55 protein-coding genes, 8 tRNA genes, 1 pseudogene and 1 riboswitch (1 of these 65 only partly in view) are annotated in these 54,056 nt (G+C 67.6%); of the genes and pseudogenes, 17 read left to right on the top strand and 47 right to left on the bottom strand.

The genetic code is table 11. The features are described from left to right. Positions 1–998: the 3' portion of a 4Fe-4S dicluster domain-containing protein gene (locus tag C1930_RS07630; RefSeq protein WP_108771427.1), read on the top strand. It extends 46 nt beyond the left edge of the window; only the last 998 of its 1,044 coding nucleotides appear in the window; its start codon lies off the left edge, out of view; its stop codon occupies positions 996–998. A 1-nt stretch (position 999) separates the two neighbouring features. Here the strand turns inward: C1930_RS07630 and C1930_RS07625 are convergent, their stop codons facing one another. Both C1930_RS07625 and C1930_RS07620 read right to left on the bottom strand, forming a co-directional pair. Beyond that, on the bottom strand, positions 1,000–1,236 hold the full coding sequence (locus tag C1930_RS07625) for a hypothetical protein (protein ID WP_108749200.1): 237 nt from the start codon (positions 1,234–1,236) through the stop codon (positions 1,000–1,002). A gap of 326 nt (positions 1,237–1,562) precedes the next feature. Further along, positions 1,563–1,772, bottom strand: a complete 210-nt coding sequence (locus C1930_RS07620; RefSeq protein ID WP_108757688.1) for a hypothetical protein — start codon at positions 1,770–1,772, stop codon at positions 1,563–1,565. A gap of 78 nt (positions 1,773–1,850) precedes the next feature. Between C1930_RS07620 and C1930_RS07615 the strand changes: the two genes are divergently transcribed. Together C1930_RS07615 and crcB are read left to right on the top strand one after the other, a co-directional pair. Next, complete coding sequence (locus tag C1930_RS07615; protein ID WP_233614986.1) at positions 1,851–2,291, top strand: helix-turn-helix domain-containing protein; 441 nt, start codon at positions 1,851–1,853, stop codon at positions 2,289–2,291. A 22-nt stretch (positions 2,292–2,313) separates the two neighbouring features. Further along, positions 2,314–2,374, top strand: a riboswitch (Fluoride riboswitch). Between the two features lie 82 nt (positions 2,375–2,456). After that, a complete protein-coding gene (crcB, locus tag C1930_RS07610; RefSeq protein ID WP_108752712.1) occupies positions 2,457–2,849 on the top strand; it encodes a fluoride efflux transporter CrcB in 393 nt (130 codons plus the stop codon). A 3-nt stretch (positions 2,850–2,852) separates the two neighbouring features. Here the strand turns inward: crcB and C1930_RS07605 are convergent, their stop codons facing one another. After that, entirely contained in the window at positions 2,853–3,680 is an 828-nt protein-coding gene (locus C1930_RS07605; RefSeq protein WP_108771426.1) for an AraC family transcriptional regulator, read from the bottom strand. On the opposite strand from C1930_RS07605, the pseudogene C1930_RS20635 reads away from it, so the two are divergent. From C1930_RS20635 to C1930_RS07590, 3 genes and pseudogenes are all read left to right on the top strand, one after another. Then, positions 3,561–4,217: pseudogene (locus C1930_RS20635) on the top strand (DUF6265 family protein); the annotation flags it as partial. The gene C1930_RS07605 and the pseudogene C1930_RS20635 overlap by 120 nt on opposite strands. A gap of 51 nt (positions 4,218–4,268) precedes the next feature. After that, on the top strand, positions 4,269–5,351 hold the full coding sequence (locus C1930_RS07595) for an alpha/beta hydrolase (protein ID WP_234412774.1): 1,083 nt from the start codon (positions 4,269–4,271) through the stop codon (positions 5,349–5,351). A 25-nt stretch (positions 5,352–5,376) separates the two neighbouring features. Next, complete coding sequence (locus C1930_RS07590; protein ID WP_108771425.1) at positions 5,377–6,141, top strand: thioesterase family protein; 765 nt, start codon at positions 5,377–5,379, stop codon at positions 6,139–6,141. A gap of 12 nt (positions 6,142–6,153) precedes the next feature. On the opposite strand, the gene C1930_RS07585 is transcribed toward C1930_RS07590, so the two are convergent. The 6 genes from C1930_RS07585 to C1930_RS07560 form a co-directional block, all read right to left on the bottom strand. Further along, on the bottom strand, positions 6,154–6,423 hold the full coding sequence (locus tag C1930_RS07585) for a hypothetical protein (protein WP_108749195.1): 270 nt from the start codon (positions 6,421–6,423) through the stop codon (positions 6,154–6,156). A gap of 131 nt (positions 6,424–6,554) precedes the next feature. Further along, the gene (locus C1930_RS07580) at positions 6,555–7,106 is read right to left on the bottom strand and encodes a DUF4124 domain-containing protein (protein WP_234412746.1); all 552 of its coding nucleotides are present in this window, start codon (positions 7,104–7,106) and stop codon (positions 6,555–6,557) included. A 90-nt stretch (positions 7,107–7,196) separates the two neighbouring features. Further along, complete coding sequence (locus C1930_RS07575) at positions 7,197–8,114, bottom strand: ADP-ribosylglycohydrolase family protein (protein WP_108755871.1); 918 nt, start codon at positions 8,112–8,114, stop codon at positions 7,197–7,199. A 116-nt stretch (positions 8,115–8,230) separates the two neighbouring features. Continuing rightward, positions 8,231–8,304 (bottom strand) — tRNA-Cys (locus C1930_RS07570). Positions 8,305–8,369: 65 nt separating this feature from the next. Next, positions 8,370–8,445: transfer RNA gene (locus C1930_RS07565), tRNA-Gly, on the bottom strand. A 155-nt stretch (positions 8,446–8,600) separates the two neighbouring features. Further along, a tRNA-Gly gene (locus C1930_RS07560) sits at positions 8,601–8,676 on the bottom strand. Between the two features lie 35 nt (positions 8,677–8,711). Here C1930_RS07560 and C1930_RS07555 point away from each other — a divergent pair. After that, positions 8,712–9,218 carry a hypothetical protein gene (locus tag C1930_RS07555; RefSeq protein ID WP_159093570.1) on the top strand — a complete coding sequence of 169 codons (507 nt, stop codon included), beginning with the start codon at positions 8,712–8,714 and terminating at the stop codon, positions 9,216–9,218. Positions 9,219–9,221: 3 nt separating this feature from the next. Here the strand turns inward: C1930_RS07555 and C1930_RS07550 are convergent. The 14 genes from C1930_RS07550 to C1930_RS07485 all read right to left on the bottom strand — a co-directional run bounded on the left by C1930_RS07550 (position 9,222) and on the right by C1930_RS07485 (position 23,406). Then, a tRNA-Gly gene (locus tag C1930_RS07550) sits at positions 9,222–9,297 on the bottom strand. A 125-nt stretch (positions 9,298–9,422) separates the two neighbouring features. Next, positions 9,423–9,498 (bottom strand) — tRNA-Gly (locus C1930_RS07545). A 333-nt stretch (positions 9,499–9,831) separates the two neighbouring features. Further along, the gene (pgsA, locus tag C1930_RS07540; protein WP_108755869.1) at positions 9,832–10,458 is read right to left on the bottom strand and encodes a CDP-diacylglycerol--glycerol-3-phosphate 3-phosphatidyltransferase; all 627 of its coding nucleotides are present in this window, start codon (positions 10,456–10,458) and stop codon (positions 9,832–9,834) included. A 17-nt stretch (positions 10,459–10,475) separates the two neighbouring features. Then, positions 10,476–12,320 carry an excinuclease ABC subunit UvrC gene (gene uvrC, locus C1930_RS07535; protein ID WP_108752706.1) on the bottom strand — a complete coding sequence of 615 codons (1,845 nt, stop codon included), beginning with the start codon at positions 12,318–12,320 and terminating at the stop codon, positions 10,476–10,478. Further along, complete coding sequence (locus C1930_RS07530) at positions 12,317–13,729, bottom strand: hypothetical protein (protein ID WP_108755868.1); 1,413 nt, start codon at positions 13,727–13,729, stop codon at positions 12,317–12,319. Before C1930_RS07530 ends, uvrC begins: the two co-directional genes overlap by 4 nt. Beyond that, complete coding sequence (locus tag C1930_RS07525) at positions 13,726–14,211, bottom strand: low molecular weight protein-tyrosine-phosphatase (RefSeq protein ID WP_108755867.1); 486 nt, start codon at positions 14,209–14,211, stop codon at positions 13,726–13,728. The genes C1930_RS07530 and C1930_RS07525 overlap by 4 nt, the downstream gene beginning before the upstream one ends. After that, on the bottom strand, positions 14,208–14,981 hold the full coding sequence (kdsB, locus tag C1930_RS07520) for a 3-deoxy-manno-octulosonate cytidylyltransferase (RefSeq protein WP_108755866.1): 774 nt from the start codon (positions 14,979–14,981) through the stop codon (positions 14,208–14,210). Before kdsB ends, C1930_RS07525 begins: the two co-directional genes overlap by 4 nt. A 75-nt stretch (positions 14,982–15,056) precedes the next feature. Beyond that, the gene (gene lpxK, locus C1930_RS07515; RefSeq protein WP_108771424.1) at positions 15,057–16,076 is read right to left on the bottom strand and encodes a tetraacyldisaccharide 4'-kinase; all 1,020 of its coding nucleotides are present in this window, start codon (positions 16,074–16,076) and stop codon (positions 15,057–15,059) included. Next, positions 16,076–17,824, bottom strand: a complete 1,749-nt coding sequence (msbA, locus tag C1930_RS07510) for a lipid A export permease/ATP-binding protein MsbA (RefSeq protein WP_108752701.1) — start codon at positions 17,822–17,824, stop codon at positions 16,076–16,078. Before msbA ends, lpxK begins: the two co-directional genes overlap by 1 nt. After that, positions 17,821–18,243, bottom strand: a complete 423-nt coding sequence (locus C1930_RS07505; RefSeq protein ID WP_108749183.1) for a biopolymer transporter ExbD — start codon at positions 18,241–18,243, stop codon at positions 17,821–17,823. Before C1930_RS07505 ends, msbA begins: the two co-directional genes overlap by 4 nt. 3 nt (positions 18,244–18,246) lie before the next feature. Further along, positions 18,247–18,909 (bottom strand): MotA/TolQ/ExbB proton channel family protein, encoded by a 663-nt coding sequence (locus C1930_RS07500; RefSeq protein ID WP_108749182.1) that lies wholly within the window; start codon positions 18,907–18,909, stop codon positions 18,247–18,249. 3 nt (positions 18,910–18,912) lie between these two features. After that, entirely contained in the window at positions 18,913–21,321 is a 2,409-nt protein-coding gene (locus C1930_RS07495) for a DNA internalization-related competence protein ComEC/Rec2 (protein ID WP_108771423.1), read from the bottom strand. A 59-nt stretch (positions 21,322–21,380) separates the two neighbouring features. After that, positions 21,381–22,733, bottom strand: coding sequence for a HAMP domain-containing sensor histidine kinase (locus C1930_RS07490; protein ID WP_108752699.1), 1,353 nt, complete (start codon positions 22,731–22,733; stop codon positions 21,381–21,383). A gap of 1 nt (position 22,734) precedes the next feature. Continuing rightward, positions 22,735–23,406 carry a response regulator transcription factor gene (locus tag C1930_RS07485; RefSeq protein WP_108752698.1) on the bottom strand — a complete coding sequence of 224 codons (672 nt, stop codon included), beginning with the start codon at positions 23,404–23,406 and terminating at the stop codon, positions 22,735–22,737. A gap of 144 nt (positions 23,407–23,550) precedes the next feature. On the opposite strand from C1930_RS07485, the gene C1930_RS07480 reads away from it, so the two are divergent. The 4 genes from C1930_RS07480 (at position 23,551) to C1930_RS07465 (ending at position 25,573) form a co-directional block, all read left to right on the top strand. Beyond that, positions 23,551–24,324, top strand: coding sequence for a MipA/OmpV family protein (locus C1930_RS07480; RefSeq protein ID WP_108771422.1), 774 nt, complete (start codon positions 23,551–23,553; stop codon positions 24,322–24,324). 32 nt (positions 24,325–24,356) lie between these two features. After that, positions 24,357–24,647 carry a hypothetical protein gene (locus C1930_RS07475; protein WP_108755860.1) on the top strand — a complete coding sequence of 97 codons (291 nt, stop codon included), beginning with the start codon at positions 24,357–24,359 and terminating at the stop codon, positions 24,645–24,647. A 150-nt stretch (positions 24,648–24,797) separates the two neighbouring features. After that, positions 24,798–25,028 (top strand): hypothetical protein, encoded by a 231-nt coding sequence (locus tag C1930_RS07470; protein WP_108771421.1) that lies wholly within the window; start codon positions 24,798–24,800, stop codon positions 25,026–25,028. 65 nt (positions 25,029–25,093) lie between these two features. Beyond that, positions 25,094–25,573: a hypothetical protein gene (locus C1930_RS07465; protein ID WP_108771420.1), complete on the top strand. Its 480-nt coding sequence runs from the start codon at positions 25,094–25,096 to the stop codon at positions 25,571–25,573. Positions 25,574–25,654: 81 nt separating this feature from the next. Here the strand turns inward: C1930_RS07465 and C1930_RS07460 are convergent. The 3 genes from C1930_RS07460 to uvrB all read right to left on the bottom strand — a co-directional run bounded on the left by C1930_RS07460 (position 25,655) and on the right by uvrB (position 28,016). Beyond that, positions 25,655–25,729, bottom strand: a tRNA-Val gene (locus C1930_RS07460). Positions 25,730–25,813: 84 nt separating this feature from the next. Further along, a tRNA-Val gene (locus tag C1930_RS07455) sits at positions 25,814–25,888 on the bottom strand. Positions 25,889–25,991: 103 nt separating this feature from the next. Beyond that, positions 25,992–28,016: an excinuclease ABC subunit UvrB gene (uvrB, locus tag C1930_RS07450; protein WP_108771419.1), complete on the bottom strand. Its 2,025-nt coding sequence runs from the start codon at positions 28,014–28,016 to the stop codon at positions 25,992–25,994. Between the two features lie 152 nt (positions 28,017–28,168). On the opposite strand from uvrB, the gene C1930_RS07445 reads away from it, so the two are divergent. Further along, on the top strand, positions 28,169–28,681 hold the full coding sequence (locus C1930_RS07445; protein ID WP_159093568.1) for a GspH/FimT family pseudopilin: 513 nt from the start codon (positions 28,169–28,171) through the stop codon (positions 28,679–28,681). A 62-nt stretch (positions 28,682–28,743) separates the two neighbouring features. Here C1930_RS07445 and C1930_RS07440 read toward each other — a convergent pair. The 11 genes from C1930_RS07440 to grxD all read right to left on the bottom strand — a co-directional run bounded on the left by C1930_RS07440 (position 28,744) and on the right by grxD (position 42,270). Next, positions 28,744–28,820 (bottom strand) — tRNA-Asn (locus tag C1930_RS07440). 54 nt (positions 28,821–28,874) lie between these two features. Further along, entirely contained in the window at positions 28,875–29,303 is a 429-nt protein-coding gene (locus C1930_RS07435) for a type IV pilin protein (RefSeq protein ID WP_108752691.1), read from the bottom strand. Positions 29,304–29,317: 14 nt separating this feature from the next. Next, positions 29,318–33,187: a PilC/PilY family type IV pilus protein gene (locus tag C1930_RS07430; protein WP_108771417.1), complete on the bottom strand. Its 3,870-nt coding sequence runs from the start codon at positions 33,185–33,187 to the stop codon at positions 29,318–29,320. A gap of 10 nt (positions 33,188–33,197) precedes the next feature. Continuing rightward, on the bottom strand, positions 33,198–33,707 hold the full coding sequence (locus C1930_RS07425) for a PilX N-terminal domain-containing pilus assembly protein (RefSeq protein WP_108771416.1): 510 nt from the start codon (positions 33,705–33,707) through the stop codon (positions 33,198–33,200). A gap of 4 nt (positions 33,708–33,711) precedes the next feature. Next, a complete protein-coding gene (locus tag C1930_RS07420) occupies positions 33,712–34,878 on the bottom strand; it encodes a PilW family protein (protein ID WP_199912414.1) in 1,167 nt (388 codons plus the stop codon). Continuing rightward, positions 34,875–35,351 (bottom strand): type IV pilus modification protein PilV, encoded by a 477-nt coding sequence (gene pilV, locus C1930_RS07415; RefSeq protein WP_108752687.1) that lies wholly within the window; start codon positions 35,349–35,351, stop codon positions 34,875–34,877. Before pilV ends, C1930_RS07420 begins: the two co-directional genes overlap by 4 nt. After that, a complete protein-coding gene (locus tag C1930_RS07410) occupies positions 35,348–35,863 on the bottom strand; it encodes a GspH/FimT family pseudopilin (protein ID WP_108771415.1) in 516 nt (171 codons plus the stop codon). Before C1930_RS07410 ends, pilV begins: the two co-directional genes overlap by 4 nt. Positions 35,864–36,096: 233 nt before the next feature. Then, positions 36,097–37,485, bottom strand: a complete 1,389-nt coding sequence (gene ppnN, locus C1930_RS07405; protein WP_108749166.1) for a nucleotide 5'-monophosphate nucleosidase PpnN — start codon at positions 37,483–37,485, stop codon at positions 36,097–36,099. Positions 37,486–37,737: 252 nt separating this feature from the next. Then, complete coding sequence (locus C1930_RS07400) at positions 37,738–40,932, bottom strand: carboxypeptidase regulatory-like domain-containing protein (RefSeq protein WP_108755850.1); 3,195 nt, start codon at positions 40,930–40,932, stop codon at positions 37,738–37,740. A 247-nt stretch (positions 40,933–41,179) separates the two neighbouring features. After that, positions 41,180–41,953, bottom strand: coding sequence for an SDR family NAD(P)-dependent oxidoreductase (locus C1930_RS07395; RefSeq protein ID WP_108755849.1), 774 nt, complete (start codon positions 41,951–41,953; stop codon positions 41,180–41,182). Then, the gene (grxD, locus tag C1930_RS07390; RefSeq protein WP_108749163.1) at positions 41,950–42,270 is read right to left on the bottom strand and encodes a Grx4 family monothiol glutaredoxin; all 321 of its coding nucleotides are present in this window, start codon (positions 42,268–42,270) and stop codon (positions 41,950–41,952) included. The genes C1930_RS07395 and grxD overlap by 4 nt, the downstream gene beginning before the upstream one ends. 119 nt (positions 42,271–42,389) lie before the next feature. Here grxD and C1930_RS07385 point away from each other — a divergent pair, with 119 nt between their 5' ends. Continuing rightward, entirely contained in the window at positions 42,390–42,968 is a 579-nt protein-coding gene (locus C1930_RS07385; RefSeq protein ID WP_108757686.1) for a superoxide dismutase, read from the top strand. A 52-nt stretch (positions 42,969–43,020) separates the two neighbouring features. Here the strand turns inward: C1930_RS07385 and C1930_RS07380 are convergent, their stop codons facing one another. The 3 genes from C1930_RS07380 to purE all read right to left on the bottom strand — a co-directional run bounded on the left by C1930_RS07380 (position 43,021) and on the right by purE (position 45,108). After that, complete coding sequence (locus C1930_RS07380) at positions 43,021–43,362, bottom strand: carboxymuconolactone decarboxylase family protein (RefSeq protein ID WP_108752682.1); 342 nt, start codon at positions 43,360–43,362, stop codon at positions 43,021–43,023. A gap of 97 nt (positions 43,363–43,459) precedes the next feature. Then, positions 43,460–44,608, bottom strand: coding sequence for a 5-(carboxyamino)imidazole ribonucleotide synthase (locus C1930_RS07375; protein WP_108755848.1), 1,149 nt, complete (start codon positions 44,606–44,608; stop codon positions 43,460–43,462). Continuing rightward, the gene (gene purE / locus C1930_RS07370) at positions 44,605–45,108 is read right to left on the bottom strand and encodes a 5-(carboxyamino)imidazole ribonucleotide mutase (RefSeq protein ID WP_079221357.1); all 504 of its coding nucleotides are present in this window, start codon (positions 45,106–45,108) and stop codon (positions 44,605–44,607) included. Before purE ends, C1930_RS07375 begins: the two co-directional genes overlap by 4 nt. A gap of 58 nt (positions 45,109–45,166) precedes the next feature. Here purE and C1930_RS07365 point away from each other — a divergent pair, with 58 nt between their 5' ends. The 3 genes from C1930_RS07365 (at position 45,167) to C1930_RS07355 (ending at position 47,349) form a co-directional block, all read left to right on the top strand. After that, positions 45,167–45,436: a Trm112 family protein gene (locus C1930_RS07365; protein WP_005408847.1), complete on the top strand. Its 270-nt coding sequence runs from the start codon at positions 45,167–45,169 to the stop codon at positions 45,434–45,436. Then, a complete protein-coding gene (gene nadC / locus C1930_RS07360) occupies positions 45,433–46,284 on the top strand; it encodes a carboxylating nicotinate-nucleotide diphosphorylase (RefSeq protein ID WP_108755847.1) in 852 nt (283 codons plus the stop codon). Before C1930_RS07365 ends, nadC begins: the two co-directional genes overlap by 4 nt. 114 nt (positions 46,285–46,398) lie before the next feature. Next, complete coding sequence (locus C1930_RS07355) at positions 46,399–47,349, top strand: DUF2272 domain-containing protein (RefSeq protein WP_108755846.1); 951 nt, start codon at positions 46,399–46,401, stop codon at positions 47,347–47,349. Here C1930_RS07355 and C1930_RS07350 read toward each other — a convergent pair. Then, positions 47,243–48,709, bottom strand: coding sequence for a PhoPQ-activated protein PqaA family protein (locus tag C1930_RS07350; RefSeq protein WP_159093567.1), 1,467 nt, complete (start codon positions 48,707–48,709; stop codon positions 47,243–47,245). The genes C1930_RS07355 and C1930_RS07350 overlap by 107 nt on opposite strands. A gap of 261 nt (positions 48,710–48,970) precedes the next feature. Here C1930_RS07350 and C1930_RS07345 point away from each other — a divergent pair, with 261 nt between their 5' ends. After that, a complete protein-coding gene (locus C1930_RS07345) occupies positions 48,971–49,321 on the top strand; it encodes a DUF3301 domain-containing protein (protein WP_108755844.1) in 351 nt (116 codons plus the stop codon). Positions 49,322–49,391: 70 nt separating this feature from the next. Here C1930_RS07345 and C1930_RS07340 read toward each other — a convergent pair whose 3' ends face one another. From C1930_RS07340 to C1930_RS07315, 6 genes are all read right to left on the bottom strand, one after another. Continuing rightward, positions 49,392–49,844, bottom strand: a complete 453-nt coding sequence (locus tag C1930_RS07340; protein ID WP_108755843.1) for a ClpXP protease specificity-enhancing factor — start codon at positions 49,842–49,844, stop codon at positions 49,392–49,394. 84 nt (positions 49,845–49,928) lie between these two features. Next, complete coding sequence (locus C1930_RS07335) at positions 49,929–50,564, bottom strand: glutathione S-transferase N-terminal domain-containing protein (protein WP_075674863.1); 636 nt, start codon at positions 50,562–50,564, stop codon at positions 49,929–49,931. 133 nt (positions 50,565–50,697) lie between these two features. Further along, on the bottom strand, positions 50,698–51,447 hold the full coding sequence (locus tag C1930_RS07330; RefSeq protein WP_108771413.1) for a cytochrome c1: 750 nt from the start codon (positions 51,445–51,447) through the stop codon (positions 50,698–50,700). Then, a complete protein-coding gene (locus tag C1930_RS07325) occupies positions 51,440–52,699 on the bottom strand; it encodes a cytochrome bc complex cytochrome b subunit (protein ID WP_108752673.1) in 1,260 nt (419 codons plus the stop codon). Before C1930_RS07325 ends, C1930_RS07330 begins: the two co-directional genes overlap by 8 nt. After that, positions 52,699–53,319 (bottom strand): ubiquinol-cytochrome c reductase iron-sulfur subunit, encoded by a 621-nt coding sequence (gene petA, locus C1930_RS07320; protein ID WP_108749154.1) that lies wholly within the window; start codon positions 53,317–53,319, stop codon positions 52,699–52,701. Before petA ends, C1930_RS07325 begins: the two co-directional genes overlap by 1 nt. 143 nt (positions 53,320–53,462) lie before the next feature. Then, the coding region (locus C1930_RS07315) for an IS481 family transposase (protein ID WP_234412745.1) at positions 53,463–54,056 on the bottom strand (594 nt) is incomplete at its 5' end.

Raw genomic sequence — 54,056 nt, 5'->3', positions numbered from 1 at the left:
TGCGGGTGGGCCTGCTGGCGCTGTTCTACGCCCTGCCGTGGCTGCAGTGGAATGGACGCCAGGCGCTGCTGCTGGATCTGGCCGCGCGCCGCTTCGACCTGTTCGGCTGGACCCTGTGGCCCGATGACGTGGGGGTGCTGCTGGGCCTGCTGGCGGTGGCCGCCGTCGCGTTGGCCCTGTTGACCCATCTGGCCGGGCGGGTCTGGTGCGGCCATGCCTGCCCGCAGACGCTGTGGTCGGCGGCCTTCGACGGGCTGGCACGGGCGGCGAGGCGCGCCCTGCCGGCGTCGCTTGCGGCCCCCGCCACACAGACGGCCTGGCTGCTGTTGTCACTGTGGACCGGGTTGACCTTCGTTGGCCTGTTCAGCCCGATCCGCGCGCTGCTGGCGGCCGCCCCACACGCCGGCTGGAGCGACTGGGAGACCTTCTGGGTGCTGTTCTACGCGGCCGCCACCTGGGGCAACGCAGGTTTCCTGCGCGAACAGGTGTGTCGTTCGCTGTGCCCGTTCGCGCGGATGCAGCCGCTGCTGACCGATCCGCATACCCCGCGCATGCTGTACGACGCGCCGCGCGGCGAACCCCGCGGCCGGCGCCCGGCCGGGCTGGGCGGCGTGCTGGAGCGGGGGCGCGGCATGTTGGATCCGACCACCGCACAGGACTACGTATTCCGCGCCGCGCATCCGTTGTTGGCCGGGCCGCTGCCGTCCTTCCCGGATGATCGCCTGGGCGACTGCCTGGATTGCGCGGCCTGCGTGGCCGCCTGCCCGATGCAGCTGGACATCCGCCACGGCCCCCAGGCCGACTGCCTGGCCTGTGGCGCCTGCCTGGATGCCTGTGCCGAGCAGCAGCAGGACGCGGGTTTCGGTGCCGCGCTGATCCGCTACTGCAGCCCGCAGACCATGGCAGGCCAGCCACGACGGTGGTGGCGACCACGCACGCTGGGGCTGCTGGCCATGCTGCTGGCGCTGCTGGGATGTGGTGCCTGGCGGCTGTTGTGAATCAGCGCGTACGATCGGCGTCCGGCGGCACCAGCTGGGCGCGGCGCACGATGCCGAGCTGCTCGATGATCAGCGCCATTTCGTTGGTCACTTCGGTGCGCGCAGTGCCCTGCGGTACCAGCCGGTTGAGCACCTGCTGGTAGGTATCCCAGAACGCGGGGCCGCATCCGTGTCTGTGGTAGCTGGCTTCCAGTTCGCGGCGTACCCGTTCAGCCAAGCCATGCATGCCGTATTCCATACGACCTCCGTTGGACTTGTTCTGCATCAGTGACGGACGACCACTTGTGATCCTGCTGCTGCCACTCCCGGCCTTCACAACCGGTTGATGCCAATTAGTCACAATTTTCACGACAGGTCAATTACAGCCTGCACGTTTTTCGATTGAAATTATTAATGGTTCATGCTGCAAGGCGCCGACACCAATCGGTCCATAGGCGACAGATCGCCCGCGCGACGGGTCGGGCGGCCAATCAGAAGCCAAGGTTCGATTGAATTTCCCTATTTTGTTAAGCGTACTTAGCGTTTTCTACAAACCGAGTTGAACGCGTCACACCCTGTCGCGATTCACAGCGTTTCGCCCTCAGGGTTCCGATTGGCCGGGAAAAGATGCGGGTAGCGCTGCTGCAGGATGTAGCGCCGCAGCGGCGGTATGGGGAAGTCCCGCGGCCATTGGGACACCGCAGAACGGCTGACACCGAAGAATCGGGCCAGCTCGGCGTCGGTGCGGAACCCCAGCCGGTGGCGGACCTGTCGCTTGTTCCAGAAGTCGGGCATGCGCTGCTCCATTCATCAATCGACCCGATGGTGCGCCAAGGATTCTTCGGCATCCACGCGTTAAGCTGGCTTGCATAGATGAATACTCTTGGACAACGACTCGCCGCCGCCATGAAGGACGCCGGGCACCCCCGCCCGGCCGACCTGGCCCGCGCCGCCGATACCACCACGGCCACGATCAGCAACTGGCTCAACGACCACGTCAAACCCGGACACGTGAAGGCCGAGCAGCTGTTCCGCATCGCCGATGCGGTGAAGCTCGACCCGCGCGAACTGCTGCTGGGCCCGGAGGGCCGCGGCGTGGGCGAGCACGGCACGGCGTACATGTACATGCCCAGCGAGGCCTATCTGGATGTCTGGCAGACGGCCTGCGAAATCGTCGCGCGCCTGCTGGAGCAGCGCGGGCTGACCGTTGATTACCGCCGTCGCGCCGCGCTGGAGCTGATGGCACACGATCTGCTGATGGAAGGCCTGCACCGCACGAAGGTGGCGCGGGTGGTGATGACCTCGCTGCCCTGACGCCATCGGCACTGGTAGCATGCGGGTTGATGGGGATGGGGCTCCCCGACAACCGCCAGATGGCTGATGGCTCCTGCCGTACAACGAACCGGCGTTCGTTGATGGCAGGCCTGTGCCCGCCATCGCCCACGCCTCCGCACCGGTGCAGCACAGACGAGGCCTGCAATGCAGACGATGAACAATTATTTCCTGGTTTTCCTGGGCGGCGGCGCCGGCGCCTGCCTGCGCCATGCGTGCAACCTGCTGGGCGCGCGGGTGGCGGCCAGCAGCGGCTGGCCCTGGTCCACGTTCCTGGTGAACCTGAGCGGCGCCGTGCTGATGGGCGTTGTAGTAGAAGCCTTCGCACTGCGCCACGGGGCATCGCCGCAGCTGCGGCTGCTGCTGGCCACCGGGGTGCTGGGCGGGTACACGACGTTTTCGACCTATGCGCTGGAAATCGGCCTGCTGCTGCAGCGCGGACAGCATGGCCTGGCTGCCCTGTATGCGGGCGGTTCGGTAGCGCTGGGCGTGGCCGGCCTGTTTGCCGGCATGAAGCTGAGCCGGCTGCTGCTGGGCTGAGGCCTAGGCCGCGAGCGCCTGCCCACGCCACTGGCGGGGCGACTGCCCGGTGTGCGCCTTGAAGGCGCGCGACAGAGCCGCTTCGCTGCCGTAGCCCACTTCGTCGGCAATGATCTTCAACGGCCGCCCCTGGCGCAGCGCCTGCTGCGCAAGGCCCACCCGCCAGCCCTGCAGGTAGTGGCCCGGCGTGGTGCCCATCGCCTGGCGGAAACTGGCCGCGAACACGCTGCGCGACATGCCAGCCACGTCGGCCAGGGTTTCCAGCGTCCAGGCCTGGGCCGGCGCCTCGTGCATCGCCACCAGCGCCAGCCGCAGCCGCGGATGGCCCAGGCCGGCGAACAGACCGCCGCGCATCTCGCCGCCTTCCATCAGTTGGCGCAGCACCTGGATCATCACCACCTCGAACAAGCGGTTGACCATTGCCGTGCGGCCGCAGCGCTGCTCGAAGGCCTCCTCGAACAGCAGCTCCAGCGCGGTCCCACCGCCGTGCAGATCGGCCAGCGGCATGCACAGGAAATCCGGCAGCGCGGCGCTGATCGGGTTCAACCGCCCGCCCTCGAACGACAGGTTGGCGCAGGCCATGTCCGCCCCCTGCTGCGGGTCGGTGTGGAAGCGATGCGGCATGGGTCGCGGGTACAGCAGCAGGCTGGGCGCGTCGATCTGCAGCGTGTGTTGGCCGTGGCTGACCTGCAGCGGCCCGCGCCGGACCAGATGCAGCTGGCCCAGCTCATCCTCGCCCTGCAGGCTGTTGATGCCGCACAGCGCACCGGCGTGGAAGACCGAGGCGGTGACCGCAAAGCGGTCGAGCAGGATGGCAAGACGATCGACCATGGACAGACTCCGGATCAAGCACTGCATTGCTATATACGACAAATCGTATCGGAAACGGCCCGTCTGCGCTGGGCACTGGTCCGCGCGCAGGGGCGACGCTATACAGGCACCATCCCATCACGCACGGAGGCACCGATGTCGATCCGGACCCTGCTGGCCAGCCTGCCGTTGCTGCTGGCCACGACGGTCAGCCAGGCCGCAGACCCGCCATCGATCACCCAGCTGCAGTGGTTGAGTGGCTGCTGGCAACTGCAGGGTGCGCCCAGCGGATCGGGCGAGCAGTGGTCAAGCCTGGCCGGCGGCACCCTGCTGGGCAGCAGCCGCACCCTGCGCGACGGGCAGACGGTGGGGTTTGAATTCATGCAGCTGCGCCAGCACGACAACGGGCGCCTGGTATTCACCGCCCTGCCCAACGGCCGCGATGCAACCGACTTCATCGCCACACGGGTGGACGCAGACAACGCGGTGTTCGAGAACCGCGACAATGATTTTCCGCAGCGCATCCACTACCGGCGCGTGGACGCGCAGCACCTGCTGGCACGCATCGACATCGCCCGTGACGAACCCGGCAGGGCCATCGACTTCCCGATGCAGCGCGTGGCCTGCGCCGACGGCGCGACCGCAGGCACCGCGCGCACTCTGGACGGCGTACTGCAGGGCGCCCCCTGGCGGCTGGACGTTCCTGCCGGCTGGAACGGCGAGCTGGTGATGCTCGCCCACGGCTATGAGCCCAAGGGGGTACCGCGGCCGACACCGATGGCCGCCAATGACGCCACCGCGGCTCTGACCGGCGCGGGGTTTGCCGTAGCGCAGAGTGCCTATGCCTCGCAGGGCTGGGCCGTTGCCGATGCCATCGCCGATACAGAACGTCTGCGCCGCCAGGTGCTGGCGCAGTTGCCGGGGCTGCGGCACACTTGGCTGCTGGGCTTTTCCATGGGCGGCGCGGTGACCCTGGCCACCCTTGAACGCACGCCGCAGGGCTACGACGGCGGTGTGGCGCTGTGCGGCGCCAACCTGCCCGGCGAGGTACTGGCCAGCGACCTGCTGACCACCCTCATCGCGTTCGACTATTTCTTCCGCCAAGCCGAGGGCCTGCCGCGTAGCGGATTGCTGGCTGCCGAAACCGCCGCCCTGCCACAGGCGACGCTGTACCAGGGCATCGCCACCGCGTTGCAGGGCGATGCGGACGCCGCTGCGTTGTTGGCCACGCGACTGCAGGTGCAGCCAGACGCGCTGGCGGGCACGATCAGCCTGCATGCGCTGGTGCTGCACGAGCTGATCGAACGTGCCGGCGGCATGCCGGTGGGCAACGTCGCGGTGCGCTACAGCGGCTTCGGCGATGACCCCGCATTCAATGCCGGCGTCGCACGCGTGCGTGCCGCGCCTGCCGCACAGCGCTACGTGCGCGGGCCGCTGGCCCTGAGCGGCGCGCTGCAACGACCGGTGGCAGTGCAGTTCAACACAGGCGATCCGACCATCGTGCCGCACATGCAGGCGGTGTATCCGCAGCTGGCAACGCGCGCCGGGGCCGCTGCGCGACTGCGGCAGTTGCCGGCAGCAGGGGAAGGCCACTGCGGCTTCAGCGATGCGCAGGTGCTGCAGGCCCTGCAGACCGTGCGCGCCGCGGTCGTACCCGCCGCCCTGCACAGCGAAGGCGCCGCGCTACGATAGAGCGTTTCCTCATGCTGCTGCAGCGATGTCCTTCTTCGAACGACTGAGTGATACCCGCTACCTGCCCACCGCCCACACCAGCGGCGCGTGGAACATCCACGAACAGCACATCGCACCGGCGATCGGCCTGCTGGCCCACCACATCGAGCGCGATGCCGCCGCGCGCGGACATGGCTTCGTGATCGGGCGCCTGTCCTACGACATCCTGGGCACGATTCCGATCGACGCGATGGACGCACGCATCGAAGTCCTGCGCGGCGGTCGCACCATCGAACTGGTGGAAGCCACGCTGCTGCACGACGATCGGGCCGCACTGCGCGCGCGCGCCTGGCTGCTGCGCCCGAACGCGACCGCCGCCATCGCTGGAACGCCGATTGCGCCCCTGCCCTCGGCCGAGACCATGCCGGCGTGGGATCCGGCCAGCGTGTGGCCGGGCGGTTTCATCCAGAACGTGCAGGTCCGCCGCCTGGACCACGGGCCCGGCCGCGCGCAGTACTGGGCGCGTGCCCTGCAGCCGCTGTTGGCCGACGAGCCGGTGAGTGCGCTGGCGCGCGCGGCCACCCTGTTCGACCTGTCCAATGGCATGGCCGTGCGCGCCGACCCGAAGGACATTGCCTTCCCCAACCTGGACCTGACCGCGCATCTGTTCACCCTGCCGCAGGGCGAGTGGCTGGGCTTCGATACGTCGGTATCGTTCGGCCCACAGGGCATCGGTCTGACCAGTACCGTGCTGCACGACATGCACGGGCCGATCGGCAGCATCGGCCAGGTGCTGACCGTGCGGCCGTGATTCCCGCGCTACTCAGCCGCCCAGCGTCCCCATGGTGAAGATGTAGCCGGACCGCATCAGGAAATCGCGCATGCGCAGTTCAGCGGTGCGCGGCGATGCCAGGTCTGCCGGCGCGTACAGCGCATAGACGGTGCCGTGGCCTTCGTTGCGTTCGCGCCGCACCCCGCAGTGGCGGGTTCCCGCGGCTGTCACCCAGCCATCCTTCAACTGGTCGGGCCCGATCGACTGCCCGTTCTTCAGCCGGAACGTGAGCCAGCGGACGTCGGCAATCGGCTGCTTCATGCGCAGTCCCCCGCGCGGTGCCCTTCGGTGTTCATGTGCTTGCCTGCCATCGCCGCTCCTGACTACCTGGACCCCGACCATAGCGCCTTGGCATGTCTTGGCGGTTTGAGACTGGGCCGGCGCCCGCGGGCTCATCCGGCGGCGCTGGTGGGCTGGCTGTACTTGTCGTGGACTTCCCTTTCGCGGTCGCGGCGCGCGGCCGAACAGCGGTCACGTGCGGCCGACATCTGCCCATCGGCGGCACTGCGTTCGGCGCTGAGCGACTGCTGCAGGCTGGAAATCTGCGCGCGGATGCCGGCATCGGCGGTGGCGCCGGCCAGGCCGCCGCTGGTGGCCGCCAACTGGCGATTCAGATCGGCGACCTGGCGGCTGACCGCCTGCGAGCGTGCGTCCAACGGGCCGTAGATGCGTGACTGCTCGCTCTGCAGGCAGTTGCGCTCGGCAATGCCGGCATCACTGAGTTCCGTGGTGCGATAGACCGCCGAGCGATTGGCCGCTTCACCGGCGGTTTCGGTGGCCGCGCGGTTCGAACGCAGCTTCACCGGTTCGGCGCCCTTGCCGCAGGGGTCCTGCGAATAGACCGTTTCGCCGGACGCGCCCTTGCACTTGTACACCTGCGCCGACGCCCATGGTGCGGCCGCCAGCAGTGCAATACCCAGGACGACCTTCAACATCGCGTGCATGGCAGACCTCCTGTCCACGGGCCGCGTGGCCCAACGCCGCTACGCTACGCTGGCAGCGGGCCGGCGGCAAATGTGAACGATGCAGCCCGATCACACCGTTGCCGCGTGCGCCACGACGTTGCGCTGGAACAAACCATCGGCCAACGCCTGGATCTGCGCGCGCAGCGCCAGCCACTGCAGCCACTGCGGTGGAATGCCGGCCATGCCGTGGAAGGCACCGGCCAGCTGCCCCGCCACTGCAGCGGTGGTGTCGGCGTCGTCCCCCAGATTGGCGGCTTCCAGCACCACCGCAGCGAAATCATCGTGCTGCGCGAAGCACCACAACGCCGCTTCCAGACTGTCCACCACGTAACCGCTGCCACGGATCTGCCCGCGACTGCGCGGGCGGTAGCCACCGGCGGCGATGTCACGCAGGCGCTCGCTCTCCACGGCCACTTCGCGCAGATCCAGCACCTGCGCCTTGCTGGCACCGGCCAGTGCCCGCTGCAGCGCGACCGCGAACAGGCGGCACGCATCCAGGCATTCGCGCGCGGCGTGGGTGGTGCGCGAGCTCAGTTCGGCCATGGCCGGCAGTTCCGGCAGACCGGCGTAGCGCAGCACCACCGGTGCCAGGCGCATGATCGAACCATTGCCGGCACTGCGCGGATCGTCGTTGCCGGCCAGCGGCTGACCGGTCAGCAGGAACTGATCGAGCGCCGAACGCGTGGCCATGCCGATATCGAAGCATTCGCCGGTGGCGCTCCAGTAGCCGTGCCGATACCAGTTCGCATAGCGGTTCATCTGGTCGCGTGCATCGAAGTCATCACAGCGCAGCAGGCTTTCGGCCAGGCACATGGCCATCGAGGTGTCGTCGGTCCATTGCCCGCGCTGCAGGTTGAACGGACCGCCGCCCACCATGTCGGTGAGGGGCGTGAAGCTGCCGCGCGGCTTGAATTCCACGGTGGTGCCAACGGCATCACCGCAGGCGAGGCCCAGCAGCGCGCCGCGGAAGTTGTCGATCGGGTTCATCGCTTCAGTGTACGCCGCGGTGGTTCGGCGGCACTGAGCGCTGCGACACACTGCTGCGAGCGGTGAACACGCGCGACGCAAAAAAAAAGCCCGGACCGGAGTCAGGGCTTTTCATCTGGAGGCCTCAAGCGGAATCGAACCGCTGTAAACGGATTTGCAATCCGGTGCATAGCCACTCTGCCATGAGGCCAACGTACCGCTACCAGGGGGTGGCCCTGATATGACAAAACCCCGTGATGGGGCTCTGTCGGAACATGGAGCGGGAAACGAGACTCGAACTCGCGACCTCAACCTTGGCAAGGTTGCGCTCTACCAACTGAGCTATTCCCGCGTAAGCCGTGATGATACCGGAAGACCGGGAACCACACCAGCGATTTGACGCTTGTTTTCACTTTTCTGACTGCGCGAAAAGCCTTGCGGCCCAACGTGCCCCGCCCTGCCAGGGTGGGAGAAAAACAAGGCCCCTTGTGGGGGCCTCATCGAATCTGGAGCGGGAAACGAGACTCGAACTCGCGACCTCAACCTTGGCAAGGTTGCGCTCTACCAACTGAGCTATTCCCGCAGATTCCGTTCGACCTGTGTCGAAGGAGCGCTATTGTGTCCAAATTCCTTCACGCCGTCAACAGTCTTCACGCGCACATGTTCACTCGCCCCGTCCTGCTCACCACACTGCTGGCCAGCCTGCTCTGGCTGGTCCTGCTGGCCCTGCTGATCTCGGCCGGCTACACGCCCGACTACTGGCAGCTGCGACACCTGGAAGACGGTGCCACCCTGCCCTATCCCGCCGCGTCGGTTGCCTGGCTCGCGCTGTCCGGCGCGGGCGTATTGGCGCTGCTTGTCGTGATCGCCCGACCTTGGGCGTTTCGTGGCCTGTGGTGGCGGTTGCCGATCGCGCTGCTGCCGGTGCTGGCGTGGTCGCTGTTGTGGGCGGCCGGCGCCATGCATCAACCACCGGTACAAGGCGCGCACCTGCTGTGGTTGCTGGTGCTGGATCTGGCGTTGCTGCTGGCGCTGCTGGGCATCTGCGTGGTCACGCTGTGCAGGGCCGTTGGCAGACGCCGGGCACAAACGAAAAACGCCCCCGTGCGGGAGCGTTCTTCTTGAATCTGGAGCGGGAAACGAGACTCGAACTCGCGACCTCAACCTTGGCAAGGTTGCGCTCTACCAACTGAGCTATTCCCGCTTGGGAGGCGAAATAATACTGGTTCTGCGCAGGACGTCAAGCGTTTTTCTGCATCTGGCACGCAAACATCGGCAGCGCTGTCGCATACGAAAAACGCCCCCTGTCGGGAGCGTCTTTCTTGAATCTGGAGCGGGAAACGAGACTCGAACTCGCGACCTCAACCTTGGCAAGGTTGCGCTCTACCAACTGAGCTATTCCCGCTTGGGAGGCGAAATTCTACCGGTTCTGTGAATGGCGTCAAGCGATTTTTTCGGGTGGATTTCAGCGGGATTCGGCATCGCGTATCCACGCACGGCGTGGATCTACTACGGTGCGCGATGCATTGGCCAGTAGATCCACGCCATGCGTGGATGGCGGCACGCCTGGGGTCAGTAGATCCACCCCATGCGTGGATGGCGGCACGCCTGGGGTCAGTAGATCCACGCCATGCGTGGATGGAGGCACGTTTGGGGTCAGTAGATCCACGCCATGCGTGGATGGCTGCGACCGTGGGGTCAGAGCCCTTTCCTGCGGAAAGGGATCCGACCCCGGGGCTCAGTTGCCCAGCTTCTTCTGCCGGGAGCGCTCGCGTGCGGCGCGTTCGTCTTCGCGCAGGCTGGGCCATGCGGCGTGCAGGTACTGCAGGCCCGACCACAGGGTCAGCACGGCGGCGATGGCCAGGGTCCAGTCACCGATATGGAACACCGGCGGCCCCATCCAGATGTCGTCCACCGGCACGTTCGGCGCCACCGAGTACAGCAGGCACAGCAGCGCAACCATCTGCGCGGTGGTCTTGACCTTGCCGATCATCGCCACCCGCACTTTGGCGCGCTGCCCCAGTTCGGCCATCCACTCGCGCAGTGCCGACACCGCGATCTCACGGCCGACGATCACCGCCGCCCAGAACGCCATCCACGGCGTGGGGTGGCCCTGCACGATCAGGAACAGCGCCACGGCCACCATCAGCTTGTCCGCCACCGGATCGAGGAAGGCGCCGAACGCCGATTCCAGGCCATAACGGCGCGCGATCCAGCCGTCCAGCCAGTCGGTGATCGCGGCCAGGCCGAAGATCGCCGCGGACGCGAAGTTGGTCCAGGTGTAGGGCAGGTAGAACACCAGCACCAGCACCGGGATCATCACGATCCGCAACAACGTCAGCCAGGTGGGCAGGGTCAACTTCATGCGGCTTGCTTCTCTCTCTATTCGGCCGCGTCCGGCGTGGCCAACCCGTGCAGGTTAGCGTAGATGCGCGCCGCGAGGGCGTCATTGATGCCTTCCACCTTGGCGATTTCCGCTTCACCGGCGGCTTTCAGCCCGACCAGCCCGCCGAAATGCTTGAGCAGGCTGGCGCGTCGGCGGGGGCCGATGCCGGGAATGTCTTCCAGCTTGCTGGTCATGCGTGCCTTCTGCCGCCGCCCACGGTGACCGGTGATGGCGAACCGGTGCGCCTCGTCGCGCACCTGTTGGATGAACTGCAGGGCGGGATTGGCGGCACCGGGGCGCAGTTCGCGGCCGTCGGGCATCACCAGTGCTTCGTGGCCGGCGCGGCGCTCCACGCCTTTGGCCACGCCCACCAGCAGCACCCCTTCCACGCCCAGGTCGGCCAGCGCGGCCTGTGCCTGCGCCAGCTGGCCGGCACCACCATCGATCAGCAGCACATCCGGCAGTACCCCCTGCTCTTCCACCGCGCGGCGGAAACGGCGGTCGATGGCCTGGTGCATGGCGGCGTAGTCATCGCCCGGTTCGATGCCGCTGATGTTGAAGCGACGGTACTGCGCGCGCACCGGGCCGGCCGCATCGAACACCACGCACGAGGCCACGGTCGCCTCGCCCATGGTGTGGCTGATATCGAAGCACTCAACCCGCTTGACCGGTTCGGCCAGGCCCAGCATTTCGCGCAGGGCATCGCTGCGCGCATGCTGCGCATTGCGGCTGTTGAGCTCGGTGGCCAGGGTCAGCTGCGCATTGCGGCTGGCCAGCTCCACATAGCCGGCGCGCTCGCCGCGCACGTTCCACTTCAACTGCACCTTGCGCTCGGCCGAGGCCGACAGCGCCGCCACCAGCAGATCGGCATCGGGAATCTCGCGGTCGAGCAGGATCTCGCGCGGCGGTTCGAACTCGATGTAGTACTGCGACACGAAGGCCGCCAGCACTTCTTCCGGGCTCTCTTCGCCGTTGGTGCGCGGGAAGAACGGGCGCGTGCCCAGGTTGCGGCCATCACGGAACGCCAGCAGCAGCACGCAGGCCTGAGAGCCCTGCATGGCCACGGCCAGCACGTCCAGGTCGGCAGCGCGGCCGTCCACGTACTGGCGCGTCTGCATGCTGCGCAGCGAGGCGATCAGATCGCGCAGGCGCGCGGCCTGCTCGAACTCCAGCGCCTCGCTGGCCTGCTGCATCTGCTCGCCCAGTTCGCGGGTCAGCTCGTCGCTTTTGCCTTCCAGGAACAGCGCGGCGCGACGCACGGATTCGGCGTATTCGTTGGCCGGCACCAGGTCCACGCACGGCGCGCTGCAGCGACCGATCTGGTACTGCAGGCAGGGCCGCGAGCGGTTACGGAACACGCTGTCTTCGCAGCTGCGCAGCTTGAACAGCTTGTGCATCAGGTTCAGCGTTTCGCGCACCGCGGTGACGCCCGGGTACGGACCGAAGTAGCGCCCGGGAATGGCGCGCGGGCCGCGATGCAGGGCGATGCGCGGCCAGTCTTCGCGGGTCAGCAGCACGTGCGGGTACGTCTTGTCGTCGCGCAGGGACACGTTGTAGCGCGGCGACAGCGATTTGATCAGCTGGTTTTCCAGCAGCAGCGCTTCGGCTTCCGACCGCGTGACCGTCACGTCCATGCGCGCGATCTGCGACAGCATCGACATGATGCGCGCATTCTTCGGGCTGCCGTTGAAGTAGCTGCCGACGCGGTTGCGCAGCGCGCGCGCCTTGCCCACGTACAGCAGCGTGTCGTCGGCGGCGTACATGCGGTAGACGCCGGGCGCAGTACTCAACTGGCCCGCGAAGGCCTTGCCGTCGAAGGCCGGGGCAGACGCGGAACTCATTCGCTGATCGGCACTTCGCTCAGCACGCCGCTGTCGGGATCGAAGCGCAGCACGGCGTGGCCGTCGGTTTCGGCAATCCACACTGCGCCAGCACCCACCGCAAGCCCGGCCGGGCCCTGCAGGCGACGTGGCAGCGGCTGGGTCACCAGTTCGCCGCCGCCCAGGCGCAGCGTGCGCAGGCGGCCGTTGCCGGTATCGGCGATCCACAGCAGGGGCGCATCGGGGCTGAGCGCAATCGCCTGCGGGAACTGCAGGCTGGCCTGCGCGCGCGGGCCATCGTCATCGCCGAAGCGCCAGGCGCCCTGCCCGATCAGGGTCTGCACCAGGTCGCCGCGCAGCTGCAGCGCACGGATCGACGAGCCCAGCGCGTCGGCCACGTACAGCACCTGCTGCACCACCGCCACCGCCGTGGGCTGGGCAAAGGCCGCCAGGTGGCCGCTGCCATCGCGCTCGTCGATGGCACCGCTGCCGGCGCGCCACTGCAGGCTGCGCAGGCCCAGATGGAAGCTCCACAGGCGGTTGTCGCCGGCCATGGCGATGTGCAGCTGGTTGTCGGCGATGGCCAGCCCGACCGGGTGGTCCAGTGACACCTGGCGGGCCTGCGCCACCGGGCCCTCCACCGGGGCACCGGGGCGACCGTTGCCACACACGGTGTCGACCTGGCCGGTCATCAGGTTGATGCGGCGCACGGCGTGGTTGCCGGTGTCGGCCACGTAGAGTGATTCGCGCTCCAGGGCCAGGCCCTGCGGGCGGTGGAAGGCCGCCTCAGCCAGGTTGCCGTCCATGAAATCGGCGGTGCCCAGGCCGAACTGGCGCAGCACGCGCCCACCATGGCTGCATTCGAGGATGCGGTGGTGGCCGCTGTCGGCGATGTACAGCCGTTCCTGGCTGACTGCCAACCCCAGCGGGAAGCGCAGCGGGTGCCGTGGCTCGGGCTGCAGTTCGCTGCCACCGCGCGGCGGCGCGGCCGGCGCGCCTTCGCACAGCGCATTGAGCGCCCGCTCCAGCTCGCCCGGTGCGCCCATGCCCACCAGCCGTTGCTGCTCGCGCCCCTGCGCGTCCAGCAACACCAGGGTCGGCCACGCCGTTACGCCGAAGCGGCGCCAGCCGTCCCAGTCGGCATCCAGCAGGGCCGGCATCACCAGCCCCTGCCGGCGCAGCAGCTTCAACGCGGCAGGCGCTTCACGCTCGAAATCGAAGCGCGGCACCTGCAGCACCAGCGGCTGCAGCTTGCCGGGATTGCGCGACAGCCACTGGCCGAACTCGGCCAGGCGCTGCGCGCTCCACGCCGAGGCGGCGTTGACGAACAGCAACGCGACCGGCCGGCCCCGCAGCTCAGTCAGGGTGCAGGGCGCGGCATTGAGCCACGTAGCGAATTCCGGCAGGTCCGGGACGGGCTGGACGTTCATGGCTCGATTATGCCGGAGTCGGCGTCATGCAACAGTCGTGCCACGACAGATTTCGCCGCGTCATCGACCATTGTCCAGACCTGCTCGAAGTGATCCTGGCCGCCGGTGTAGGGGTCGGGAATGGCGCCACCGCGCAGCCCCGCCCACGGCAGGTACAGCGCCAGCCGGTCCCTGCCCGGTGCATCCGTCAGGCGCCCGGCATCGCGCAGATTGGCCCCATCGGCGCACAACACCCAATCGAAGCGGTCGAAATCGGCGGCCTGCAGCTGGCGTGCGCGCAGGCCGCTGATGTCCACGCCATGGCGTGCCGCGCAGGCGATCGCACGCCGATCCGGCGGCTCGCCGACATGCCAGTCACCGGTGCCGGCCGAATCCACCTGCACCCTCCCCGCCAGGGGCGAGGCCTGCAGGCGCGCGCGCAGCGCCCCTTCGGCCATCGGAGAGCGGCAGATGTTGCCCAGGCAGACCAGCAGCAGCTTCATCGGCCGCCCATGGCCTGCAGGCGTGCCTCGGCGCGTTCCAGGTCTTCAGGCGTATCGATGCCCGGCGGGAACGCTTCGGGCGAGATCGCCACGCTGATCGCATGGCCGGCCTCCAGCACACGCAGCTGCTCCAGCGCTTCCACCTGCTCCAGCTGGCCCGGCGGCATCGCCGCGAACTGCTGCAGGAAGCCGGCGCGGTAACCATAGATCCCGATGTGGCGCAGCCAGCGATGGCCGTCCGGCAGCACCTCGCGGCTGCGTGCGAAGCCGTCGCGGTGCCAGGCGATCGGCGCGCGGCTGAAGTACATCGCCTCGTTACGCACGTTGCGCACCAGCTTCACCACGTTCGGATCGAACAGGGTATGGGCGTCTTCCACGGCGGTGGCCAGGGTCGACATCGGCGCATCACCTTCGACCAGCGCCTGGGCCACCGCGCGGATGCCCGCGGCTGGCGCAAACGGTTCGTCGCCCTGCAGGTTGACCACGACCGTGTCATCGGCCCAGCCGGCAATGCGCGCGCACTCGGCCAGGCGGTCGGTACCGGAGGCATGGCTGCTGGCGGTCATCGCCACCTTCACCTCACCCAGCCCGGCAAGCGCGTCGGCGATGCGGGTGTCATCGGTGGCGACCCAGACCTCGCGCGCACCGGCCTGCAGCGCACGGTGCGCCACGTGCAGCACCAGCGGTTCGCCGCCGAGCAGCCGCAGCGGCTTGCCGGGCAGCCGCGAAGCGGCATAGCGGGCGGGAATGGCGACGACGAAATCATTCATGCAGGCGGTACTCGGCAGGCGCGATACAGCAGGAATGCGGCCGGCAACGCGCAGATGCAAGCGCCCGGCGACCGCTCAGTTCGGGCGCAGCTTGTCCAGGCGGTCGGTCAGGGCCACCCAGAACGCGGCAGGCAGATCGGCACGCAGCGGCACCGCAAAGTGCCAGTCGTTGCCGAAGGCACGGCACTTCACCGCGTCTTTTTCGGTCATCAGCACCGGCAACTGGCTGCCGAAGGACAGGTCCTGCGGCTGGTACACCTGGTGGTCGGCGAACGCGTGCGGCACCACGCCGATGCCGCGCGCGCGCAGCATGTCGAAGAAGCGCTGCGGGTGCGCGATGCCGGCCACCGCATGCACGCGCTGCCCGGCAAACGAGGACAGCGGTCGGCTGCGCCCGCCCGGCAGCGGCTGCGCGCTGTCGATCTGCAGGGCCATCGGCCACTGGCCGAACCCACAGGCCTGCGCGGCCGCGGCCGCATCGGCCTGGCCCAGGTTGACCACGCGGAAATCGCAGTGCTCGGCGCGGCTGATCGGCTCGCGCAACGGCCCGGCCGGGATCATCCGGCCGTTGCCATAGCGGCGCTGTGCGTCCACGACTTCGATCTCGATGTCACGTGCCAACCGGTAATGCTGCAGGCCGTCGTCACAGACGATCACGTTGCAGCCGGCGTCCACCAGCGCCTCGCCCGCGGCCACGCGGTCGCTGTCCACGCGCACGGGAACGCCGGTTTTCCAGGCGATCAGCACCGGTTCGTCACCGCCCAGTGCGGTGGACGTATCAGCGTCCACCCAGCGCGCGGTGCCGGCGTCGTCGCGGCCATAGCCACGGCTGGCCACGCCCGGCTTCCAGCCGGCCTCGCGCAGGCGGTTGACCAGTTCGATCGTCAGCGGCGTCTTGCCGGTGCCGCCCGCGGTGATGTTGCCGACCACGATGACCGGCACCGGCAGCGCATGGCGCTTGCGCCAGCCACGGCGGTACAGCTGCCGGCGCAGGCCGGCAATGCCGGCGTAGACCGGTGCCAGCAGGCGCATCGGCCACGGTACCGGGCTGCCGTCATACCAGTACGCGGGGGTCTGGGTGCCCTTTGCAGCCATCAGTCCTGCCTGTCGCGGAACTGCATGCTGTGCAGGTGCTGGTACAACCCGCCCATGGCCAGCAGTTCCTGGTGGGTGCCGCGTTCGACGATACGGCCGTGATCCATCACCAGCACCTGGTCGGCGTGTTCGATGGTGGACAGGCGGTGCGCGATCACCAGCGTGGTGCGCTCGGGCATCAGGCGCTGCAGCGCATCCTGCACTAGGCGTTCGGATTCGTTGTCCAGCGCCGCGGTCGCCTCATCCAGGATCAGGATGGGGGCATCACGCAGGATCGCGCGGGCAATCGCCAGGCGCTGGCGCTGGCCGCCGGACAGCAGCGCGCCGTTCTCGCCCACCGGCGTCTGCAGCTGTTGCGGCATGCGCGCGATGAACTCCCAGGCATTGGCCGCTTCGGCCGCGGCCCGGATCTGTTCGTCGGTCGCATCCATGCCATAGGCGATGTTGGCGGCGATGGTGTCATCGAACAGCATGACCTTCTGCCCGACCATGGCCACCTGCCGGCGCAGGTCGGACAGCGGGTACTCGTCCAGCGGTACCCCATCGAGCGCGATGACGCCGCCGCTGGGCTCGTAGAAGCGCGGCACCAGCCGGATCAGGCTGGTCTTGCCGCTGCCGGACCGGCCGACGATGGCGGTCACCGTCCCCGGCCTGGCCACGAAGCTGATGTCGTCCAGGGCGATGCCGCTGTCTTCGCGGTAGCGCAGCATCACGTGGTCGAACGACAGTTCGCCACGCACGCGCTGCACACGGGTGGTGCCGGTATCACGCTCCACCGGCATGTCGATGATGCCGAACAGGCGTTCGGCGGCGGCCACGCCGCGCGAGATCGACGTCTGCACGCTGGTCAACCTGCGCAGCGAAGGAATGATGGCCATCATCGAGGTCATCAGGCCCATGAACTGACCCGCGTTGAGCTTGCCGGCCAGGGCCTCGCGGGTGGACACCCAGACGATCACCGCCAACGCCAGCGCGGCCAGGAACTGGACCACGCTGGAGGCGGCCGCACGGGTCACTTCCACCTTCATGTTCAGCGCCAGCATGCGGTTGGCCAGGCGCGAGTAGCGGCTGATCTCGTGCTGCTGGGTGCCGTGCACCTTCACTTCCTGCTGCGCGGCCAGGGACTGCTCGGCGGTCTGCGCCATGGTGCCCATGCCGTCCTGGATGCCGCGGCTGATGCGCCGGTAGCGCTTGCCGACGTAGGACACGATGGCGCCGATCAGCGGCACCACCAGCAGCATCGCCAGGGTCACCTTCACGCTCATCTGCAGCATCACCACCAGCATGGCGATGATGGTCAGGGTGTCGGCCACCATGGTCTTCAACGCATCGGCGCTGGCCTGGGTGACCTGCTCGGTGTCGAAGTTCAGGCGGCTGACCATCACCGGCGTGGCTTCGCTATCGAAGTGCGAGGACGGCAGGTGCAGGTACTTGTCCAGCACCTGCTCACGCAGGTCACGGACCACGCTGCGGCCAGTCTTGGCCAGCGTGTAATCGCTGACCCAGGTCGCCAGGCTGCGCATCAGGAACAGACCAAGGATGGTCAGCGGCAGCACGACGGCAGCGCGCGGCTGCGGGTCGACAAAGCCCTCGTTGACCAGCGGCTCCATCAGCTTGGTGAAGTGGTACCCGGCCAGGGCCTCGACCACCATGGCGATGACGGCGGCCACCATGAACACCCAGTAAGCCCGGGTATAGCCGAGCAGGCGTTTGTAGATCGGCCACACTGGCGCGTGTTTGGAACTCATGGACGCACCTCTGGCGCTGTTGCGATTGCGATACGGCGGAAGCCGAGCTGGCCCAGCGCATCCTGCGCGGTGACCACGGCCTGGTAGGGAGTGCGCGCGTCGGCGCGCAGCAGCACGGTCTGCTGGCGGTCGCTGCCGGCAACGGCGGCGATGGTCTGCTTGACCGATTCAACGTCGCTGCGCAGCACTTCCTGGTCGTTGATGAAGTAACGGCCTTCGGCGTTGATCAGCACGCTAAGCGAACGCGGCGGTTCGGGGTTCTGCTGGTCGCTGGCCGTCGGCAGCTGCACCTGCAGGGTCGAGCGCGCATCGAAGGTGGTGGTGACCACGAAGAAGATGATCAGCACCAGGATGACGTCGATCAGCGGCACCAGGTCGATGTGCGGCTCATCCTGGGATCGGTCGTTGCCGATGCGCATCGATCAGGCCTTGGCCGTGGCAGGCGCTGCGGCGCGCGCGACCGGGGCCGGGTTCATCACCCCCGGGCGACCATCGAGCGTGTCCAGCAGGGCACTGGCCTCCTGCTCCATCTCCACCACGTAGCCGTGGATGCGGCCCTTGAAGTAGCGATGGAACATCAGCGCCGGAATGGCCACGATCATGCCGGTGGCGGTGCAGACCAGCGCCTTGCCGATACCGCCGGCGAGCTGGTTCACATCGCCCACGCCGTGGTCGAGGATGCCCAGGAACATCTGGATCATGCCGATGACGGTGCCCAGCAGGCCCAGCAGCGGGCCGGCCGAGGCGATGGTGCCCAGCGCATTGAGGAAACGTTCCATGCGATGCACCAGGTGGCGGCCGGTGTCTTCGATGCGCTCGCGGATCTGGTCGCGCGGGCGGTTGCGGGCTTCCAGCGCGGCCGCCAGCAGGGCGCCCAGCGGCGAGTTGGCGCGCAGGGTCTGCAGGTGGGCCGGGTCGAGCTTGCCGCGTGCGGCCCAGTTGCGCACTTCCTGGCCCAGGCCAGGCGGCAGCACCTCGTTACGCCGCAGGGACCAGAAACGCTCCAGGACGATTGCCAAAGCCAGTACGCCCAACAGCAGCAGCGGCACCATCGGCCAGCCACCGGCCTTGACCAGTTCCCACACGTTTCAACCCTCCGGCCCATCGGCCGCTTGTTCGATCGACGATAGGATAGCAGCCGACCGTGCCCGCCCAGCGGCATCCCACCACCGGGCTGCGTGGACCCGCTGTTCGCGCACCTGCAGGCCTTGTGCGCCAAGCCATACGCGGATCGCGCCGGTGTCGGCGGTGACCAGCACTTCGGCGCCCGCTGCGCGCCAGCGCTGCACTACGTCACGTTTCGGGTGGCCAAAGCGGTTCTGGTGGCCGGCCGAGACCAGCGCCAGCCGGGGCTGCACCGCCGCCACCCAGGCCGGGCTGGAGCTGCCGCCACTGCCGTGGTGTGGCACCAGCACCACGTCGGCGCGCAGGTGGTGCGGGCGCTCCTGCAGCAGCCGCTGTTCGGCGCTGCGGCCGATATCGCCCGGCAACAGCACGGCCCCGTGGGCGCCGGCAATGCGCAGCACGCAGCTGGCTTCATTGCCATCCGCGACCGCGGTGCGGCCGGGGTGCAGCACCTGGAAATCGACCCCGTCCCACTGCCAGCGCAGGCCCTGTCGGCAGAAGGCCTGGGCGCCGGGCGGCGCCTGCCCGGGCGGGGCCAGCACCTGCAGCCCCGGCAGCTGCCGGCGCAGTGCCGGCAGCCCGCCGGCGTGATCCAGGTGATCGTGGCTGAGCAGCAGAAGCCGTGGCGGTGCCTGCCCCAGCGCGCGTACGGCCGGCATCAGCACCCGCTCCGCTGCCTCGGCGCCGCCGGGCGGCCCGGCGTCGTACCACAGCGCGTGGGTGGCCGTTCTCACCAGGACTGCGGCGCCCTGCCCCACATCGTGCACCAGCAGCTCAACCTCGCCGTGGCGCGGCGCCGGCGCCGCTGGCCAGAGCAGCGGCAGGCACAACACGCCACCGGCCAGCAGGCCGCCACTGCCGCGCGGCAGCAGCCACCAGAACACCCCCACGACCGCCGCCGGCAGTGCCCAGCGTGGCGCTTCGGCCAGCCACCACATGGCCTGTGGCTGCGCCGCCAGCGGCTGCAACGCCTGCCAGCTGAGTTCGAACAGCCAGGCCGCCGCCCGCCACGGCCAGCGCCCCGCGCCGTCATGCACGGCGTGCAGCGCGGTACCGGCCAGCGCGACCGGCACCACCACCAGGCTCCACCAGGGAATGATCGGCAGGTTCAGCAGGGGCCCCCAGCGCGCGGTTCCGCCGAACAGCGCGACCGCCAGCGGCAGCAGCGCGACGCTGGCCACGCCCTGCCCCGCCAGCGCGGTGCGCACGTGCTGCCACAGCCCATGCGGGCGTTGCTGCGGCAGGCACCACAACAGCCACAGGACGCCACCGAAACTGAGCCAGAAGCCGGCCGACAGGATCGACAACGGTGCCGGCAGCACCATCAGCAGCGCGGCCAGGGCCAGGCATTGCGGCACCGATACGGGCCGCCGCGCCACCCGGGCCAGTGCCACCACCGCGATCATCAGGGCCGTGCGCACCGTCGGCAGCTCGGCACCGGCCAGCAAGGTGTAGCCGCCCGCCGCCAGCGCCGCCGCGAGGGCGGCCGCCTGCGGGCGCGGCACGTGGACCGCCAGCGGCGCCCACAGCCGCCACGACATTGCACACAGCAACGCACCGAAGCCGGCCACCAGCCCCACGTGGAAGCCGGATATCGCAATGAGGTGGGTCAGGCCCAATGCACGCAGGTGCTCCCAGTCGGTATCGGTCAGCCCGCGGGTATCGCCCAGCGCCAGCGCCTGCACGAAGCGCGCCGAAGGGCGCCCGACCTGGGTGGCGATGGCATCGCTGCAGGATTCGCGCCATGCCAGCAGGCCGTGGGCCGGGCGCAGCAGCCGGGGGGGCCGCTGCTGCTGCACGCTGGCGTTGCCTGCCAGCCCCTGCAGCAGTGCATGGCGTTCACCGTCGAAGCCGCCGGGATTGATGCGCGAACGCGGCGCTCGTATCCGCAACGCCAGCTGCCACTGCGCGCCGGCACGCACGGCATGGCGCTGCTCCGCGGCAACGCCGCCGTTGCGCGCCTCGGCCCCTTTCAGCGCAGACCAACGCACCTGCAGCCGACGGCTACGCAGGGCGGGCAGGCCATCGGCGTGCGCGACCTGCAGCGTGAAGCGGGTGTGGTCGCGGGCATGGGTCGGCAGATCGACCACCCGACCGCGCACCTGCACCACCTGCGCCGCAGCACCTGGCGGCCACTGCTGTTGCAGCGCTGCATGGCCGTGGCACGTCGCCCAGCCGAGACCGAATACGGCGGCCGCCACCACCCGGCCGCGCCAGCGCAGCAGCCAGCCCGGCAACGCCACCACCACCAGCAGCACGCCCAGCCACATCGGCAGCAGGGCCGACGCAGCACTACAGGCCAGCACCCCCAGCACCAGCGCAGCGGCGCAACCGGGGCCAAGGCAGGCAGACAGGGGCACGGTCGCGGCCATGCCCCCAGCCTGCAGGCATGCCGCCCGCAACGGCCATCAGCCAACGCCGTGCTGCGCCGTCAGCGTTCGCTTCGGCGTGACGCCCCGCGGTGGAAGTTCACCCGGAACCGCGCACCGCCGCCCGGCGCTTCCCCCACGCTCACGCTGCCGCCATGGTGCTGCACGATTTCCTTCACCAGGTGCAGGCCCAGGCCACTGCCGTTGCCGGCCGCACGCAGCCGGTGGAATGGCTCGAAGATCGCTTCGCGATCGCCCACCGGCACACCGGCGCCCTGGTCGCTGACGTCCAGCAGGCCCTGCGGGTCCACCCGCACGCAGATGGTGCCGCGACCACCGCCGTGCACGATGGCGTTGTGCACCAGGTTGGCGATCACCCGGCCCAGCGCCAGCCCGTCGCCCTGGATCCACACCGGGGTGTCGGGCGCATCCACTTCGAAGCCATAGCCGGCCCCCACCACCAGCGGTGCCAGTTCGGCCGCCGCTTCCCGCACCAGGTGCGCCAGGTCCAGCCGCTGCAGTGCGGTGGTGTTGCGATCCAGCCGCTGCAGGTCCAGCAGATGTTCGGCGACATTGCCCAGCCGCGCCACATCGGTCAGCAGCTGCGATTTCAGTTCGCCCTGCGGCAGCTGCGAAAGACGCGCCTGCACCACCGCGATCGGCACGCGCAGTTCGTGGGCGGCATCGGCCAGGAATTTGTCACGCGCGGCGTAACCCTGCTGCACCTTGTCGATGGCATCGTTGAAGGCTTCGACCAGGGGCGCGATTTCGGTGGACACCAGCTGCGCATCCAGCCGCGCGCCGGGCTGGCCCACATCCAGCTCCTTGGCCTGCTGCGCGGAACGGCGCACGCCGCGCATGGCGCGGTGGATCACGGTAGGCATCACCAGCAGGGTGACCACGATCAGCGGCAGGAAGAACCACAAGCCGATCAGCCGCAGCACCATCAGCGCGCCGTCGACCAGACCGCCCTTGGGCGCGCCGCCAACCATCACGGTGATGCGCCGGCCTTCGTCGTAGCGGATCATCACCCGCGCCACATCCAGGTAGGGCGGCACCAGCGAACCCAGCTCGGTCGCGCCCAGCGTCGGCAGGCGCGCCAGCAACGGCGCATGCACGCTGGGCACCTTGCCACGTTCCAGCCACGCGCCGCGGTCATCCACTGCAGCGAACCACAGGTTGCCGCCGGCGCGCGCATCGACCTTCTGCCAGCGGGCTTCGTCCAGCTGCAGGCGACCGTCCACGCTGCGCAGTGCATCGGCCACGTCCTCGGCCATGAACATGTCCATGCCCCAGGTGTCCTTGTCACCCCAGGTGATGATCAGCGCGGCCACCGCGAACAGCACGGTAAAGGCCTGCGCCAGGAACAGCCGCCAGGCCAGGCCCAGGGTGATCGAACGGATCTGCCGGGCCATCTCAGACCTCCGCCAGCAGATAACCGACGCCGCGGATGACGTGGATTTCCACGCCCGCCCCGGCCTGCTGCAGCGCCTTGCGCAGCTTGGAGATATGCGCGTCCAGCGCATTGGACTGGATCTCGTCATCGAAGCCGTACACCGCCGCTTCCAGCGCGCTGCGGGTGACGGTGCGCCCCTGGCGCATGGCCAGTGCCTGCAGCACCAGCACCTGGCGCCGCGGCAGGGCCAGCAGCTGGCCATCGACCTCGGCCTGCAGCGATTCGAAGTCGAATGCCAGCCGGCCCAGCACAAGGCGCGGGGTCACCATGGCCGTCGGCCGCCGCGATACCGCGCGGATGCGCGCCATCAGTTCTTCGATGGCGACCGGTTTGACCAGGTAATCATCGGCACCGACGTCCAGCCCTTCCACCTTGTCCGACAGCGCGCCCTTGGCGGTCAGCATGATCACCGGCAGATTGGGGCGCAGCGCGCGGGCGGTGGCGACGAAGGCCACGCCATCGCCATCGGGCAGCTGCCGGTCCAGCAGCAGCAGCTGGTGCACGGGCTCGCGCAGGGCCAGTGCCGCTTCGGCCAGGCTGCCGACCACGTCGGCGACCACGCCCTGCCGCTCCAGCCCGCTCTGCAGGGCACGGGACAGATCGGGATCGTCTTCGACCAGAAGGATGCGCATCGGAAGCTCGGTAGCGGAAATCGCTGCCGATGATAGTGCCTGTGGCGGCACGTCGACGTGCTCGTCGCGTCCACCGGCCGCGCAATGTTCCGACAATGTTGGCAGCGCAGCATGGGGGCTTGTTCCCTGCCAGATCGTCCCTCGATGTCCCTGCGTTCCCCTGCCCTGCTGCGCCCCCTGTTGTGCACCGTCGCTCTCTCCACGCCGCTGCTGGCAACCGCCCAGGACCAGGAGGCCGCACCGGGCGTGCAGGCCGGCATCACCATTGGTGCGACCACCGGTGCGTACGCGCACTACGATGACAAGCCGCTGGTGGTGCCGGCGCTGGCATGGCAGGGCAAGCGCTTCTTCGCCAGCCCCGGCTCGCTGGGCATGCACCTGTACAAGGCCGATGGCCTGCGGGTATCGGCGGTGGTCACGCCTTACACGCTGCGCTTCAAGACCGACGATGTGAACGATGCGCAGCTGCGCCGCCTGCACAGCCGGCAGATGTCGGCCATGGCCGGCGTCAATGCCGAGTACAAGGCGGATTGGGGCATCGTGGGTGCCAGCGTGCAGCGTGAAGTCAGCGGCCACGGCGGCGGCATGGAATCGAGCCTGCACTACAGCTACCCGATCCAGGCCGGCCGTTTCACCTGGGTGCCGCGGGTGGGCGTGGTGCATTCCAGTGCGCGCCTGCTGGACTACTACTACGGCATTTCCAACGAAGAAGCCCTGCGTTCGGGCCTGGCGGCCTACCGCCCAGGCAGCGCCACCTCGCCCAGCCTGCAGATCGCGGTCAGCACGCCGCTGGGCAGCAAGTGGCGTGCCACCGGCGTGGTCGCCAACCAGTGGTTCGGCGATGCGGTGAAAGACAGCCCGATGACCCGCGATGGCAGCCAGACCTCCGCGTTCATTTCGTTGATGCGCGCCTTCTAGCGCCGCGCATTCATTGCCCATAAGGACCTAGCATGGCCGCCGCCAGCCCCCTCCCCGACGCACACGCGATCCTGCGCGCCCCCGACCTGGACAGCGCCGAGCGCGTGTACCTGGGCCTGCTGCCGGACCTGGCCCACGTGGACGCGCTCACCCGCCATGCGCTGGGTGCGTCGCGGGCGGCCGATGCCGCCGCGCGCGGCTATGTGCTGTCGATGACGCTGGTGGGGCTGCGCCTGCAGGAACTGGAAATGGACGAGCCGTGCGCCAGCGCACACCGCCAGGCCTCGCTGCACAGCCTGCGCCAAGCGTTCGCCGCCGCCTGAGCGCGCGACGCGGCGGGTCCGGGTGTCCCTGGCCCCGGATTCATCCTCGACCCATGCGCTTGGCACGCGGTTTTCCGCGCTTCGTCGCATGCCGCTACCGGCCGCCGCGCGCCGGTGACAGGCTGGGCTCCCTTTCCGGAGCACCGTGCCATGCCGATGCTTGCCCTGCTTCTGCTGTATGCCGCCGTGCTCGGTGGTGACGAAACGCTGCCGGTGGCGCACGTACAGGTGCGCCTTGGCCAGGACAGCGTGCTGTGCTGGGAACGCAATACCACCCAGCGCACGCGCACGCTGGGCCTGTGGCGGCAGACCGACGGCGGCTGGCAGCTGCAGCATCGCCTGCGCGTCAGCAGCGCACGCATGCTGTCTTCATCGCAATGAGGGTCGCGGTTCATCCGCGGCAGCGCCGATGATGCAAGCATGGGCGCCTGTCGAAAGGATGCGCCATGACCCTGTCTTCTTTCATCCGCGCGGGCCTGATGCTGGCGTGCGTGCTGCTTGCGGGCTGCTGCCCGTTCGGTAGCGAGATTCGCTCCCGCCCCACGTTCGTCAATCCAGACGTGTCGCCGGTAGCATCGCGCGCCCAGGTGGCCGCGTGTGATCGCCAGGGCGCACGCCTGCGCAGCGAGCTGGAACGTCGCTTCGTCGACACCACGCGTGCGCAATGTGCGCTGCCGCAGCCCTTCGCCGACTACACGATCGTGAACGCCGCCGGCCAGGCCCTGCCGCCTGACGAGGCCGCCGAGCGGCGTGCCAGCCATGTGCAGCGCCTGTGCGCGGACCCGGTGCGTACCGACAAGGAACTGGCCGCGCTGTGCCCGGACTGCCGGGCCCGGGCTGACGATCAGGTAGCGCAGTGCCGCACGGAAAAGGGCATCGTGCGCAGCTCGAAGCCGGTGCGGATGTGCAGCATGATCCGTTTCTAGCCGGGCGGCAGAAACGAAAACGCCGGCCCAGGGCCGGCGTTCGGGATTTCCACCGCTGCACCGGCAATGCCGGGAGCCAGGTGGTGGGCGGTACAGGGTTCGAACCTGTGACCCCTACCATGTCAAGGTAGTGCTCTACCGCTGAGCTAACCGCCCAATGAATCTGCATGTCTGGACTGAAAAACCCGGCTTGCCGGCCGGGTTTGTCTTTCTCACGACAGCCCCTTGCCAGGGACTTCGTGGTGGGCGGTACAGGGTTCGAACCTGTGACCCCTACCATGTCAAGGTAGTGCTCTACCGCTGAGCTAACCGCCCGTTTTTCCTGCATTTCCGCGATTGCGTCGGTGCAGGCCGCGTATATTACGGATGCCGGCGCGCCAGCGCAATAGTTTTGTGAAGGCAGCCGACGTTGGCCCGTTCAGCCAAGGCTGGCTTCCTTCAGCTGCCGGATCTGGTCACGCACACGCGCGGCATCCTCGAACTCGAGGTCCTTGGCGTGCTGGTACATCTGTTGTTCCAGCGCCTTCAGGCGTGAAGCAAGCTGGGCCGGGCTGAGCGAGCGGTAGTCCGTCGCCGGCTCGGCCACGCCGCCACGGGCCTTGCCCTTGCCCTTGCGCGCTTCCTTCTCGGCGGCTTCCGAGCGCGCACCTTCCAGTACGTCGGTGATCGGCCGGGCCACCGAACGCGGCACGATGCCGTGTTCTTCGTTGTACTCGACCTGCTTGGCCCGGCGGCGGTCGGTCTCGTCGATCGCTGCCTGCATGGAACGGGTGATCTTGTCGGCGTACAGGATCGCCTTGCCGCGCACGTTGCGCGCGGCGCGGCCGATGGTCTGGATCAGCGAGCCGGTGGAGCGCAGGAAGCCTTCCTTGTCCGCGTCCAGGATCGCCACCAGTGACACCTCGGGCATGTCCAGGCCTTCGCGCAGCAGGTTGATGCCCACCAGCACGTCGAACTTGCCCAGGCGCAGGTCGCGGATGATCTCCACGCGCTCGACCGTGTCCACATCCGAATGCAGGTAGCGCACACGGATGCCATGCTCGGTCAGGTACTCGGTCAGGTTTTCGGCCATGCGCTTGGTCAGCGTGGTGACCAGCACGCGGTCGCCCGCCTTGATGCGCTCGTTGGCCTCGCTCATCAGGTCGTCGACCTGGGTGCCGACCGGGCGGATTTCCACCACCGGATCGATCAGGCCGGTCGGGCGCACCACCAGTTCGGTGATCTCATCGGCCGACTCGCGCAGCTCGTACGGGCCCGGCGTGGCCGAGACGTAGATGCTGCGCGGGCAGCGCGCCTCCCACTCCTCGAAGCGCAGCGGCCGGTTGTCCAGCGCTGAAGGCAGGCGGAAGCCGAACTCGACCAGGGTTTCCTTGCGCGACCGGTCACCCTTGAACATTGCACCGATCTGCGGAATGGTCACGTGCGATTCGTCGATCACCAGCAGCGCATCCGGCGGCAGGTAATCAAACAGCGTCGGTGGTGGCTCGCCGGCATTCTTGCCGGTCAGGTGCCGCGAGTAGTTTTCGATGCCGTTGCAGAAGCCCACCTCGGCCATCATCTCGATGTCGAACTGGGTGCGCTGGGCCAGGCGCTGGGCCTCGACCAGCTTGTTCTGCGCGTACAGCTGCTCCAGCCGCTCCTTCAACTCCACCTTGATGGTTTCAACCGCCGCCAGCACGCGCTCGCGGGTGGTGGCGTAGTGGGTCTTCGGGTACACGGTGAAGCGCTGCAGGTTGCGCATCGTCTCGCCGGTGAGCGGATCGAACATCGTGATCTTCTCGACCTCGCCATCGAACAGCTCGATGCGCAGGGCCTCGCTGTCCGACTCGGCCGGAAACACATCGATCACTTCGCCGCGCACGCGGAAGGTGCCGCGCTGCAGTTCGTACTCGTTGCGCGTGTACTGCAGCTGGGTCAGATGGTTGATCAGGTCGCGCTGGTCGATGCGCTCACCCTTGGACAGGATCAGGCGCAGCGACAGATAGTCCTCCGGCGCGCCCAGGCCGTAGATGGCCGACACCGTGGCGACCACGATCGCATCCGGGCGCGACAGCAGGGTCTTGGTGGCGGCAAGGCGCATCTGCTCGATGTGCTCGTTGATCGAACTGTCCTTCTCGATGAAGGTGTCCGACGAGGGCACGTACGCTTCGGGCTGGTAGTAATCGTAATAGCTGACGAAGTACTCCACCGCGTTGTGCGGGAAGAACGCCTTGAACTCACCATACAGCTGCGCCGCCAGCGTCTTGTTCGGCGCCATGATCAGCGTCGGCTTCTGCACGTTCTGGATGACGTTGGCGATGGTGTAGGTCTTGCCCGAACCGGTGACGCCCAGCAGGGTCTGCTTGGCGATGCCGGCCTGGAAATTGTCGGTCAGCTTCGCGATGGCGTTGGGCTGGTCACCAGCCGGCGAATAGGGCGAAACGAGTTGAAAGCTGTCGCTCATGGTGCTGCCAGATCCCGGGAACCCGCAGTATACCGGCCACTCCAGTGACGACCGGTTGAACCAGAACCCGATTCAGGCAGCGGCAAAACCCGATGGTGCCGCGCCGGCGGCGGGCGGAGGCTGGTGCCCTGTCCGCTGCTGGAGTCCGCCTGATGCTCTCCCCTGCCCCCGGCCACACCCTGGCCGAACTGCTGCTGGCCATTGCGGTGCTGGCGATCCTGGCCTGCCTGGCGGCGCTGCCGTTCGCGGGCCTGCTGGATCGCCTGCGCGCCGACCAGCTGCGCATGCAGCTGCACACGGCGCTGAACCAGGCCCGCAGCACGGCGCTTACCCACCGCCGCTCCGTGCTGGCCTGCCCTAGCAGCGACGGCCTGCAGTGCGGGCAGGACTGGAGCCAGGGCTGGCTGCTGCGCGCCGAACAACCACGGCCGGATGAGGCCGATCCGGCACCACCACTGGCCGCGCGCCAGCTTCAGAGCCATTCCTCATTGCAGGCCTTCAGCACGCACGGTCGCCCGCACATCGTGTTTCGTGCCAGCGGGCGCAGCGCGGGCAGCAATGCGCGCATCCGCGTCTGCCAGCGCGGCCTGACGCAGGCCGAAGTGGTGGTGAGCAATACCGGGCGTGTGCGCTCGCTGCGCAGCGCGTCGCCGGAACCCTGCTGAAGCACGCGGATGCCGGACGCAGAAAAGCAGAAGCCGCGATTTCTCGCGGCTTCTGCAGGATCTGGCGCCCGAAGTTGGACTCGAACCAACGACCCCCTGATTAACAGTCAAGTGCTCTAACCGGCTGAGCTATTCGGGCGGGGAGGCGCATTCTAGTAGCTGCTGCGCGCCGATGCAACACCCCTGCGCGAAATCACCAGCAACCGGCCACCGCACTGGCGCTCGGTGTCTTCACATTGGCCTGGTTGACCGTCATCGTGCCGCACTTGTCCTTGGCCTGCGCGCCCTGCGGCGCCGCCGTCAGGGTGAAGGTGCCCTGCGCGGCCTGGATGCTGATCGTGTACTGCGCCGTACCACCTTCGCGCGGCGACTGGATGCTGGTGGTGCCGTTGCTGAAACGGAAGTTGGCGTAGGTGTTGTTGGTGGTGTGCGAACGCTCGGCCATCTGCGCGTACTCCACCATGTCGGCCTTGGCCTGCGCACGCCGCGACTTGCGGATCTGGTCGGTGTACGAGGGATAGGCCACCGCCGCCAGGATCGCCACCACGGCCACCGTGATCATCAGTTCGATCAGGGTGAAGCCGCGGACCTGGCCCATTGCGCGGATTGCTTTGAGTGACATCGCAGGAATCTCCGTTACTGGATCTGGCGCCAGGACTGGCGGCCACAGGGATACGGCACGTACAGCGGCTGCGCGCCGGACACATTGACCACCATCCAGCAGCCTGCACCGGCCGGCACCGTCGGCACACCCGAGCCGTCGTTCGGATTGGTCGGCGGCTGCAGGCGCGGCACCACCGATACGCCCACGTCCTTGATCGGCGCGGTGCCCGGCGAGTTCAACGACATGGCAGCCGTACCGGCGGCGGCGGAGGTACCGGTGGGCGAGCCCACCCGCACGCCGGACAGCGCGCCGGCACCGCTTCGCGGGCTCAGCCCGAACAGCCAGTTCGCACCCGACGTGCTGCAGCCGCTGGTGACTTCCACCGGTGCGTAGGTGGGAATGAACAGGATGCCCGAGGCCAGCTCCGGGTAACCCACCGCACGTTCGCCGGCAGGAAGATCGACGTACCAGCCCAGCGACGAGGTAGGCGCGGTACCCACCTGCAGCGTACGCGAACCACTGGTGGTGACCACCGCGTTCGGGGTCAGGTTGGCACGCGTGAGCGTGGTGAGGACCGCACCGTTCACCACATCGTTGAAGCCATACAGGCTCTGGATCTGGGTGGACGAGATCGGCAGGGTGTCGTCGTTGAAGGAGAAGCTGCCGGTACCGAACATCACCAGCACGCCGCCGCGTTCACCCGATGCCACCTGCAGGCCGCCGGTGATCGGCTGGCGGTAGGTCAGCCCGTTCTGCACGAAGGTGCCGGTGGTGAACACAGGCACGGTGACCGAGGTGGCGGTGGAAGTCAGGTCGAACTTCCACACCGCGCCCTTCAGGTCGGCCGCGTAGACGGTATCGGCGTAGCCGTCGCGCACGCGGCTCGGCTTGTTGGTGACCGGGTCGATGGTCAGGTTGTTGACCCGATCGACCACCACGATGTTGCCCAGGCCATTGCTCCCGGCGATGGTGGAATTGGGCTCACCGGCTTCGATCATGCGGATGGTCGGCGTACCGGTGCCGATGTCGACCACGAACAGCACGGCCTTGCCACTGGCGCTGGAATAGCCGTTGCCGAAGATCGCCTTCCAGCTGACGCTGCCATCGGCCGCGCGCACCGGCACGATGACCGGCTTGCCCAGCACGTGGCCGATGTTGGCCCGCACCGTGGCATCACCGGCCAGATCGTTGATTTCCCACAGGCGGTTGCCCGCGCCGAAGCTGCCGGGGGTGGTCACGTCCAGCGCGAACACGCCACGGCCGCCGGCGCCGGTGGTGCCGACCAGGGTGGTATGCCAGCCGCCACCGTAGAAGGTATCGCCCACGGTCAGCGGACCGTCGACGAAGTACTTGTGCACGAACGGCTGGGCGTTCTTCTTGGTCGGGTCATAGGGCAGCAGCAGGTTGCCCATGTGCCCGTACGATGTGGCCGGAATGTAACCGAACAGTTCACGGCCACCGTTGCCGCCGATCGTGCCCGCCGCATCCATGCCGCCGTCGAACGCATGCAGCATGCCGTCGTTGGCACCGGCGTAGACCACGTAGCGGTTGTTGTTGCGCTTGTTGGTCAGGTAGTTGGTGTAGCCCGTGCCCAGGGTGCCGCCCAGCGCGCGGTAGCCGAAGTCGTCCACCGGCGCGCTGATGACCGGCGTGGAGTTGACGATGTCGCCCAGCGGCGTGGTGCGATCACGCAGCTTGCCGCCGTTGCGGACCTCACCACTGCTCTCGCCCAGCAGGTAATTGGCCGCACTGGTGGCATCGGCGCCCAGCGCCGCCAGGTTCGCGGAGGTACAGATCGACTGCGCCGGGTACAGCGTGCTGGACAGGTTGCAGAGCCCGGCCAGGGTGACCGTGGTACCGCTGAACTTGCGCACGCTGCTGCCGTCGTCGAAGAAGACGTTGCGCGCGGCCGCGGCCGGCATCTGCGCACTGGCTTCCCAGCGTGTGGTGTATTGCGCCTCGCGGGTGGTGGGGTTCACCGACACGCTGCTGGCGGTCAGCTTGCTGTACCAGTCGGTGCCGTTGTTCTGCACGTCGTACATGGGGGTGACGGTCAGCGAACCGGTACCGATGCGCGCGCCGCTGAGTGCGAACGTACCCGACGGCGTCTGCCCCGAACCCACCGCCGACAGCACCCGGCGCATGGCCTCGGTCACGTCCGACGGCGTCTTGGCATTGATGAACTCGCCGCGGCTGTTGACGGCGGCGTGCCACAGTTCGTCGATCACGCGGCCGTCGTCGTCGGTCAGCGGGTCGCCATTGGCGTTCCAGTTCGGCGGGTTGGCATACGGGTCATCGGTCGCGGCCTGGTTGACCTCGTAGATCAGGCCCTGCGCGCCCAGGGTCACGCCATAGAAATTCATGTGCAGGTCGGCCTGGCAGTCCAGCCGCTTCCATTCCGGCGAGGACTGGTCGAGCGAGCTGCACTGGTCCGGCACCGGCACCAGGCCGGTGGGGAAGCTTGCCCCGGTGCGCAGCGGGGTCGAGCCACCGGCGTAGTACGACGCGGCGATGTCGGCAATGGTGTTGCTGTAGCCATCGGCGAACGGCTGGGTCGGGAAGAACTTGCCGCCGGCGCTGTCGGCATTGCCATAGCCGCTGGCCGAGTTGCCCACGTTGGTATAGCCGTCGGTGAACAGCATGCCGCCGTTCTTCTGGCAGGCGCGGATGACCGGTGCGCCAGCGTCGGTACGCCGGAACTGTTCACCCAGGTAAGCCACCGCCTGCCGGTTCGGGGTACCGCCATTGGGCTTGAGCCGGTAGATCTGCCCGAACAGGTCCGAGCGCTGCGAGGTGACGTCGTACATGGTCACGTTGTTGCGGGCATTGATGGTGAAATAGCCCACGCGCATGTTGTCCACGCCCACCATGGCGTGCGAGGACGAGCCGACCATCGACAGGATGCGGTTGCGGTGATACTGGAACCAGTTGGCGAAGTTGCGCTGTGCGTTGGCCAGATCAGCACTGTTGGCGGGGTAGTTCTCCGGCAGGATCTGGTAGCGGCGCATGTCGCAGCCCGGACCACAGGCATTGCTGATCAGCGGACGGTTGGCATCACCGGTCAGGTAGCCGGCCGGTGCGGCCTGGTCGGCCGGCAGGTAGAACGTGGCCGGCACGTAGGCGATCTGCACCGTGCAGTCCGCGCGCACCAGCACGTCGCTGCCCAGGTTGGTCCAGACGTTGCCTGAACTGGGCAGGCCGTTGCCGTTGTTGTTGTTGCTGTTGCAGGTACGCCCGTTCGAGCGGTAGCGCGTACCGGCCGGAATGGTCATGCCGGTGACGAACTGGAACGCCTCGCCGTTGACCTGGCGCGAGGACAGGTCGTACACGGTGTTGTAACCGGTATTGAAGTCGGTGCCGTAGACCGTCGGGTCACGCGGATCAACGCGTGCCGCAGAGAACGTGGCGTTCGGCCAGAGCATGTTGCCACCGCTGTCTCGCACCGGCAGGCTCCACGGCTCGTAGGTCACGGCCGGGTTGTAGTAGCTGGCGTTGTAGGTGGGCGAACGGGCAAAACCAAACGCATCGATCGGCGGGATCGCGCGGCCCGGCGAATACGAGGTGTTGAAGTTCGAGTGCGGGAACAGGTACAGGTAGCAGTCGGTGGAGTTGTTGCCGCACGCTTCGCCCACGTTGTAGAACACGCCGGCCGAACTGAAGAAGCTGCTGCCGTTCCACTGCATGCGACCATCGCCACCACGGAAGATCCGCTCGAAGGTCATCGAGTTGGAATCGTCCACGGCCATGATGAAGGCCGGCGGGATCGAGGTGGTGTTGTTCAGCGGCGCCTGGGCAAGGGCGCCCTGCCCTTGCGCGGCGAACAGGCTGTAGGCGAAGTAGCCGCCCACGCCAAGCACGGCGAAGGCAGACGCGGCGATGATCCGGGAAGTGCGACGGGACATGCCGGCGGCCTCAGAGCTTGAAGATGGAATCGACCGACGCCGTGGACGAGGAGTCCGTTGCGGTATCGGTAGCGAAAGTGGTGATCTGGTAGATGGGCGTGACCGGATCCAGCGGCTTGCCCATCGACAGCGAGCCGCCGCCGATCACGCAGGTATCGATGCGGCGCACGTTCACCGCCTGCACCGTGGTGAGCGGGCGGTCGCGGCCCCAGCCCACCGGATCGAAGGCGATATCGCAGTTGTCCTGGATATCACTGGCCACCAGCGGTGCATCGGCAGCGGCGGCGGTGCGGTTGGCGATGGCTTCCACCGCGCGTTCGCTGCGCCGGGTCACGCCTTCGGCATTCTGGAAGGCGATATTGGTAGCCAGGTAGTTGGACGCCATCTTTTCCTGCATGCCCGCCACCTGCATGCCGGCAATGCCGATCAGCGCCAGCAGGATCAGCATGATCAGCGCGACGTACAACACGGCACCGCGCTGCTGGCGGGGCATCGGACGGATGCGGGCTCGAGCGTTCATGGCATCAGTTCCCGAAGAGGCGGTTACGCAGGGCAATGGTGGATTCGTAGGCGGCGCGGTAGCGTGCGTCGTTCGGCGTGGACGGCGCGAAGCCGACGCCGAGCATGCGCGGGTAGCGCAGCGCATCGGTGGCCGCTTCGGCCTGCGAGGGCTGCGGGCTGCGCGCCAGGATGCCGACCTGCACCTGGCCCACGCGCCGCCACTGCGCCGCTGCCGCTGCGTTGGTGCCGGTGGACACGCCGCTGGCAATGGCCACGGTGGTGATGTTGCCGGTGGGCGGGGTGGTGCTGGTGATGGCCGCGGTGCTGTCCAGGCCGAACAGCAGCTGCAGGTTCTCGATGCCTTCCACCAGTTCTTCGGCGGCGGCATAGCCGTCGGCACCGTCCGAGCGCGCACGCATCAGCGCCGGTTCGCCGGTGGTACCGGAGGTACCCACGAAATACACCACCGATTCGGCGCGGTAGATCATGGTCTGGCCGGTGGGCTGCACGGTGTAGCGGTCCAGGTTGGCGCCGCTGGCGGTGACCTGGCCTTCGGCATACGTGCCCTTGAACACGTTCACATGGCTGCAGTCGGCCACGCCGAACAGCGTGGGCGCGGTCACGCCACCTTCCAGCAGGCGCTTGCCAATGGTGCCGTCGAAGCCGACCACGCTGTTGGCGCCGGGCGCCAGCGCGGTGACCGGCACGCCTTCGGCGGCCAGGTAGCGCAGCACCAGCACATCACTGCCATCGCGCGGCTTGAGCGCACTGATCGAGCTCGGCAGGCCCGTCACCGCCGGCCAGCTGCCACCGACGGTCAGGCTGGTGCCCGGCCCGGTGCCCGGGGCCTCATAGCCCTGGATGCTGACACTGAAATCCAACGGATGGCCCGAACCGGTGGCGGCGCCGGTGTTGATGGTCGGGTCGCCCTCGCCCTTCACGAAATGCGCCTGGTCGTTCACGCAACCGAAGTGGCCGGCCATGCGGATGTCACGCTGCAGGAATTCCAGTGCGAAGCGGCCGTTTTCCTGCGCGCGGGCATTGCCTTCGGCCAGCCGCGAGGCGGTGCGCGAGGCGATGAACACCTGTACCACGCCCAGCATCAGCACCAGGCCGATGACCATGGCCACCATCATTTCGATCAGCGACAGACCGGCGGCCTGGCGGCGGGAGGACAGGTGCGCGCTCACAGCTGCGATACCAGGGTGAAGGTGGTGCGGGCGTTGGGATCCTGCGGATCCCAGCGCTGGTCGCCCCAGGCGATGCCCACGGTGACCCGGCCGTTGGCGTTGAGCACGGTGGCGCTGGCGCCCTCGCCCAGCGACTGCACCACCTGGCACTGCCAGCGGGTGATGTTGCTGGCCACGCCCTGGTCGGCGCCGAGCACGCGGGTGCAGGAACTGGCGCTGACCGAGTTGGCCGCGAAGCTGGCGCCGGTGTACCAGCCCGCCTGGTAGCGGTTGCTGCGCATCTGGTCCAGCAGGTCGTAGGCCAGGTTGGTGGCCTGGGTGCGGTAGTTGGCGCTCTGCACGAAGCGCACGTTCATGGTCTGCAGCAGGGCGAAGCCCAGCAGGCCGAAGCCGAGGATCAGGATGGCGATCAGCACTTCCAGCAGGCTGAAACCGGCCTGGCGCCGCGAGAACGAGGGAAGACGACGGCTCATTGGCAGGCGGCCTTGGTGGAGGTGATCTGGCCTGCCGCGTTGACGGACAGGGTACGGCGCTGGGGATCGCTGCCGCATTTCACTGGCTGCAGGGTGATCTGCTGGGTGGCGGCCGCGCGGCGGCGACCGCGGGCATCGAAGGCGACTTCGGCCGCCGGGCCGGTGACGGTGACCGAATCGGAGGTGACCGAGACGAAGCGCAGCACGACCTCGTTGGCGCCCTTGCTGCCATTGCCGTCCACGTCGGCCCAGGCCAGCATGCCCGAGCGCCAGGCGCCATCGCAGCTGCTGCCGTCGGAGCTGCCGCAGACCCCGCCGCCGCGCTTGTTGCGCACGGCCTCGCTGCGGGCCAACGACAACAGGCCGGTCATTTCATTGCCGGCCGAGGCGATGCGGTTGGAACGGATGGTGCTCTGGAAACTCGGAAACGCAATCGTGCCGAGAATGGCGACCACCGCGATGGTGACCATCAACTCGACCAGCGTGAAGCCGTTGGACCGGCGCAGTTTCATTGGACGCTCCCCAGCGTGTTGGTGGCCACGATGGCGCAGCCACCGGCCGCCGGCAAGCGGCGGCAGGATGAACGGTCAGTTCCGGGCGATGGGCGTCAAAGGGTTGACACGCCAGCGTGCCGGACGGGGGTCAGAGCCCCTGCGGGGATCCGACCCCGGGTCGGTGCGATGGGGTCAGAGCCCCTGCGGGGATCCGACCCCGGGTCGGTGCACGGGGCTCCGACCCCGGCCGGTCAGGCCAGCACCTGGTAGCAGGGCTGGTATTCGCCGGAAATCTTCATCCGGCGCTGGTCGACGAACGCGCGCAGCAGCGCGTCCAGGGCCTGCATCATGTCGGCATCGCCATGGATCTGGAACGGACCGAACTCCTCGATGCGGCGCATGCCGTCTTCCTTCACGTTGCCGGCCACGATGCCCGAGAACGCCCGGCGCAGGTCGGCCGCCAGCGCGTGCGGGGCACGGCCGTGGTGCAGGTCCAGCGCGGCCATCGCTTCGTGGGTCGGCACGAACGGCTGCTGGTACTCCCACGGAATCTCGATGGACCAGTTGAAGAAGAACGAATCCTTCTGCGCCAGGCGGTACTCGCGCACCTGCTTGATGCCGCTGGCCATCTTCTTGGCCACGGCCACCGGGTCGCCGATGATGATCTCGTAACGGTCGGCAGCGGCATCGCCCAGGGTCAGGCGGATGAAGCGGTCGATCTGCTCGAAGTACGGCGCGGCCACGGTCGGGCCGGTCAGGATCAGCGGGAACGGCAGGTCCTTGTTTTCCTCGCGCAGCAGGATGCCCAGCAGGTACAGGATCTCTTCGGCGGTACCGACGCCACCGGCAAACACGATGATGCCGTGGCCGATGCGGACGAAGGCCTCCAGGCGCTTCTCGATGTCCGGCATGATGACCAGGTGGTTGACGATCGGGTTCGGCGACTCGGCCGCGATGATGCCCGGCTCAGTCAGGCCGATGTAGCGGGTGACCGTCCTGCGCTGCTTGGCGTGGGCGATGGTGGCGCCCTTCATCGGGCCCTTCATGGCGCCTGGGCCGCAGCCGGTGCAGATGTCCAGGCCGCGCAGGCCCAGCTCGTAACCCACCTGCTTGGTGTACAGGTACTCGTCGCGGCCGATCGAATGGCCGCCCCAGCAGACCACCAGGTTCGGGTCGCCCGGGTTGAGGATGCGCGCGTTGCGCAGCAGGCCGAACACCGCGTTGGTGATGCCTTCGGACGATTCCAGCTCGGCCGCGTAGGCCGGGCCCATCTCGATGGCCATGTAGGCCAGGTCACGCACCACCGCGAACAGCAGCTCGGCCACGCCGCGGATGATCTCGCCGTCGACGAAGGCCATCGCCGGGGCGTTCACCAGGTCGATGCGCACGCCGCGATCCTGCTGCGCCACCTGGATGTCGAAATCGGGGTAGAGATCACGCGCGGCGCGCGGATCGTCCGAGGCACTGCCACTGGTCAGCACGGCCAGTGCGCAGCGGCGCAACAGTTCGTGCATGCCGCCGCCGGAGGCATCGCGCAGGCGCGCCACTTCGGCGCGCGACAACACATCCAGCCCACCACGCGGGTAGATCCGCGCATCCTGCACCGGCAGCGCACGGGCTGCCTTTTCGTTCGTGGTCATATCCAACTTTTCGCTTCCTTCAAGGTTTCCGACTGTACTGCCGCCCCCTTAAAAAGCAAAACGGCCGGGAAACCCGACCGTTGGATGCGTGCTGACCGCGTTCGCCGTTGCTGGGACCGCCGTTGCGGCGAGGGCGCCGCGCACGTGTCTGGATGCTACGCCGAAGCCAAACGCCCCGCAAGCACTTTCGCCTGAACGGAAAACGGCCGGGTTTCCCCGGCCGTTTCCGTGTGCAGCAACTACGTCAGTTCATCAGAACTGGTAGCGGAAGCCCAGCTGCAGCGACCACTGCGAGACACCGACGTCGAAGCCGTCTGCGTCTGCGTTGGCCACGGTCGGGGTGTCCGCGCCGCGGTAGTTGTACACGTACTTGCCCTGGTACATGCCCTGCAGGGTGGCCACACGGCTGTCGGCGAAGAAGCCGTAGTCGTAGATGTTGCCCCACTTCTTGTTCAGCATGTTGCCGATGTTCTGCACGTCCAGCCAGATCTCGGACTTGTGGCCCTTCATGAAGCCCGGCAGCTGCTGGCTGATGCGCAGGTCGAAGGTGTTGATCCAGCCGGTACGGAACTGGTTGGCACCCGGCGTGGTGCCGGCGTACTTGGCCAGATCCGGGTTGGCGGCCAGCCATGCGAAGAAGTTCTTTTCCATGGCCGCATCGGCGGTGAACTGGCCATTGGCTGCCAGCGTACCGAACAGCACGTCGCCCGGGCCCTTCGGCACGTAGAACAGGTCGTTGGCGCTGCGGCCGTCGCCGTTGGCATCGTTGACGAAGACGTAGCTGTACGGACGACCGCTACGGCCTTCGTACACCAGGCCGACCTTGGTTTCGTAATCGCCGAAGAACTTGTGCTTCCAGTTCAGCGAACCCGACAGGCGGTCACGGATCTGGTAGCGCGAGGTGTTCTCGATTTCGGTGTTGGCGTCGAAGGCGTACTGGTAGTTCCAACCCGAGCTGGCGGTGGAGCTGGTCAGCGAGCCGACTTCGGTCGCATCGGTGTAGGTGTAGCCGATGTTCCAGGACCAGTCACTGGTTTCCGACCACGGCTTGCTCAGCGACGCGGTGAACTGCGACGTGCGGCCCTTGTCGGTGTTGGTGATCAGGTAGACGTTGTTGTAGTTGGCACGGTTGCGGCCAAAACGGGCGTCGCCCGAGGTCCAGGCGCCGTTCTTGCTGGCGCTGTAGAACATGTCACGACCATCCGGACCCTGGTACTGCACCGGACCCAGGTTCAGGTTCTGGTAGTACAGGCCGTCCTTGACCTTGGTGACCAGCAGTTCGGCCGAAGCCACGATGCCGTACCACGGGGTTTCGTGGTCGAAGGCCAGGTTGGCCTTGTAGGTCGACGGCATGCGGAAGTCATTGCCGACGAAGTTGACGTTCTGCACGGCCGAACCTGCGCCTGCCGGAACCGGCTGGCTGTCCTTGTCCGGGCTGAAGACCAGGGTCGGATCGTAAACGGTGCGGTTGTAGACGCTGGTGTTGAAACCGGTCGCCGAGTAGCTGTTGCTCAACCACACCTGCGGGGAATCACCCTGGAACAGGCCCACGCCGCCGCGCAGCTGGGTCGGGCGCTCGGTGTCGAAGGTGTAGTTGAAACCGAAGCGCGGCTGGACCAGGAACTTGTTGTTCAGGACCTTGCTGTTGTTGTAACCGAAGAAGGTCGAGGCCGGTGCGTTGTAGGCCGGGGCCGGGCTGGTGTCCGGACGGTCAGCGCGCAGACCCAGGGTCAGGGTCAGGTTGCTGTTGACGTACCAGGTGTCCTGCACGAACAGGGCCAGGTTGCTGTACTTGTAGTCAGCGGCGATCGAACCGGCGCTGCGCTCCGGAGCGTAGTCGTAGGTGCTCCAGATACCGTTGGCGAAGTTGTTCAGGCCATAGAAGGTATAGGTGCCCCACGAGTTGGCGCCGTAGTAGTTGTAGATGTCGTTGGTGTCGTAGGAGGCACCGAACTTGACGTCGTGGTCACCCAGGGTCAGGGTGCCGGCGGCGTAGTAGTTCCACGCCTTGGTCTCGAGGATGTTGTCCTGCGAGTTGACTTCGGTACCCAGGTACAGCGAGTCACCCGACGGCGCAGCCTGGGTGCCGCCGAAGTAGATGCGGATGCTGGGCGCGTTGGTGTTGACGGCACGGATGGCCGAGTACTCGCGGTACGAAGCCTTCAGTTCGGTCGAGAAGTTGTCGGTCCAGTCGCTGAAGACCTGGGCAACGTAGCTCTCGTTGGTCTTGTTGTGCTGGTACCAGTACGAGTTCAGCGAAGCCGAGCTGGTGGTCATGCCGTTGATGCGCAGCTTGCTCTGGTCGATCTTGCTGTAGCGCACGCTGGCACGGTGGTTGTCGCTGATGTTCCAGTCCAGCTTCAGCGCGTACTCTTCCATGTTCGTGTCGCCATTGCTTTCCAGGCCACCGGCGTCGATGCCGTAGCCCTGGGCAATTTCCTGCGCACGGGTCACGTCAGCCAGGGTGAACTGGCCATTGGCCTTGCCCAGCGGCGTGGTCGACAGGTCAGCACCCGGTGCGGCCTGTTCGAACTTTTCGTAGTTGGCGAAGAAGAACAGCTTGTCCTTGACGATCGGGCCGCCCAGGGTCATGCCGTAGGTCTTTTCCTTGGTGAAACCGTTGAAGGGCTGGCCTTCCGGGTTGTCACCGAACCAGTCGCCGTCACGGTAGGTGCCGTAGACCGAACCGTGGAATTCATTGGTACCGGACTTAGTGACCGCGTTGACGGTGGCACCGGCGGCGGCAGCGATGCTGACGTCGTAGTTGGACAGGTTGATGTCCAGCGCTTCGATGGCTTCCATGGCGACCGGCTGGCGGCGGGTCGGCATGTTGTTGCCTTCCAGGCCGAAGGTGTCGCTGGCCGACACGCCGTCGATGTTCACCGAGTTGTAGCGCGGGTTCTGGCCACCGGCCGAGATCGAGCCCGAGGCGCGATCAATGAAGGTGACGCGCGGATCCAGACGCATCAGATCCTGGATGTTGCCGCCGATGGACGGCGCAACTTCGATCTGCTGCTGGCTGAGGTTGGTGCCCGAGCCCATCTTGGTGGCGCTGAACACTTCCGAGCCGCCGCCGACAGCGGTGACCTGCACGGTGTCCAGGTTGGTCGCGCCGGCCAGGTCACCGGCCAGGGTGGCGTTGATGGTGCCGGTCTGGTTCACGCCCAGGTAGACGCCATCTTCGGTCTTGGTGCCTTCACCCGGCTTGGTGATGGTGATGGTGTACGGACCGCCCACGCGCAGGCCGCGCGCGTTGTAGCGACCGGCCGCGTCGGTGGTCGCACGCGAGACGGTGCCCGACTCACTGTGGGTGATGGTGACTTCAGCGCCGGCAACGGGCTGGCCGCTGCGGGACACGACCTGGCCGCCGACACCGGCAGAGGTGCTCTGGGCGAAGGCGGGGGCGGCGGCAAGTGCAGCCACGAGACCAAGGGTGAGCTTGGACATCCGGAGTGGGTGGGTCATTTTTCGGTAGCCTCGATGCGAGTTGGCGATGGCGGAAAAAAAGCGCATCCAAACAGCCTTGCGGGTGGCTGCTCGGAGATTTATCTGGGGTTCCCTACCGTGAACGGCAGCTGCCGCAACGGTTAACACTAGATTAACACGCTATCCCATCAATGTGACGGTTGTGCGACAAACGGCACCGGATCGCAACGCTATCGTGACGGAATCTTCATTCCGGGCTATCGAGCGCTTAACAGGACACTGTGTCCGCGCGGGCGTCAAGCACCTGGCCCCGCCAAGGGTGGCCGGCGGCGGACAGCAGCGCAACAGCGGCCTCGGCCGCCGTTTCCGGGCCCACCGCGGTCGCGTCCTCGTCGATCGAGTAGGCGCGGGCGCGCAGCGCCGTGCGCAGCGGGCCGGGGTACAGCCCCGACACCCGCACCGGGCCGCTGGCCAGTTCATCGTGCAGGCTGGCGATCAGGCCGCGCAGCCCATGCTGGGCAACGCCATAACCACCCCAGTAGGCCTGCCCCACCCGCTCGGGCGCGTCCACGGCGAACACCAGGGCGGCATCCTCGCGCTGGCGCAGCAGGGGCAGGCAGGCCTGGGCCAGCCAAGCCGGCGCGGTCAGGGTGACATGCACGGCGCGTGCGAAGCTGGCCGGATCGGCCAGTTCAAACGGGGTCAGGCCGGGGAAATGCGCGGCGCAGACCAGCAGCCCGTCCAGGCGGCCCAGCTCGCGGCCGATGGCCTGGGCCAGATCGGCGTAGTCGTCGGGACTGGCGCCTTCCAGATCCAGCGGATACAGCAGCGGCTCGGGGCCCACGGCCTGCACCTGGGCATAGACCCGGTCCAGTCGGCGCGGCTTGCGCCCCAGCAGCACCACCGTTGCACCGGCCCGGGCGGCAGCGACTGCGGCGGCACTGCCCAGCCCTCCGCCGGCGCCGGCCACCAGCACCACGCGGTCCCGCAGGGGACGGCCATCGAGCGCCGTATCGGTCGACGTCGACGGCCAGGCACTCATCCCTGGGTGGCCTCTTCGACGATGCGCTTGAGCTCGCCGGCCTCGAACAGTTCCATGATGATGTCGCAGCCGCCGATCAGCTCGCCGTTGATGAACAACTGCGGGAAGGTGGGCAGGTTGGAGAAGCGCGGCAGGTTGGCGCGGATCTCCGGCTCTTCGAGCACGTTGACCGTGCGCAGCGACACCGCGCCTGCGGCCATCAACGCCTGCACGGCGCGGCTGGAGAAGCCGCACATCGGGTATTGCGGGGTGCCTTTCATGAACAGCACGAGCGGGTAACGATCCACCTCGGCCTGGATTTGCTGCATTACCGCCACACCTCACTCCTTGCTTCGCCGGACAAACCGACCGCGGTGGTCGGCTAGACTGCCCACGGTAGCCGCCATTGTATGCCGATGGTACCGGCTGCCACCGCTCCCTGGCCACGAACCTGTCCATGTCTGTCGAACTGCCTGCCCTGCCCTACCTTCCCGGCTCCCTGCAGCCGCACCTGTCGGCCACCACCGTGGAGCTGCACCACGGCCGCCACCATCGCGCCTACGTGGACGCGGTGAACACCGCCATTGCCGGCACCGAATGGGAAGAGGCCACGCTGGAAGACATCGTGCGCCAGACCCAGGGCGCGCTGTTCGATGCCGCCGCCCAGGCCTGGAACCACGGCTTCTACTGGCAATGCCTGCGCCCGCGCGGCGGCGGCGAACCGCAGGGGCGCCTGGGCGAACTGGTGAAGCGCCAGTTTGGCGATGCGCAGCGCCTGCGCGAGGAATTCAACCGCGCTGCGCTGGGCCTGTTCGGCTCGGGCTGGGCCTGGCTGGTGCAGCACCCTGGCGGGCAACTGGGCATCCAGGTCACCCGCAATGGCGGCACGCCCCTGACCGGCGACAGCACGCCACTGCTGTGCTGCGACCTGTGGGAACACGCCTACTACACCGACTACCAGAACGAGCGCGCGCGCTATCTGGACGGGTTCTGGCAGCTGGTGAACTGGGAATTCGCCGAAAGCCAGCTGCGCTGAGACGGACCGCCGGGCATGGCCCGGCGCTACTTCACCCCGGCGCTGCCGTGCCTCACGCGTTCTCGTGCGCGGCCACTGCATCCATCACCCGCGCCGAATAGACCAGCGCGGCGCCGGCATTGAGCGACACCGCCACACCCAGCGCCTCGGCAATCTCTTCGCGGCTGGCGCCCTGCTTCAGCGCCGCATCCACGTGCACGGTGATGCAGCCGTCGCAGCGGGTGGTGACCGCCACTGCCAGCGCGATCAGTTCGCGGGTCTTCGCATCCAGGTGGTTGGTCTGCGCGCCGGCATTGGCCAGCGTCGCGTAGCCCTTCAGGGTGTCGGGCGAGAGCTTGCCGATCTCGCCGATGCGGCCCTTCAGTTCCTTGCGGTAAGCGTTCCAGTCGAGCATGGCGGTGACTCCGGGGAAAGGAGCCCCACGCTACCACCGCAGGGGCTGCGCCGATGCGTACACCGGCGCGCCACAATGTTGCAGCGTTGCGCCCGCCTCAGCGGTTGCGCAGCGCGTGTACCGCCGGGGCGACCTGCGCCTGGCGGTCCAGTTCCAGCCCGACCTGCTCCAGGGCATCGGCCAGGGCATCGGCCTGGTCGTCGCGCAGCGTGGCATGGCCCACCTTGCGGCCATCACGCGGCTGCTTGCCGTAATCGTGCCAATGGCCGCTGGCCTGGCCCAGCACCGGTGCCGGATCGGGCATGGCGCCCAGCCAGTTCAGCATGCAGGCATGGCCGAGCATGCGGGTGCTGCCCAGCGGCAGGCCCAGCACGGCGCGCAGGTGGTTCTCGAACTGCGAGGTCTCGCTGCCTTCGATGGTCCAGTGCCCGGAATTGTGCACGCGCGGCGCCATCTCGTTGGCCAGCAGTTCGCCATCGCGGCAGAACAGTTCCAGCGCGAACACGCCCACATACTGCAGGTGGTCGGCCACGCGGCGCGCGTAGCCAATGGCAGCTTCGTGCTCGGCTGCGGACAGCACGGCCGGGGCCACGCTGGCCGACAGCACGCCATCGACATGCCAGTTGCCGGTGACCGGCCAGGCCTGGAAGCTGCCATCGCGGCCACGCACGGCCACCACGCTCACTTCGCGCTGGAAGGCAACGAAGCCTTCCAGGATCAGTCCGGTGCGCTCGACCTGCGCGCCCAGCGCGTCCCAAGCGGCGTCGATGTCGGCCGCGCTGCGCAGGCGGAACTGACCCTTGCCGTCGTAGCCCAGGCGGCGGGTCTTGAGGATGCACGGCAGACCGAACTCGGCGGCCTTCGCGGCCAGCTCGTCACGGCTGCGGATATCGGCAAAAGCCGGCAGCGGAATGCCCAGCTGCTGGAACAGGGTCTTCTCGCTCAGCCGGTCCTGGGCCACCGCCAGCGCGGCCGGCGGCGGGTAGACCGGCACGCGGTCGGCGAGGAACTCCGCGCTGTCGGCCGGCACGTTCTCGAAGTCGAAGGTGACCACGTCCACCTTGGCGGCGAAATCCGCCAGCGCCTGGCGGTCGTCGAAGGCGGCGACGGTGAGCGGCGCCAACGGCCCACTGCAGGCGTCGGCCGCCGGATCGAACAGTTCAAAGCGCAGGCCCAGCGGCGCACCGGCCAGGACCATCATGCGGGCGAGCTGGCCGCCGCCCAGGATGCCGACGGTCAGGTTCATTGGCGCGGGTCGTCGTGGGCCATCACGTCTTCGGTCTGGCGGGTGCGGAACGCCTCCAGCGCCTGGCCGATGGCCGGCTGGTCGCTGGCCAGCATGGCCGCGGCGAACAGAGCGGCATTGGAGGCGCCCGCATTGCCGATGGCGAAGGTGGCCACCGGAATGCCGGCCGGCATCTGCACGATCGACAGCAGCGAATCCATGCCGTTCAAGGCCTTGGACTGCACCGGCACGCCCAGCACCGGCACTGCGGTCTTGGCCGCGATCATGCCCGGCAGGTGGGCGGCACCGCCGGCACCGGCGATGATGGCGCGCAGGCCGCGCGGGCCGGCTTCTTCGGCATAGCTGAACAACACGTCCGGCGTGCGGTGGGCCGAAACCACCTTCACTTCGAACGGAACACCCAGGGCTTCAAGCTTCTGGGCCGCGTGCTGCATGGTTTCCCAATCGGAGCGGGAACCCATGACGATGCCGACGAGCGGCGCGATCGGGTTGGGGGTCATTGGCCGTCACCTACCTTAAAGACGTATTCTAGCCGTCTTCCACGCAAGACGAAGAACCATGGATCGCAAGCTGCTTGACCTGCTGGTGTCGCCCGATACCCGCCAGCCCCTGTCCCTGCTGGATGGCAAGGGCCTGGAAGCCCTCAACAAGGCCATTTCCGCCGGTGCGGTGAACAAGGCCGATGGCAATCCGCTGGCCCAGCCGCTGCGCGAGGCCCTGGTGACCCGCGACCGCAAGCAGGTGTTCCGGGTAGACGACGGCATTCCGGTACTGCTGGCCGAAGAGGCCATCCCGACCGCGCAGATCGCCGACTTCCCCGCCGCATGAGTACCCTGCCGGCGCCGGATGCGGCCCAGGTCGCGGCCGATGTCGCCCGCGCATTGGCCGAGGACCTGGGCAGCGGTGACGTCACCGCCGCCCTGCTGCCTGACCAACCGGACAGCGCCTACCTGCTGTGCAAGCAGGATGCGGTGATCTGCGGCCGGCCGTGGTTCGACGCCACCCATCGCGCGCTCGATCCGCAGGTCCGCATCGACTGGCAGGTGGACGAAGGCGCGGTGGTCAAGGCCGGCACGGTCCTGGCCCTGCTGCAGGGCCGCAGCCGCAGCCTGGTCAGCGCCGAGCGCACCTCGCTGAATTTCCTGCAGACCCTGTCCGGCACCGCCACCACCACCGCGCGCCATGTGGCGGCCGTGGCCGGAACCGGCACGCGCATCCTGGACACCCGCAAGACCCTGCCCGGCCTGCGCCTGGCGCAGAAATACGCAGTGCGCTGCGGTGGCGGCGACAACCACCGCTTCGGCCTGTACGACACAGTGATGCTGAAGGAAAACCACATCCGCGCCGCCGGCTCGCTGCCGGCTGCGGTGGCTGCTGCACGCCAGCAGTGGCCGCAGTTGCCGCTGGTGGTGGAAGTGGAAGACCTGGAGCAGCTGCAACAGGCGCTGGACGCCGGCTGCGAGCGCATCCTGCTGGATGATTTCAGCGCCGACCTGCGGCGCGAGGCGGTGCGCATCACCGCCGGCCGCATTCCACTGGAAGTATCCGGCAGCGTGGGCCTGGACGGCCTGCGCGCCATTGCAGAAGACGGCGTCGACTGCATTTCCATTGGCGGCCTGACCAAGCATGTGCAGGCGATCGATCTGTCACTGAAGCTGGGCCCGCCGCCGCGCTGAGGCCTGGCATGGGGTCAGATCCCTTTCCCATGGGAAAGGGATCTGACCCCGTTCTCACACCCTGCGTTCACGACGGCACTGCGACGCTGCGGCCATCCCCCACAGGAGCCGCGCATGCGCCGGATGCTGTTGCCTGCCTGCCTGCTGCTGGCCGCCGCGCCGCTGTCGGCCGCCGCCGCCGAAGCCTGCGACGTGCCACCCCGCTATGGCCTGAGCCCACTGGCGATCTCCATCCGCAACGCGGCCTGCAACGAACACCGGCTGTGGTACCGCGCCTTCATCGACCGCGAAGGCCGTGCGGCCAGCCTCACCGTCACCGAGGCCGAGAGCGGCCATCTGGCCGACAACGGTCTGGTGGCCTGGCGGCGCGTGGCCGCCTACTGGCGTGACAGCGGCACGTTGAACGCGATGGGCAGCATCGACGGCGCCAGCAGCTGCCTGGCGCCCCTGGGAGTGCGCTACACCGACAGCGACTGCCGCGCCTTCCTGGTCGACAACCCGTGGTCGGCCGCGTTCATTTCCTGGGTGATGGTGCGCGCCGGGGTGCCCGGCTTCACCACCTCGCCGCGCCACATCGACTACATCCGCGCTGCCTACCAGGCCGGCCCGGCCGGCAGCCCGTACCGGCTGCTGGACCCGGCCACCGCCAAGCCCGCCCCCGGCGACATGGTGTGCTACCTGCGCGACCGCAGCAGCACCCTCAGCTACAGCGGGCTGGTGCAGGCACTGGGCAACGGCTCGGTGGGCCATTGGAAATCGCATTGCGAAGTCGTGGTGGCCGCCAACCTGGGCGGCGACCAGACCCTGTACCTGGTGGGCGGCAACGTGATGAACACCGTGGCCATGCGCCTGCTGCAACTGGATCGCAGCGGGCGCATCCAGCTGCCGCCGGCACGCACGCGCGACAGCACCGGCATCGATACCAGCTGCACGCCGGGGCGCGAAGACGAGTGCAGCTTCAATCGACAGGACTGGGCGGCGCTGCTGCAGCTGAATGTTGCAGCGCCGTTGCCGGCACAGCCGGCGTTGTCGCCACTGCCCGTGCAGGCGGCGCCGAGCCGCTGAGCGGCACCAGCCTGCAGCGCCCCTCGCCCTGCGACGGGGGCTGCGCAGGAAATCGATCCTGCGGCAGCACCTGCACCGGCGTGGTCACCACCATGCCGTCGTCGTAGTGCAGTTCGACGAACGAAGCGCTCCAGCCGCGTGCTGGCACAGCCAATGGTGGTGACACCCCGCCCTGGTCGTTGAGTTCAAGCTCGGCCGATTGATACGTGATGCCGCAGGCGTGGCGGAAATCGCGCGCGTGCGGGTTGTGGGCCTGCCACAGCAGCGCGCGGCGTGGCCGTTCGCCCTGCGCCCGCACCTGCAACCGGCCTTCTTCGGCGTTCCACTGCGAATCGATCTGCGGCAACCCCCTGCCGGTGCGCCAGCGCCGCAGCGTCGGCAGCAGCGCATCGACGGTGAAGCGGCGGATGCCACCGTGATCGCTGTTCGGTGCCATGCGCAGGGCCGTGGGCCCCTGCAGCGCAGGCAGATAGTGCGACGCCGCATCCGGCGGAAAGAAGTCGTCGCCGCTGGCGTTGACCAGCAGCTTGGGCAGGGCCAGCCGTGCCGCCCGTGGCCCGTCCAGGTGCGTGTAAGGGTCCACGATGCGCATGAGATCGGCAAAGCCTGCCGTGCCGATCTCGGCGGTGATGCCGTGGTCGACATACGGTTGCAACGCGATCGGCCAGCGCCCGGCGTGCACGCTGCGGATGTGCGGCGCCAGCGCCTGCCAGTGCATGTCGATCACGAACGGCGCCAGATGGCTGACCCGCTCATCCACCAGCGGCAGCAACCAGGTGATCCAGCCGCGCTTGGACGCGCCGGTGACGATATAGGACGGGCGTTGTACCGCTGGCAGCTCGCGGTCGGCCAGGTCCAGCGCGCGCACCGCCGCTTCCGTCATCGGTACATGCAGGGGCCAATGCGCGGGGCGCGCAGGGTCGTCCAGATAGCGACGCCAGGTGGCAGCCACCAGATCATCTTCGGTGCGCAGCGCGGTGTCCCCCGGCAACGCCATGGCCTGCGGCGGCACGTCGGCAAGCGACACCACCGCCATGCCCAGCGTGCGCACCAGCGTTTCCAGCACCTCGGCCGGCAGGTCCGTGGCCGTTCCGGCCGGGCGCCCGCCGCCTTCATGGGCCACGCCATTGTTGATGACCAACAGGGCCGGACCGGGTTGCGGCGCATCGGGCTGAAGCACCTCCACCCGATGGCGCCAGGCCGGCCCCTGCTGCCGGTCAGGCCAGCGCTGCGACTGCAGCGTGAACTGGCGCCGCTGGCCACCCGGGAAAGACGAGGTTGCGCCCCGTTCGTACGGCAGGGACTGCTCTGGCTGCGGCCCTGCACCGACGGCACCTTCTGCGGACGATGCGCATGCCATGCCTGCCGCCCCCATCAGGACCATCATCGCCACCGTCTTCGCTCCCTGCATCTGCCGCCTCGCCGCCTGTAGGAAAGCACCGACCCTGCCGGTGTGGCGGCGGCGCTTCGAGAGGCAATGGCGACAGCGTTGTCGGCGCGGGGGCCCGCGGTGCCGTCACGGACAGGCCCGCGGCAGTTTTCAGCCCGGAAACGTCACGGCGCTTGATCCCGGCCCGCTTCGCCGCCATCTTGACTGCATCGACTCCAGATATTCCACGCCATGCCCACCCTGCTGTTGTTGCTGATCGTTGGCGGTATCGTCTACTTCTTCTGGAATGCCGCACGTTCGGCCGCCGAGCGCGCGGTGGAACTGGGTCGCAATGCCTGCCGTGCCGCCGACGTGCAGTGGCTGGACCAGGCGGTGCACGCCACCGGCCTGCGCCTGTCGCGCGGCGAGGATGGCCGGCTCGGTTTCGAGCGCACCTTCAAGTTCGAGTATTCCTACGATGGCATCGATCGCCATGTCGGGCGGATGGTGCTGCGCGGTGATCAGCTCGTTTCGTTCACGGGGCCGGGCGCGGCGCGGATCAGCAGGATCCGCGCGGATGTGGATGAGGCCGAGGATATCTAGCCGGTAGCGCCGGGCCATGCCCGGCGAGCGCAGCGGCAGAGGTGTGCCGACCACCGGTCGGCACCCACATTTATTTGACCACGCGCAGGGTCGGTCGGCCCTTCGGCGGCGGGTTGGACGGCGGCGTGTCGTCCGGCGGGGTGTCGCCCTCGTGCAGCGGCTCGTCACTGGCGGCGGTCGTTTCGGCACCGGGAATATCGTCCGGCAGTGCCATGCCCTGCCCGGTTTCGCGCGCGTATACGGCCAGCACCGCGCTGATCGGCACCTGCACCGGGTAGCTGGTGCCGGAGAAGCGCGCCGAGAAGCTCACCATCTCGTTGTCGATCATCAGCCGCACCACCGCACGCTCGGCGATGTTCAGCACCACGCGCCCGTCCTTCACGGCCGAAGGCGGTACCTGCACGCCGGGCACGCCGGCGTCGACCAGGATATGCGGGGTCAGCTGGTTGTCGTTGATCCATTCCACCAGGGCCCGCAGCAGGTACGGGCGGTGGCTGGTCATGTGGAAGAAGTCGTCGGTCATGCGTGAAGTGTACGCGCACGGCGCCCCTGTCGGGGCGCATCGCGGCACGCCGGTGGGCGTGCAGACGGGAACTGCGGCAATCGCCTAGACCGGCAGGTCGCGCAGCTTCTTTTCCTGATCGGTCAGGCTGCGCACGAACCCGGGGTGGCGGAAGATGCGGTTGCCATAGTCTTCGATGGCCTTGCCATCCTTGGGCAGCGGCACGTCCAGCGACTGCAGGCGCCAGATGATGGGCGCCATCGCGCAGTCGGCCAGGCTCATTTCCGGGTTCAGGAAGAACTTGCTGGCCTTGAACAGCGGCAGCGATGCGGTCAGCAGTTCCTTCAGGCGCTTGCGGCCGGCTTCGGCCTGGGTCTTGTTGCCCAGCTGGATGGCCTGCACCTGCGGCACCCAGTCGTGCTCGATGCGCAGCATGGCCAGGCGGATGCGGGCACGCGACAGCGGATCGACCGGCATCAGCGGCGGATGCGGGTAGCGCTCATCCAGGTACTCACTGACCACCGAGGCGGCGTACAGCACCAGCTCGCGCTCTACCAGGGTGGGCACCGAGTGGTACGGGTTGAGATCGATCAGGTCTTCCGGCGGGTTCTGCGGATCGACCGGCACGAAATCATAGGTCACGCCCTTGGCCGCCAGGACCAGGCGCACCCGATGGCACAGGACATCGTCGTTCGAGGAAAACAGCGTCAGTGTATTGCGCATGCGTACGCTCGCCGCCATCAAAGGCTCTCCCACGACAGGAGACCGCCTGCCGTACCGGCGCCACCAGCCCCTTGCCGGTGGTCGACTCCTGCCCGAGTGTGCAACCGGGCATCACAAAAGCCAATAGGCCTGAGGCAATGCCCCGCCCGGCTCAATGCACGTCCTTCCAGTATTCCTTCTTCAACAGATACAGCAGGAAGGTCAGCAGGGCCAGGAACAGGATCACCCATACGCCCAGCTGCTGGCGCTTCAGTGCGGCCGGTTCGCCTGCGTATTCCAGGAAGTTGGTGATGTCGCGCACGGCCTGGTCGTACTGCCCGGCATCCACGCTGCCGGGACTGTCGATGCGCAGGCCGGTGACCGGCGGGTCCATGCCCGGCGCTTCGGCCTTGCCATGCACCGCGTGCTGCAGCCCCTGCATTTCCCACAGCGGGTTGGGCATGGAGGCATTGGGGAACACGGTGTTGTTCCAGCCCAGCGGACGGCTGCTGTCCAGGTAGAAGGACTTCAGGTAGGTGTAGATCCAGTCGCTGCCACGCACGCGGGCGATCAGGCTGAGATCGGGCGGCATCTTGCCGAACCATTTCTCGGCCTGTTCCTTCGGCATCGACACCGGCACCGGATCGCCGATGGCCGAACCGGTGAAGTTGAGGTTGTTCATCACCTCTTCCTCACTCAGGCCCAGATCCTGGCCCATGCGCGAATAGCGCAGGTACTTCAGCGCGTGGCAGCCGGAGCAGTAGTTCATGTACAACTGCGCGCCGCGCTGCAGCGACGCGCGGTCACCCAGATCATTGCCGGCCTGCAGCAGTTTGGCGCCGCCCTCGGCGGCGTGGGCCAGGCTGCTGCCCAGCACAAAGGCGGCCACCAGGGCCAACCGGACCATCCAGCGCTCAGTCATGCGTGGTCACCCTTTCCGGTACCGGCTTGGTCTTGTCCAGCCTTGTCCATAGCGGCATGGTGATGAAGAACGCGAAGTACAGGAAGGTCAGCACCCGCCCGACATAGGTCTCGTGCGCGTCGGTGCCTGGGCCCGAGCCGATCACCCCCAGCCACACGAAGCACACGGCGAACACCCCCAGCAGCACCTTCGACAGCAGGCCGCGGTAGCGGTAGGACTTGACCCGCGCACGGTCCAGCCACGGCACCAGGAACAGGATCGCAATGGCCGAGAACATCACCAGCACGCCGCCCAGTTTGTTGGGCACCACGCGCAACATTGCGTAGTACGGGGTGTAGTACCAGACCGGCTTGATGTGTTCGGGCGTGACCAGCCGGTTGGCTTCGGTGAAGTTGTCGTGTTCCAGGAACAGACCACCGAAGGCCGGGGCGAAGAAGATGATGAAGGCGGCGATGACCAGCAGGAACCCGACGCCGACGCCATCCTTCAACGTGTAGTACGGGTGGAACGGAATGCCATCGGCCGGCGCATTCGGCGACCAGCGGTTGCCCTTGGGCCCCTTCTTGATCTCCACGCCGTCGGGGTTGTTCGAGCCCACTTCGTGCAGCGCGCCCAGGTGCAGCACCACCAGCAGCAGCAGCACCAGCGGCAGGGCGATCACGTGCAGGGCGAAGAAGCGGTTCAGCGTGGCATCGCTGGGCAGGTAGTCGCCCATGATCCATTCGGTCAGGCCGTTGCCAATGACCGGGATGGCGCCGAACAGCGAGATGATGACCTTGGCGCCCCAGAACGACATCTGGCCCCAAGGCAGCACGTAGCCCATGAAGGCTTCGGCCATCAGCACCAGGTAGATCAGCATGCCCAGGATCCACACCAGTTCGCGCGGCTTCTGGTAACTGCCGTACAGCAGGCCGCGGAACATGTGCAGGTAGACCACGATGAAGAACAGCGAGGCCCCGGTGGAATGCATGTAGCGGATCAGCCAGCCCCATTCCACATCACGCATGATGTATTCGATGGAGGCGAACGCTTCGGCGGCGTTCGTCTTGTAGTGCATGGTCAGGAAGATGCCGGTGACGATCTGGTTGACCAGGATCAGCAGCGCCAGCGAGCCGAAGTAGTACCAGATGTTGAAGTTCTTCGGCGCGTAGTACTCGCTGACATGCTTGCGGTAGACCGGCATCAGGCCGGGCGCGCGCGCGTTGACCCAGTCGGCCACGCCGCTGGCGGTACGGCTGAGGATGTTGCTCATCAGGCAGCCCCCTGCGGATCGACACCAATGATGACGGTGTTGTCGTCCTGGTAGTGGTGCGGTGGCACCAGCAGGTTGATCGGCGCCGGCACGTCCTTGAACACGCGGCCGGACATGTCGAAGCGCGACTTGTGGCAGGGGCAGAAATAGCCCCCCTTCCACTGCGGGTCGTAGGGTTCAGGGCGGATCTCGGCGACCATTTCCGGCGAACAGCCCAAGTGCGTGCACAGCCCGACCAGGACCGAGATTTCCGGTTTGATCGAACGCAGCTCGGGGTTCTGCTTCAGCACGTACTCGGGCTGCTGGTCCTTCTCGCCCGATTCGGGATCCTTCAGGCGGCCATCGAGCCCATGCAGCGCATCAAGGATGGCCTTGGAGCGCTTGACGATCCAGATCGGCTGGCCGCGCCATTCCACGATCAGGCGTTGGCCTTCCTGCAGCGCGCTGATGTCGGCCACCACCGGTGCGCCGGCAAGCTTGGCACGGGCACTGGGGTTCCAGGACTTGATGAAAGGAACAGCGGTGAAGCCGACGCCGACGGCACCCACCACGGCAGTGGTGGCAGTAAGAAAACGCCGACGTCCGGTGTTGACTGGATCGTATACCCCATCGTTGGCCATCCGGCACTCCGATATTGATTAGGTAGCTTTAAGGCTGCCAGCGGATCCGGTGGGGGCCAGAGCCGCATTGAATCGTGGTCGAGTGTAGCGGAACCGTCGCGCGCCACACAACGCGGTGCAACAAAATTTTGAACGTGTGCCGACTAACTGTGTAAACCCACTACGTTATTCAGCGGCACTCTGGAGATAGGTGGCTGGCCGCCGATCCCCATATGGGGACGGTGCCAGTTGTAGTGGTGCAGCCATTGGGTCAGCACGGAATTGCGTTGGTCCGAAGAGGCGTACTCGCAAGCGTAGGCCCACTCGCGCAAGCTGGTCTGGATGAAGCGCTCCGCCTTGCCGTTGGTGCGCGGTGTGTAGGGCTTGGTCCGGATGTGCTTGATTCCAAGGGATTTGAGCAGCTTGGCAAAGGCGGTGGAGCGATAGCAGGCGCCGTTGTCGGTCAGGATCCGCTTGAAGGTGATTCCCAAGCTGGCGTAGTACTCCAGAGCGCTCAGCAGCGCTTGGCAGGCCGTTTCTCCCTGTTCGTTGGGGTGAACGCTGCTGTAGGCGAGCCGGGAATGATCGTCGATGGCCACGTGGACGTACCCCCAGCCGCCGCCGGCAGCGTTTCCCCGGCGTTTGGCATCGGTTCTGTGCCCAGGCCTCTGGAAGTTGCCCAGTTTCTTGATATCCAGGTGCAGCAGTCCTCCGGGCTGATCGTATTCGTATCGGATGACCGCTTTGGGCGGATCCAG

Source organism: Stenotrophomonas sp. SAU14A_NAIMI4_8, from assembly GCF_003086695.1.
Classification (GTDB): domain Bacteria; phylum Pseudomonadota; class Gammaproteobacteria; order Xanthomonadales; family Xanthomonadaceae; genus Stenotrophomonas.
Note: the sequence above shows the minus strand (reverse complement) of the source record. Positions and strands in the feature narration are given on the sequence as shown.

What these genes read in the sequence shown, in the direction of transcription:
- C1930_RS07625 (WP_108749200.1), bottom strand. Translation starts at nt 1,236, where the DNA reads ATGGAATACGGCATGCATGGCTTGGCTGAACGGGTACGCCGCGAACTG.
- C1930_RS07620 (WP_108757688.1), bottom strand. Translation starts at nt 1,772, where the DNA reads ATGCCCGACTTCTGGAACAAGCGACAGGTCCGCCACCGGCTGGGGTTC.
- C1930_RS07615 (WP_233614986.1), top strand. Translation starts at nt 1,851, where the DNA reads ATGAATACTCTTGGACAACGACTCGCCGCCGCCATGAAGGACGCCGGG.
- crcB (WP_108752712.1), top strand. Translation starts at nt 2,457, where the DNA reads ATGCAGACGATGAACAATTATTTCCTGGTTTTCCTGGGCGGCGGCGCC.
- C1930_RS07605 (WP_108771426.1), bottom strand. Translation starts at nt 3,680, where the DNA reads ATGGTCGATCGTCTTGCCATCCTGCTCGACCGCTTTGCGGTCACCGCC.
- C1930_RS07595 (WP_234412774.1), top strand. Translation starts at nt 4,269, where the DNA reads ATGCAGCGCGTGGCCTGCGCCGACGGCGCGACCGCAGGCACCGCGCGC.
- C1930_RS07590 (WP_108771425.1), top strand. Translation starts at nt 5,377, where the DNA reads ATGTCCTTCTTCGAACGACTGAGTGATACCCGCTACCTGCCCACCGCC.
- C1930_RS07585 (WP_108749195.1), bottom strand. Translation starts at nt 6,423, where the DNA reads ATGAAGCAGCCGATTGCCGACGTCCGCTGGCTCACGTTCCGGCTGAAG.
- C1930_RS07580 (WP_234412746.1), bottom strand. Translation starts at nt 7,106, where the DNA reads ATGCACGCGATGTTGAAGGTCGTCCTGGGTATTGCACTGCTGGCGGCC.
- C1930_RS07575 (WP_108755871.1), bottom strand. Translation starts at nt 8,114, where the DNA reads ATGAACCCGATCGACAACTTCCGCGGCGCGCTGCTGGGCCTCGCCTGC.
- pgsA (WP_108755869.1), bottom strand. Translation starts at nt 10,458, where the DNA reads ATGAAGTTGACCCTGCCCACCTGGCTGACGTTGTTGCGGATCGTGATG.
- uvrC (WP_108752706.1), bottom strand. Translation starts at nt 12,320, where the DNA reads ATGAGTTCCGCGTCTGCCCCGGCCTTCGACGGCAAGGCCTTCGCGGGC.
- C1930_RS07530 (WP_108755868.1), bottom strand. Translation starts at nt 13,729, where the DNA reads ATGAACGTCCAGCCCGTCCCGGACCTGCCGGAATTCGCTACGTGGCTC.
- C1930_RS07525 (WP_108755867.1), bottom strand. Translation starts at nt 14,211, where the DNA reads ATGAAGCTGCTGCTGGTCTGCCTGGGCAACATCTGCCGCTCTCCGATG.
- kdsB (WP_108755866.1), bottom strand. Translation starts at nt 14,981, where the DNA reads ATGAATGATTTCGTCGTCGCCATTCCCGCCCGCTATGCCGCTTCGCGG.
- lpxK (WP_108771424.1), bottom strand. Translation starts at nt 16,076, where the DNA reads ATGGCTGCAAAGGGCACCCAGACCCCCGCGTACTGGTATGACGGCAGC.
- msbA (WP_108752701.1), bottom strand. Translation starts at nt 17,824, where the DNA reads ATGAGTTCCAAACACGCGCCAGTGTGGCCGATCTACAAACGCCTGCTC.
- C1930_RS07505 (WP_108749183.1), bottom strand. Translation starts at nt 18,243, where the DNA reads ATGCGCATCGGCAACGACCGATCCCAGGATGAGCCGCACATCGACCTG.
- C1930_RS07495 (WP_108771423.1), bottom strand. Translation starts at nt 21,321, where the DNA reads ATGGCCGCGACCGTGCCCCTGTCTGCCTGCCTTGGCCCCGGTTGCGCC.
- C1930_RS07490 (WP_108752699.1), bottom strand. Translation starts at nt 22,733, where the DNA reads ATGGCCCGGCAGATCCGTTCGATCACCCTGGGCCTGGCCTGGCGGCTG.
- C1930_RS07485 (WP_108752698.1), bottom strand. Translation starts at nt 23,406, where the DNA reads ATGCGCATCCTTCTGGTCGAAGACGATCCCGATCTGTCCCGTGCCCTG.
- C1930_RS07480 (WP_108771422.1), top strand. Translation starts at nt 23,551, where the DNA reads ATGTCCCTGCGTTCCCCTGCCCTGCTGCGCCCCCTGTTGTGCACCGTC.
- C1930_RS07475 (WP_108755860.1), top strand. Translation starts at nt 24,357, where the DNA reads ATGGCCGCCGCCAGCCCCCTCCCCGACGCACACGCGATCCTGCGCGCC.
- C1930_RS07470 (WP_108771421.1), top strand. Translation starts at nt 24,798, where the DNA reads ATGCCGATGCTTGCCCTGCTTCTGCTGTATGCCGCCGTGCTCGGTGGT.
- C1930_RS07465 (WP_108771420.1), top strand. Translation starts at nt 25,094, where the DNA reads ATGACCCTGTCTTCTTTCATCCGCGCGGGCCTGATGCTGGCGTGCGTG.
- uvrB (WP_108771419.1), bottom strand. Translation starts at nt 28,016, where the DNA reads ATGAGCGACAGCTTTCAACTCGTTTCGCCCTATTCGCCGGCTGGTGAC.
- C1930_RS07445 (WP_159093568.1), top strand. Translation starts at nt 28,169, where the DNA reads ATGCTCTCCCCTGCCCCCGGCCACACCCTGGCCGAACTGCTGCTGGCC.
- C1930_RS07435 (WP_108752691.1), bottom strand. Translation starts at nt 29,303, where the DNA reads ATGTCACTCAAAGCAATCCGCGCAATGGGCCAGGTCCGCGGCTTCACC.
- C1930_RS07430 (WP_108771417.1), bottom strand. Translation starts at nt 33,187, where the DNA reads ATGTCCCGTCGCACTTCCCGGATCATCGCCGCGTCTGCCTTCGCCGTG.
- C1930_RS07425 (WP_108771416.1), bottom strand. Translation starts at nt 33,707, where the DNA reads ATGAACGCTCGAGCCCGCATCCGTCCGATGCCCCGCCAGCAGCGCGGT.
- pilV (WP_108752687.1), bottom strand. Translation starts at nt 35,351, where the DNA reads ATGAGCCGTCGTCTTCCCTCGTTCTCGCGGCGCCAGGCCGGTTTCAGC.
- C1930_RS07410 (WP_108771415.1), bottom strand. Translation starts at nt 35,863, where the DNA reads ATGAAACTGCGCCGGTCCAACGGCTTCACGCTGGTCGAGTTGATGGTC.
- ppnN (WP_108749166.1), bottom strand. Translation starts at nt 37,485, where the DNA reads ATGACCACGAACGAAAAGGCAGCCCGTGCGCTGCCGGTGCAGGATGCG.
- C1930_RS07400 (WP_108755850.1), bottom strand. Translation starts at nt 40,932, where the DNA reads ATGTCCAAGCTCACCCTTGGTCTCGTGGCTGCACTTGCCGCCGCCCCC.
- C1930_RS07395 (WP_108755849.1), bottom strand. Translation starts at nt 41,953, where the DNA reads ATGAGTGCCTGGCCGTCGACGTCGACCGATACGGCGCTCGATGGCCGT.
- C1930_RS07385 (WP_108757686.1), top strand. Translation starts at nt 42,390, where the DNA reads ATGTCTGTCGAACTGCCTGCCCTGCCCTACCTTCCCGGCTCCCTGCAG.
- C1930_RS07380 (WP_108752682.1), bottom strand. Translation starts at nt 43,362, where the DNA reads ATGCTCGACTGGAACGCTTACCGCAAGGAACTGAAGGGCCGCATCGGC.
- C1930_RS07375 (WP_108755848.1), bottom strand. Translation starts at nt 44,608, where the DNA reads ATGAACCTGACCGTCGGCATCCTGGGCGGCGGCCAGCTCGCCCGCATG.
- purE (WP_079221357.1), bottom strand. Translation starts at nt 45,108, where the DNA reads ATGACCCCCAACCCGATCGCGCCGCTCGTCGGCATCGTCATGGGTTCC.
- C1930_RS07365 (WP_005408847.1), top strand. Translation starts at nt 45,167, where the DNA reads ATGGATCGCAAGCTGCTTGACCTGCTGGTGTCGCCCGATACCCGCCAG.
- nadC (WP_108755847.1), top strand. Translation starts at nt 45,433, where the DNA reads ATGAGTACCCTGCCGGCGCCGGATGCGGCCCAGGTCGCGGCCGATGTC.
- C1930_RS07355 (WP_108755846.1), top strand. Translation starts at nt 46,399, where the DNA reads ATGCGCCGGATGCTGTTGCCTGCCTGCCTGCTGCTGGCCGCCGCGCCG.
- C1930_RS07350 (WP_159093567.1), bottom strand. Translation starts at nt 48,709, where the DNA reads ATGGCATGCGCATCGTCCGCAGAAGGTGCCGTCGGTGCAGGGCCGCAG.
- C1930_RS07345 (WP_108755844.1), top strand. Translation starts at nt 48,971, where the DNA reads ATGCCCACCCTGCTGTTGTTGCTGATCGTTGGCGGTATCGTCTACTTC.
- C1930_RS07340 (WP_108755843.1), bottom strand. Translation starts at nt 49,844, where the DNA reads ATGACCGACGACTTCTTCCACATGACCAGCCACCGCCCGTACCTGCTG.
- C1930_RS07335 (WP_075674863.1), bottom strand. Translation starts at nt 50,564, where the DNA reads ATGGCGGCGAGCGTACGCATGCGCAATACACTGACGCTGTTTTCCTCG.
- C1930_RS07330 (WP_108771413.1), bottom strand. Translation starts at nt 51,447, where the DNA reads ATGACTGAGCGCTGGATGGTCCGGTTGGCCCTGGTGGCCGCCTTTGTG.
- C1930_RS07325 (WP_108752673.1), bottom strand. Translation starts at nt 52,699, where the DNA reads ATGAGCAACATCCTCAGCCGTACCGCCAGCGGCGTGGCCGACTGGGTC.
- petA (WP_108749154.1), bottom strand. Translation starts at nt 53,319, where the DNA reads ATGGCCAACGATGGGGTATACGATCCAGTCAACACCGGACGTCGGCGT.